This window comes from Pseudoduganella rhizocola, from assembly GCF_045984285.3.
Taxonomy (GTDB): domain Bacteria; phylum Pseudomonadota; class Gammaproteobacteria; order Burkholderiales; family Burkholderiaceae_D; genus Rugamonas.
Genome location: NZ_JBJQIK030000008.1, coordinates 1 through 55,057 on the forward strand (window position 1 = coordinate 1; position 55,057 = coordinate 55,057).

At 64.0% G+C, this 55,057-nt stretch carries 54 protein-coding genes (1 of these 54 cut by a window edge); 19 read left to right on the forward strand and 35 right to left on the reverse strand.

Annotated elements, in window-relative coordinates:
• Positions 1–60 precede the first annotated feature (60 nt).
• The gene (gene purM / locus ACJRPG_RS17365) at positions 61–1,104 is read right to left on the reverse strand and encodes a phosphoribosylformylglycinamidine cyclo-ligase (protein ID WP_408001354.1); all 1,044 of its coding nucleotides are present in this window, start codon (positions 1,102–1,104) and stop codon (positions 61–63) included.
• A gap of 140 nt (positions 1,105–1,244) precedes the next feature.
• Here purM and ACJRPG_RS17370 point away from each other — a divergent pair, with 140 nt between their 5' ends.
• The 7 genes from ACJRPG_RS17370 to panB all read left to right on the forward strand — a co-directional run bounded on the left by ACJRPG_RS17370 (position 1,245) and on the right by panB (position 7,091).
• Positions 1,245–2,327 (forward strand): AI-2E family transporter, encoded by a 1,083-nt coding sequence (locus ACJRPG_RS17370; protein ID WP_408001355.1) that lies wholly within the window; start codon positions 1,245–1,247, stop codon positions 2,325–2,327.
• Between the two features lie 41 nt (positions 2,328–2,368).
• The gene (gene hda / locus ACJRPG_RS17375) at positions 2,369–3,037 is read left to right on the forward strand and encodes a DnaA regulatory inactivator Hda (protein WP_408001356.1); all 669 of its coding nucleotides are present in this window, start codon (positions 2,369–2,371) and stop codon (positions 3,035–3,037) included.
• Positions 3,037–3,708 carry a histidinol-phosphatase gene (locus ACJRPG_RS17380; protein WP_408001357.1) on the forward strand — a complete coding sequence of 224 codons (672 nt, stop codon included), beginning with the start codon at positions 3,037–3,039 and terminating at the stop codon, positions 3,706–3,708. The genes hda and ACJRPG_RS17380 overlap by 1 nt, the downstream gene beginning before the upstream one ends.
• Positions 3,701–5,221, forward strand: coding sequence for a polynucleotide adenylyltransferase PcnB (pcnB, locus tag ACJRPG_RS17385; protein ID WP_408001358.1), 1,521 nt, complete (start codon positions 3,701–3,703; stop codon positions 5,219–5,221). Before ACJRPG_RS17380 ends, pcnB begins: the two co-directional genes overlap by 8 nt.
• 129 nt (positions 5,222–5,350) lie before the next feature.
• On the forward strand, positions 5,351–5,827 hold the full coding sequence (gene folK, locus ACJRPG_RS17390) for a 2-amino-4-hydroxy-6-hydroxymethyldihydropteridine diphosphokinase (protein WP_408001359.1): 477 nt from the start codon (positions 5,351–5,353) through the stop codon (positions 5,825–5,827).
• Positions 5,828–5,840: 13 nt separating this feature from the next.
• Positions 5,841–6,176 (forward strand): DMT family protein, encoded by a 336-nt coding sequence (locus tag ACJRPG_RS17395; protein WP_408001360.1) that lies wholly within the window; start codon positions 5,841–5,843, stop codon positions 6,174–6,176.
• Between the two features lie 51 nt (positions 6,177–6,227).
• A complete protein-coding gene (gene panB, locus ACJRPG_RS17400; protein ID WP_408001361.1) occupies positions 6,228–7,091 on the forward strand; it encodes a 3-methyl-2-oxobutanoate hydroxymethyltransferase in 864 nt (287 codons plus the stop codon).
• Positions 7,092–7,167: 76 nt separating this feature from the next.
• Here the strand turns inward: panB and ACJRPG_RS17405 are convergent, their stop codons facing one another.
• The gene (locus ACJRPG_RS17405; RefSeq protein WP_408001362.1) at positions 7,168–8,652 is read right to left on the reverse strand and encodes an aldehyde dehydrogenase; all 1,485 of its coding nucleotides are present in this window, start codon (positions 8,650–8,652) and stop codon (positions 7,168–7,170) included.
• Positions 8,653–8,782: 130 nt separating this feature from the next.
• Between ACJRPG_RS17405 and ACJRPG_RS17410 the strand changes: the two genes are divergently transcribed.
• Positions 8,783–10,237, forward strand: coding sequence for a high affinity choline transporter 1 (locus ACJRPG_RS17410; RefSeq protein ID WP_408001363.1), 1,455 nt, complete (start codon positions 8,783–8,785; stop codon positions 10,235–10,237).
• Here ACJRPG_RS17410 and ACJRPG_RS17415 read toward each other — a convergent pair whose 3' ends face one another.
• From ACJRPG_RS17415 to ACJRPG_RS17425, 3 genes are all read right to left on the reverse strand, one after another.
• Entirely contained in the window at positions 10,238–11,647 is a 1,410-nt protein-coding gene (locus ACJRPG_RS17415) for an aspartate aminotransferase family protein (RefSeq protein WP_408001364.1), read from the reverse strand. It abuts the gene before it with no gap.
• A gap of 12 nt (positions 11,648–11,659) precedes the next feature.
• Positions 11,660–13,030, reverse strand: a complete 1,371-nt coding sequence (locus ACJRPG_RS17420) for a glutamine synthetase family protein (protein ID WP_408001365.1) — start codon at positions 13,028–13,030, stop codon at positions 11,660–11,662.
• Positions 13,031–13,155: 125 nt separating this feature from the next.
• Complete coding sequence (locus tag ACJRPG_RS17425) at positions 13,156–13,920, reverse strand: gamma-glutamyl-gamma-aminobutyrate hydrolase family protein (protein ID WP_408001366.1); 765 nt, start codon at positions 13,918–13,920, stop codon at positions 13,156–13,158.
• 420 nt (positions 13,921–14,340) lie between these two features.
• Here ACJRPG_RS17425 and infA point away from each other — a divergent pair, with 420 nt between their 5' ends.
• Entirely contained in the window at positions 14,341–14,604 is a 264-nt protein-coding gene (infA, locus tag ACJRPG_RS17430) for a translation initiation factor IF-1 (protein ID WP_408001367.1), read from the forward strand.
• Here infA and ACJRPG_RS17435 read toward each other — a convergent pair whose 3' ends face one another.
• The 5 genes from ACJRPG_RS17435 to ACJRPG_RS17455 are packed head-to-tail and all read right to left on the reverse strand — an operon-like array spanning position 14,605 to position 22,683.
• Positions 14,605–17,289 carry a molybdopterin-dependent oxidoreductase gene (locus tag ACJRPG_RS17435; RefSeq protein ID WP_408001368.1) on the reverse strand — a complete coding sequence of 895 codons (2,685 nt, stop codon included), beginning with the start codon at positions 17,287–17,289 and terminating at the stop codon, positions 14,605–14,607.
• Positions 17,286–18,485, reverse strand: a complete 1,200-nt coding sequence (locus ACJRPG_RS17440) for an NAD(P)/FAD-dependent oxidoreductase (protein ID WP_408001369.1) — start codon at positions 18,483–18,485, stop codon at positions 17,286–17,288. The genes ACJRPG_RS17435 and ACJRPG_RS17440 overlap by 4 nt, the downstream gene beginning before the upstream one ends.
• Positions 18,482–18,832 (reverse strand): nitrite reductase small subunit NirD, encoded by a 351-nt coding sequence (nirD, locus tag ACJRPG_RS17445; protein WP_408001370.1) that lies wholly within the window; start codon positions 18,830–18,832, stop codon positions 18,482–18,484. Before nirD ends, ACJRPG_RS17440 begins: the two co-directional genes overlap by 4 nt.
• A gap of 10 nt (positions 18,833–18,842) precedes the next feature.
• Positions 18,843–21,365, reverse strand: coding sequence for a nitrite reductase large subunit NirB (nirB, locus tag ACJRPG_RS17450; RefSeq protein WP_408001371.1), 2,523 nt, complete (start codon positions 21,363–21,365; stop codon positions 18,843–18,845).
• Positions 21,366–21,378: 13 nt separating this feature from the next.
• Positions 21,379–22,683, reverse strand: coding sequence for an MFS transporter (locus tag ACJRPG_RS17455; RefSeq protein WP_408001372.1), 1,305 nt, complete (start codon positions 22,681–22,683; stop codon positions 21,379–21,381).
• A gap of 302 nt (positions 22,684–22,985) precedes the next feature.
• Here ACJRPG_RS17455 and ACJRPG_RS17460 point away from each other — a divergent pair, with 302 nt between their 5' ends.
• Positions 22,986–23,636, forward strand: coding sequence for an exopolysaccharide biosynthesis protein (locus tag ACJRPG_RS17460; protein ID WP_408001373.1), 651 nt, complete (start codon positions 22,986–22,988; stop codon positions 23,634–23,636).
• A gap of 4 nt (positions 23,637–23,640) precedes the next feature.
• Here the strand turns inward: ACJRPG_RS17460 and ACJRPG_RS17465 are convergent, their stop codons facing one another.
• The 9 genes from ACJRPG_RS17465 to ACJRPG_RS17505 all read right to left on the reverse strand — a co-directional run bounded on the left by ACJRPG_RS17465 (position 23,641) and on the right by ACJRPG_RS17505 (position 31,770).
• Entirely contained in the window at positions 23,641–24,285 is a 645-nt protein-coding gene (locus ACJRPG_RS17465) for a methyl-accepting chemotaxis protein (protein ID WP_408001374.1), read from the reverse strand.
• Positions 24,286–25,089, reverse strand: coding sequence for an ABC transporter ATP-binding protein (locus tag ACJRPG_RS17470; RefSeq protein WP_408001375.1), 804 nt, complete (start codon positions 25,087–25,089; stop codon positions 24,286–24,288).
• A gap of 11 nt (positions 25,090–25,100) precedes the next feature.
• Entirely contained in the window at positions 25,101–25,985 is an 885-nt protein-coding gene (gene ntrB / locus ACJRPG_RS17475) for a nitrate ABC transporter permease (RefSeq protein ID WP_408001376.1), read from the reverse strand.
• A 24-nt stretch (positions 25,986–26,009) separates the two neighbouring features.
• Positions 26,010–27,182, reverse strand: coding sequence for a CmpA/NrtA family ABC transporter substrate-binding protein (locus tag ACJRPG_RS17480; RefSeq protein WP_408001377.1), 1,173 nt, complete (start codon positions 27,180–27,182; stop codon positions 26,010–26,012).
• Positions 27,183–27,492: 310 nt separating this feature from the next.
• Positions 27,493–28,116, reverse strand: coding sequence for an ANTAR domain-containing response regulator (locus ACJRPG_RS17485; protein WP_408001378.1), 624 nt, complete (start codon positions 28,114–28,116; stop codon positions 27,493–27,495).
• Between the two features lie 62 nt (positions 28,117–28,178).
• Entirely contained in the window at positions 28,179–29,051 is an 873-nt protein-coding gene (locus ACJRPG_RS17490) for an ABC transporter permease (protein ID WP_408001379.1), read from the reverse strand.
• The gene (locus ACJRPG_RS17495; protein WP_408001380.1) at positions 29,048–29,884 is read right to left on the reverse strand and encodes an ABC transporter ATP-binding protein; all 837 of its coding nucleotides are present in this window, start codon (positions 29,882–29,884) and stop codon (positions 29,048–29,050) included. The genes ACJRPG_RS17490 and ACJRPG_RS17495 overlap by 4 nt, the downstream gene beginning before the upstream one ends.
• Before the next feature lie 2 nt (positions 29,885–29,886).
• Positions 29,887–30,879: an ABC transporter substrate-binding protein gene (locus ACJRPG_RS17500; protein ID WP_408001381.1), complete on the reverse strand. Its 993-nt coding sequence runs from the start codon at positions 30,877–30,879 to the stop codon at positions 29,887–29,889.
• Between the two features lie 12 nt (positions 30,880–30,891).
• On the reverse strand, positions 30,892–31,770 hold the full coding sequence (locus ACJRPG_RS17505; protein WP_408001382.1) for a TauD/TfdA dioxygenase family protein: 879 nt from the start codon (positions 31,768–31,770) through the stop codon (positions 30,892–30,894).
• A 106-nt stretch (positions 31,771–31,876) separates the two neighbouring features.
• Between ACJRPG_RS17505 and ACJRPG_RS17510 the strand changes: the two genes are divergently transcribed.
• The gene (locus tag ACJRPG_RS17510) at positions 31,877–32,497 is read left to right on the forward strand and encodes a DUF2238 domain-containing protein (protein WP_408001383.1); all 621 of its coding nucleotides are present in this window, start codon (positions 31,877–31,879) and stop codon (positions 32,495–32,497) included.
• Here ACJRPG_RS17510 and ACJRPG_RS17515 read toward each other — a convergent pair.
• Both ACJRPG_RS17515 and ACJRPG_RS17520 read right to left on the reverse strand, forming a co-directional pair.
• Positions 32,484–33,914, reverse strand: a complete 1,431-nt coding sequence (locus tag ACJRPG_RS17515; protein WP_408001384.1) for a UdgX family uracil-DNA binding protein — start codon at positions 33,912–33,914, stop codon at positions 32,484–32,486. The two genes, ACJRPG_RS17510 and ACJRPG_RS17515, sit on opposite strands and share 14 nt — an antisense overlap.
• A complete protein-coding gene (locus ACJRPG_RS17520; protein ID WP_408001385.1) occupies positions 33,911–35,140 on the reverse strand; it encodes a putative DNA modification/repair radical SAM protein in 1,230 nt (409 codons plus the stop codon). The genes ACJRPG_RS17515 and ACJRPG_RS17520 overlap by 4 nt, the downstream gene beginning before the upstream one ends.
• 120 nt (positions 35,141–35,260) lie before the next feature.
• On the opposite strand from ACJRPG_RS17520, the gene xth reads away from it, so the two are divergent.
• From xth to ACJRPG_RS17540, 4 genes are all read left to right on the forward strand, one after another.
• Complete coding sequence (xth, locus tag ACJRPG_RS17525; RefSeq protein ID WP_408001386.1) at positions 35,261–36,037, forward strand: exodeoxyribonuclease III; 777 nt, start codon at positions 35,261–35,263, stop codon at positions 36,035–36,037.
• A gap of 111 nt (positions 36,038–36,148) precedes the next feature.
• Positions 36,149–36,562, forward strand: coding sequence for a hypothetical protein (locus ACJRPG_RS17530; RefSeq protein ID WP_408001387.1), 414 nt, complete (start codon positions 36,149–36,151; stop codon positions 36,560–36,562).
• Positions 36,563–36,566: 4 nt separating this feature from the next.
• Positions 36,567–36,896 (forward strand): DMT family transporter, encoded by a 330-nt coding sequence (locus ACJRPG_RS17535; protein WP_408001388.1) that lies wholly within the window; start codon positions 36,567–36,569, stop codon positions 36,894–36,896.
• A 107-nt stretch (positions 36,897–37,003) separates the two neighbouring features.
• Positions 37,004–38,263, forward strand: coding sequence for a dipeptidase (locus ACJRPG_RS17540; protein WP_408001389.1), 1,260 nt, complete (start codon positions 37,004–37,006; stop codon positions 38,261–38,263).
• Here the strand turns inward: ACJRPG_RS17540 and can are convergent.
• The 7 genes from can to ACJRPG_RS17575 all read right to left on the reverse strand — a co-directional run bounded on the left by can (position 38,248) and on the right by ACJRPG_RS17575 (position 46,922).
• Positions 38,248–38,904, reverse strand: coding sequence for a carbonate dehydratase (can, locus tag ACJRPG_RS17545; RefSeq protein ID WP_408001390.1), 657 nt, complete (start codon positions 38,902–38,904; stop codon positions 38,248–38,250). The genes ACJRPG_RS17540 and can overlap by 16 nt on opposite strands.
• Before the next feature lie 85 nt (positions 38,905–38,989).
• Positions 38,990–40,111, reverse strand: a complete 1,122-nt coding sequence (gene dnaJ, locus ACJRPG_RS17550; protein WP_408001391.1) for a molecular chaperone DnaJ — start codon at positions 40,109–40,111, stop codon at positions 38,990–38,992.
• Positions 40,112–40,206: 95 nt separating this feature from the next.
• Positions 40,207–42,156: a molecular chaperone DnaK gene (gene dnaK / locus ACJRPG_RS17555; RefSeq protein WP_408001392.1), complete on the reverse strand. Its 1,950-nt coding sequence runs from the start codon at positions 42,154–42,156 to the stop codon at positions 40,207–40,209.
• A gap of 80 nt (positions 42,157–42,236) precedes the next feature.
• Positions 42,237–42,782 carry a nucleotide exchange factor GrpE gene (gene grpE / locus ACJRPG_RS17560; protein ID WP_408001393.1) on the reverse strand — a complete coding sequence of 182 codons (546 nt, stop codon included), beginning with the start codon at positions 42,780–42,782 and terminating at the stop codon, positions 42,237–42,239.
• A gap of 368 nt (positions 42,783–43,150) precedes the next feature.
• A complete protein-coding gene (hemH, locus tag ACJRPG_RS17565) occupies positions 43,151–44,260 on the reverse strand; it encodes a ferrochelatase (RefSeq protein ID WP_408001394.1) in 1,110 nt (369 codons plus the stop codon).
• A 106-nt stretch (positions 44,261–44,366) separates the two neighbouring features.
• Positions 44,367–46,013, reverse strand: a complete 1,647-nt coding sequence (gene recN, locus ACJRPG_RS17570; RefSeq protein ID WP_408001395.1) for a DNA repair protein RecN — start codon at positions 46,011–46,013, stop codon at positions 44,367–44,369.
• A gap of 9 nt (positions 46,014–46,022) precedes the next feature.
• A complete protein-coding gene (locus ACJRPG_RS17575) occupies positions 46,023–46,922 on the reverse strand; it encodes an NAD kinase (protein ID WP_408001396.1) in 900 nt (299 codons plus the stop codon).
• A gap of 165 nt (positions 46,923–47,087) precedes the next feature.
• Here ACJRPG_RS17575 and ACJRPG_RS17580 point away from each other — a divergent pair, with 165 nt between their 5' ends.
• Positions 47,088–47,462: a VOC family protein gene (locus ACJRPG_RS17580; protein WP_408001397.1), complete on the forward strand. Its 375-nt coding sequence runs from the start codon at positions 47,088–47,090 to the stop codon at positions 47,460–47,462.
• Here ACJRPG_RS17580 and ACJRPG_RS17585 read toward each other — a convergent pair.
• The gene (locus ACJRPG_RS17585) at positions 47,459–48,349 is read right to left on the reverse strand and encodes a DUF3667 domain-containing protein (RefSeq protein WP_408001398.1); all 891 of its coding nucleotides are present in this window, start codon (positions 48,347–48,349) and stop codon (positions 47,459–47,461) included. The genes ACJRPG_RS17580 and ACJRPG_RS17585 overlap by 4 nt on opposite strands.
• A 156-nt stretch (positions 48,350–48,505) precedes the next feature.
• On the opposite strand from ACJRPG_RS17585, the gene ACJRPG_RS17590 reads away from it, so the two are divergent.
• From ACJRPG_RS17590 to gloA, 3 genes are read left to right on the forward strand one after another with little or no spacing between them, the layout of a single operon-like run.
• On the forward strand, positions 48,506–48,766 hold the full coding sequence (locus ACJRPG_RS17590; RefSeq protein WP_408001399.1) for a hypothetical protein: 261 nt from the start codon (positions 48,506–48,508) through the stop codon (positions 48,764–48,766).
• Between the two features lie 8 nt (positions 48,767–48,774).
• Positions 48,775–50,088 (forward strand): PQQ-dependent sugar dehydrogenase, encoded by a 1,314-nt coding sequence (locus ACJRPG_RS17595; RefSeq protein ID WP_408001400.1) that lies wholly within the window; start codon positions 48,775–48,777, stop codon positions 50,086–50,088.
• 42 nt (positions 50,089–50,130) lie between these two features.
• A complete protein-coding gene (gloA, locus tag ACJRPG_RS17600; protein WP_408001401.1) occupies positions 50,131–50,541 on the forward strand; it encodes a lactoylglutathione lyase in 411 nt (136 codons plus the stop codon).
• Here gloA and ACJRPG_RS17605 read toward each other — a convergent pair whose 3' ends face one another.
• The 6 genes in view from ACJRPG_RS17605 to ACJRPG_RS17630 are tightly spaced (at most 1 nt apart) and all read right to left on the reverse strand, a layout consistent with a single transcriptional unit that may run on beyond the window.
• Positions 50,542–50,976 (reverse strand): nuclear transport factor 2 family protein, encoded by a 435-nt coding sequence (locus tag ACJRPG_RS17605; RefSeq protein ID WP_408001402.1) that lies wholly within the window; start codon positions 50,974–50,976, stop codon positions 50,542–50,544. It abuts the gene before it with no gap.
• Entirely contained in the window at positions 50,973–51,746 is a 774-nt protein-coding gene (locus ACJRPG_RS17610) for an SDR family NAD(P)-dependent oxidoreductase (protein WP_408001403.1), read from the reverse strand. The genes ACJRPG_RS17605 and ACJRPG_RS17610 overlap by 4 nt, the downstream gene beginning before the upstream one ends.
• Entirely contained in the window at positions 51,736–52,287 is a 552-nt protein-coding gene (locus tag ACJRPG_RS17615) for a DUF3833 domain-containing protein (protein WP_408001404.1), read from the reverse strand. Before ACJRPG_RS17615 ends, ACJRPG_RS17610 begins: the two co-directional genes overlap by 11 nt.
• Positions 52,284–53,573, reverse strand: coding sequence for an MFS transporter (locus tag ACJRPG_RS17620; RefSeq protein WP_408001405.1), 1,290 nt, complete (start codon positions 53,571–53,573; stop codon positions 52,284–52,286). The genes ACJRPG_RS17615 and ACJRPG_RS17620 overlap by 4 nt, the downstream gene beginning before the upstream one ends.
• Complete coding sequence (locus ACJRPG_RS17625) at positions 53,570–54,115, reverse strand: chalcone isomerase family protein (protein ID WP_408001406.1); 546 nt, start codon at positions 54,113–54,115, stop codon at positions 53,570–53,572. The genes ACJRPG_RS17620 and ACJRPG_RS17625 overlap by 4 nt, the downstream gene beginning before the upstream one ends.
• 1 nt (position 54,116) lies before the next feature.
• Positions 54,117–55,057, reverse strand: partial view of a class I SAM-dependent methyltransferase gene (locus tag ACJRPG_RS17630; protein ID WP_408001407.1) — the 3' portion only. The gene runs 277 nt beyond the window's last position; only the last 941 of its 1,218 coding nucleotides appear in the window; the start codon falls outside the window, past its right edge — the gene reads right to left on this strand; it ends in the stop codon at positions 54,117–54,119.

Sequence of the window (55,057 nt, forward strand, 5' to 3'; positions counted from 1 at the left end):
GGCACCACTGTCACTGACAGCCGGTGCCTGACCCCACGGTGTCGCAGACGGACTGGAGGGTTAGGTGACGATGGTCTGGTGTTCGCCGTCCTTGCGGGCGCGGATGGTGCCGATGCGGGAGACGGTTTCGCCGGCGGCGGTGAGCTGGGCGACTGCGGCGTCGGCGTTTTCAGCGGAGACGATCACGGTCATGCCGATGCCGCAGTTGAACACGCGGTGCATTTCGGCGTCGGCCACGCCGCCGTGCTGCTGCAGCCACTTGAACAGGGGCGGCATGGTCCAGGACTTGCCATCCAGTTCGGCGGTCAGGTTGTCGGCCAGCACGCGCGGGATGTTTTCCACCAGGCCGCCGCCGGTGATGTGCACCAGGCCTTTGACTTCCATCGACTCCATCAGCGCCAGCAGCGGCTTCACATAAATGCGGGTCGGTTCCATCAGCACGTCGGCCAGCTTGCGGCCGTGGAAGTCGGCGTTCAGGTCCGGCTTGGCCACTTCGATGATCTTGCGCACCAGCGAATAGCCGTTGGAGTGCGCACCCGAGGAGGCCAGGCCCAGCACCACGTCGCCCGGGGCAATCTTCGAGCCGTCGATCAGCTTCGATTTTTCCACCGCGCCCACGGCGAAGCCGGCCAGGTCGTATTCGCCGGCCGGGTACATGCTCGGCATTTCAGCGGTTTCGCCGCCGATCAGCGCGCAGCCGGACTGCTCGCAGCCCTTGGCGATGCCCTTGATGACGTCGGTGGCAATCGCCACGTCCAGTTTGCCGCAGGCGAAGTAGTCGAGGAAGAACAGCGGCTCGGCGCCCTGCACCAGGATGTCGTTCACGCTCATGGCCACCAGGTCGATGCCGACGGTATCGTGGCGGTTCAGTTCAAAGGCCAGTTTCAGCTTGGTGCCCACGCCGTCGGTGCCGGAGACCAGCACCGGTTCCTTGTATTTTTTGCTAATTTCGAACAGCGCGCCAAAGCCGCCGATGCCGCCCATCACGCCTTCGCGCATGGTGCGCTTGGCGAATGGCTTGATCGCTTCAACTAGAGCGTCGCCCGCGTCGATATCAACGCCGGCGTCACGGTAGGACAGGGAAACATTCGAAGGTTGGCTCATGGTGTATTTCGCAGCAGAGGCGGTAAAATAGAAGGCGGACGCCGTATTTTTGCAACGGATCGTCGCAAATCCCGGCAAGTCCGCTATTTTATCAAAATGCCTCGTCAACCTGCCCTTTTTCGCTGAAAACCGCCCTTCACATGCCATTTAACCTGAGCGCAGAACAAAAACAAACGGCATTCTGGTTGGCGGTCTGGCTAGGTTTTCTCTTCCTCCTGGTCCTGCTCGGCCCTGTGCTGACGCCCTTCCTGGCCGCCGCCATCATCGCCTACGCGCTGAATCCGGGTGTGGACCGGCTGGACCGGGTGCGCATCGGCCGCTACCCGATGCCGCGTTCCGTTTCGGTCACCATCGTCATGCTGCTGTTCTTCGCGGCCATCCTGGCGCTGGTGCTGATCGTGATTCCGGTGCTGCAGAAGGAAATTCCACTGCTGCAGGCGGCCATTCCGGCCTTCCTGGCCAAGCTCAACGATACCCTGGCGCCGCGCCTGCGCGAGCTGGGCGTGCAGGTCAGCTTCGATTCCGCCAGCATCCGCCAGCTCGCCTACGAGAAAATGGCGGCTTCCGGCGACGAAATCTGGGCCGCCGTGCTGAATTCGGCCCGCGTGGGCGGCACCGCCGTCCTGGGCTGGATCGCCACGCTGACGCTGATTCCGGTGGTGCTGTTCTACCTGCTGCTGGACTGGCCGCAGCTGATGGCGCGCATCGCGGGCGCCGTGCCGCGCCGCTATATCGGCTACACCATGGAGATGGCGCGCGAGTGCGACGCCCTGCTGGCCCAGTACCTGCGCGGCCAGCTGCTGGTGATGCTGGTGCTGGCCATCTACTACTCGGCCGCGCTGGCCATTGCCGGTTTCGACGTGGCGCTGCCGGTCGGCATCCTGAGCGGCCTGCTGGTCTTCATTCCCTATCTCGGCTTCGGCCTCGGCCTGTTCCTGGCGCTGATCGGCGCCGTGCTGCAGTTCGCCGACTGGAGCGGCATCATCGCCGTGGCCATCATCTACGGCCTGGGCCAGGTGCTGGAGGGCTTCGTGCTCACGCCGCGCCTGGTGGGCGAGCGCATCGGCCTCGATCCGCTGGCCGTGATCTTCGCCCTGCTGGCTTTCGGCCAGCTGTTCGGCTTCGTCGGCGTGCTGCTTGCCCTGCCCGCTTCCGCCCTGCTGATGGTGGCTTTCCGCCATCTGCGCCGCCATTACCTGCGTAGCAGCTTCTATAATACGTAACGCAATGGACAGAAAGTTAAGCAAATGACATCGAGGCAGGCATGAAGCAGCTGGTGCTGGACCTCGGCGCGGAGCCGGTACACACCCTCGAATCCTTCGAGGTGGGCCGCAATGCGGAAGCGGCGGCGCTGATGCGCCAGTTCGCCGACCGCAGCTCGCGCGAGCATTTCGCCTACCTGTGGGGCGAAATGGGCTCGGGCAAGTCGCATCTGCTGAAGGCGCTGGCGACGACCGAACGCGCGCGCTATATCTCGCCCTTCTCCATCGAGTCCGAATTCGTGTATTCGCCGGAGGTGGACCTGTACCTGCTGGACGACTGCGAGAAGCTGTCGCCGGTGGCCCAGATCGACGCCTTCGCCCTGTTCAACGAGATCCGCGCCAACAATGCCTTCATGGTGTCCAGCGGCGCGGTGGCGCCCGCCGTGCTGCCGGTGCGCGAAGACCTGCGCACGCGCATGGGCTGGGGCCTGATCTACCAGCTGCACGGCCTGTCGGACGACGAAAAGGTGGCGGCGCTGGGCCAGGCCGCCGCCGCCCGCGGGTTGACGCTGTCGCCGGGCGTGTTACCCTATTTGCTGTCCCATTTTCAGCGTGACATGCGTTCGCTGTCCGCCATGCTGGACTCGCTCGACCAATATTCCCTTGAAACCCAACGCCCGATCACGCTGCCGCTGTTGCGCGAGTGGTTGCAGGCGGAAGCGAAAGAATAATGAATCTCGCCCTGTTTGACCTCGACCACACCCTGCTGCCCATCGACTCGGATTACGAGTGGGGCCAATTCCTGTGCCGTATCGGCGCAGTCGATCCGGTCGAATTCGCCCGCCGCAACGACGCCTTCTTCGCCCAATACCAGGCGGGCACGCTGGACCCGGTGGAGTACCTGGAATTCTCGCTGGGCACCCTGTCCGGTTTCGATCCCGTGAAGCTGGCCGCGATGCAGCAGCAGTTCATGGACGAGGTGGTGATGCCGAATATCCGCCCCTCCGCGCGCGCGCTGCTGCAAAAGCACGTGGACGCGGGCGACCTGGTGGCCATCGTCACCGCCACCAATCATTTTGTGACCGCGCCGATTGCGAAAGCCTTCGGCGTCGAGCACCTGATCGCGGCCATGCCGGAAGTGGCCGAGGACGGCCGCATCACCGGCAAGCTGCTTGGCACGCCGACGCAAGGTCCCGGCAAGATCGTGCACACCAAGGCGTGGCTGGAAAAGATGGGCAAGACGCTCGACCACTTCGAGCATGTGTACTTCTACAGCGATTCGCACAACGACCTGCCGCTGATGTCCATCGTCAGCCATCCGGTAGCGACCAATCCCAACGCCAAGCTCACGACTCACGCTTCCGCGCAAGGCTGGCCTTTACTCCATCTGTTCAATGATTAAGAAATTCATCCGCAAGATCCTTGGCGTCAAGGGACGCAACAGCAACGAGCCTGATGTACTCGGCCCGGACCAGCATGGCATCGACCCGAAGATGGTGTCGTCCAATGCCGTGCGCGTGACGAGCACCCTGCAGGAAGCGGGCTTCGAGGCCTTCGTGGTAGGCGGCGCCGTGCGCGACCTGCTGCTGGGCGTGAAGCCCAAGGATTTCGACATTGCCACCAATGCTACGCCGGAGCAGGTGAAGCGCCTGTTCCGCCGCGCCTTCATCATCGGCCGCCGCTTCCAGATCGTGCACGTGATGTTCGGCCAGGACCTGCTGGAAGTGACCACCTTCCGCGGCACCACGCTGGACAACGCGCCGAAGGACGAACATGGCCGCGTGCTGCGCGATAACACCTTTGGCACCCAGGCGGAAGATGCGGAACGCCGCGACTTCACCATCAACGCCATGTACTACAACCCTGCCACGCAGCAGGTGCTGGACTACCACGGCGGCATCGGCGACATCCGCGCGAAAACGCTGCGCATCATCGGCCAGCCGGAAGCGCGCTACCGCGAAGACCCGGTGCGCATGCTGCGCGTGGTGCGCTTTGCGGCCAAGCTGAAGTTCGGCATCGAGCCCACCACCGCCGCGCCGATCAAGGTAATGGCGCCGCTGATCAACAACGTGCCGGCGGCGCGCGTATTCGACGAGATGCTCAAGCTGCTGATGAGCGGGCAGGCGCTGGCCTGCCTGCAGCAGCTGCGCAAGGAAGGCCTGCACCACGGCCTGCTGCCGCTGCTGGACGTGGTGCTGGAGCAGCCGCTGGGCATCAAGTTCGTGACGCTGGCGCTGGATGCGACGGACCGCCGCATCATGGCGGGCAAAACGGTGTCGCCGGGCTTCCTGTTTGCCTCGCTGCTGTGGCACCAGGTGCTGGAGAAGTGGAACGCCTACCAGGCGGCGGGCGAATTCCCGATTCCCGCGCTGCACCTGGCGGCGGACGAAGTGCTGGAATCGCAGACCGAGAAACTGGCCCTGCAGCGCAAAATCGGTTCCGACATGCGCGACATCTGGGCCATGCAGCCGCGCTTCGAGCGCCGCAACGGCAAGAACCCCTACAAGCTGCTGGAACACCTGCGCTTCCGCGCCGGTTACGACTTCCTGCTGCTGCGCTGCGAATCCGGCGAAATCGACAAGGAGCTGGGCGACTGGTGGTCGGCCTTCTATGAAGCGGATGAAGTGACTCGCGCCGAGATGGTATCGGCAGTGGGCAGCGGCGGTGGCGCCGCAAAACGCAAGCGCCCGCCACGCCGTGGCCAGCGCCACAAGGACGAAGTGGAAGCGGCCGAAGGCAGTGACGAGGCGCAGGACGACGCGCACGACGATGACGATTTCGACAGCGCGCCAGCCGAAGGCGAGGCCCGCGAAGGCGCACCGGCCAAGCGCCGCCGCCGCCGTGGCCCGCGCCGTAACCGCCGTGGCGGCAGTGGGGGCGGCGAAGGCAGCGCCCCGTCCGGCGATGGCGCGTAACACCGTCGCCGCGCAGGCCGCCGCCACCGCGCAGCCCCCCGTCGCCCCCGCGCAGGCGGGGGCCCAGGAGGGCTGCCACGTAACACTCCCGGCCCCCCGCCTGCGCGGGGGCAACCATCAACTGAACCAATGATCACCGCCTACATCGGCATCGGCGCCAACCTCGGCGACGCGCGCGCCAACGTGCTGGATGCCATCGAGCGCCTGCGCGGCGCCCCCGGCTGCACGCTGGATGCGGCATCAAGCCTCTACCGCACCGCCCCCATCGATTCCAGCGGCGACGACTACATCAACGCCGCCGCCCGCATCCACACCACTCTGGACGCCGAAGCGCTGCTGCAAACCCTGCAAGGCATCGAACAGGCCCATGGCCGCGAACGCCCCTACCGCAACGCGCCCCGCACGCTGGACCTCGACCTGCTCCTGTACGGCGGCGAAACCATTACCAGCCCCACGCTGACGGTGCCGCACCCGCGCATGACGGACCGCGCCTTCGTGCTGATTCCCCTGCTTGAAATTCAGCCGGACCTTATGGTGCCCGGCAAAGGCCCTGCAGCATCGTTCGCGCCGATGGTGCAGAATCAGGGCATCGAAAAGCTCGACTAAAAAAGCCGTTAACATGCAAACACTTCTCCTGCTCTCCGCCTCCAACATCTTCATGACGATCGCCTGGTACTGGCATCTCAAGGGCGGCATGAACAAGCCGCTGTTCTACGTGATCCTCATCAGCTGGGCCATCGCCTTCGTGGAATACTGCCTTGCGGTACCGGCCAACCGCATCGGTTTCGCCAGCGGCTGGAGCGCGGGCCAGCTGAAAGTGGCGCAGGAAGCCATTGCCCTGATCGTATTCGGCGTATTCGCCGTGGCGGTGCTGGGCGAACCTTTGAGCTGGCGCCACCTGGGCGCCTTCATCTGCATCATGGCCGCCGTTGCCTTCCTCTTCGTCGGCAAATAAGCCGCTGCGCAGTTAAAATACGCGCCGAAACATCTTTATTCGAGGACTGCCATGTCTGGATACCTGCAAGGAAAAGAAATGGGCGGGGCGCCACAAGCACCCGCGCCTGCCAAAACCGTGATGAGCAAAGCCGTCACGATCCCCTCGCTGAACGCGCTGCGTGCGGCGGGCGAAAAAATCGCCATGCTCACCTGCTACGACGCCAGCTTTGCCTCCCTGATGGAGCGCAATGGCGTGGAAGTGCTGCTGATCGGCGACTCGCTGGGCATGGTGTGCAATGGCCATACCTCGACCTTGCCGGTGACGGTGCAGGAAGTGGCCTATCACACGGCAGCGGTGGCGCGCGGCGCCAAATCCGCGATGATCCTGGCCGATATGCCCTTTGGCAGCTACGGCACGCCGGAAGCAGCCTATAACAATGCGGTGCAGCTGATGCAGGCAGGCGCGCACATGGTGAAAATCGAAGGCGGCGCGTGGGTGGCCGATACGATCCGCTTCCTGGTCGACCGCGCGGTACCGGTGTGCGCCCATCTCGGCCTGACGCCGCAGTCCGTGCACCAGCTGGGCGGCTACAAGGTGCAAGGCAAGACCATCGAAAGCGCCGAGCAGCTGAAGGCGGATGCGCTGAAGCTGCAGGCGGCTGGTGCTTCGCTGCTGGTGCTGGAGGCCATTCCAACGGCGCTCGGCAAGGAAGTGACCGAGCTGCTCGCCATGCCGACGATCGGCATTGGCGCTGGTCCGGATTGCTCGGGCCAGGTGCTGGTGATGCATGACCTGCTGGGCGTTTTCCCCGGCCGCAAGGCGCGCTTCGTGAAAAACTTCATGGAAGGCCAGACCAGCATCGACGCGGCCGTCACCGCCTACGTCACCGCCGTCAAGGACGGCTCCTTCCCCGCCCTCGAACACTGCTTCTAAGAAATATTGCTTAAAAAATGGGGACAGACCCTAATTAAAATAATTAGGGTCTGTCCCCAATTTCTAAGCAACTTTTTTAGAGCTGGATCCAGGTGGTTTTGAGTTCGGTGTATTTGTCGAAGGCGTGCAGGGACTTGTCCCTGCCGTTGCCGGACTGCTTGTAGCCGCCGAAGGGCACCGTGATGTCGTCGTTGTCGTACTGGTTGACGTGCACGGTGCCCGCCCGTAAGGCGCGTGAGGTCTTGATGGCCTTGCTCAGGTCGGAAGTCCACACCGCCGCATGCAGGCCGTATTGCGTGGCGTTGGCCTGCCGGATGGCGTCGTTCAGGTCCGTGAAGCTCAGCACCGACAGCACCGGGCCGAAAATCTCTTCGCGCGCAATCGCCATGCTGCTGTCCACACGGTCGAAGATGGTCGGCGCCACGAAGTAGCCGCCGCTTTCAGTACGTACCCTTTCCCCGCCAGCCAGCAGGCGTGCACCGCCGCTCTTGCCCTGCTCGATGTAGCCAAGCACCGTGCGCAGCTGGATATCGTCCACAATCGCTCCCATTACCGTGTTCTCATCCAGCGGATCGCCCGGCGTGAAGTCCGGCACCATGGCCAGCGCCTTCTCAACGAATTGCTCGCGGATCGATTCCTCCACGAACAGCCGCGATGGCGCATTGCAGCTCTCGCCCTGGTTGAAGAAGATGGAGCCGATCGCCGCCGACACCGCCGCATCGATATCCGGACAGTCAGCGCACACAATATTGGCGGACTTCCCGCCCAGCTCCGTCCAGGCCCGCTTCAGGTTCGACTGCCCCGCCATCTGCATGATCTGCTTGCCCACGCGCGTGGAACCGGTGAACGCGATGCAGTCCACGTCCATATGCAGGGCCAGCGCGCTGCCGGCCTCATTGCCGTAACCCGGCAGCACATTGAATACTCCCGGCGGAATGCCCGCCTCCAGCGCCAGGTCGGCCAGCCGCAGCGCCGTCAGTGGCGACTTCTCGGACGGCTTCAGCACCACCGAGTTCCCCGCCGCCAGCGCCGGAGCGATCTTCCACGACGCCATCAGCATTGGATAGTTCCACGGCACGATGGCGCCCACCACGCCCACGGGCTCGCGCGTGATCAGCGCCAGGCTGTGCACAGGCGCGGGGGCGATCTCGTCGTAGATCTTGTCGATGGCCTCGCCGTACCAGCGGATGCAGTTCGCCGCGCCCGCCACGTCCACCGACTGGCTGTATTTGATCGGCTTGCCCATATCGAGCGTTTCCAGCAGCGCCAGCTCGGCCGCGTTCTTCTGCATCAGGTCCGCGAACTTGATGAGGATGCGCTTGCGCTTCGCCGGGGCGAAATTGGCCCAGCGGCCGTCCTCGAAGGCTGCGCGGGCGGCGGCCACCGCGGCGTCCACGTCCTGCTCATCGCAGCGGGCCACCTGCCCCAGCAGGCGGCCGTCGATGGGTGAACGGTTATCGAAGGTCTGGCCGCTGCGGGCCGCCAGGCGCTGGCCGTTGATCAGGGCACGGCCGTCAATGGCCAGTGCAGCGGCGCGTTCGTGCCAGGATGTTGTTGCCATGTCAGATTTCCTTCTCTTTTTTATAACTTCCGATGCCAGATACTAGCAAACTTGATCCAACCGCCCGGTTCTGCATTTATAATCGCGAATTTTCTGCCCGATAACTTTCGCCGCCCCGGAGCGCCCCCGCATGAACACTACCCTGATCGTTTTTGTCGCGCTGTATCTCCTCGGTACCCTGGGCCTCGGCATGTGGGCGGGCACCCGCATCAAGAACACGAGCGATTTCGCCGTGGCAGGCCGCAGCCTGCCCCTGATCATGGTGATCACCACCACCTTCGCCACCTGGTTCGGCGCCGAAACCGTGATGGGCGTGCCGGCGAAGTTCGTGCAGGGCGGCCTGAATGCGGTGATCGAAGATCCCTTCGGCGCGGGCACCTGCCTGATCCTGGTCGGCCTGTTCTTCGCCTCCAAGCTGTATAAACTGAACCTGCTGACCATCGGCGACTACTACCGCCAGCGCTACGGCAAGGGCATCGAGGTGTTCTGCTCCGTGGCCATCATCCTCAGCTACCTGGGCTGGGTGGCGGCGCAGATCACCGCGCTGGGCCTCGTGTTCTCGGTGCTGACCAACGGCGCCATGGCGCCCGCCACCGGCATGATCGTGGGCACGCTGGCGGTGCTGATCTACGTGGTGGTGGGCGGCTTCCTGGCGGTGGCCATTACCGACTTTATCCAGATGATCGTGCTGGTGGTGGGCATGACCGTCATCGCCTTCTTCGCCGCAGACCTGGCCGGCGGCGCCGACAAGGTGCTGAACATGGCGCAGCAGGCCGACCTGTGGCGCCTGTGGCCTGAACCAACCTTCACCGACATCATCTTCTTCATCGCCGCCGCCATCACCATGATGTTCGGCAGCATTCCGCAGCAGGACGTGTTCCAGCGCGTGATGTCGGCCAAGGACATGCCGACCGCCCGCAGCGGCGCGGTGATCGGCGGCGCCAGCTACATCCTGTTCGGCTTCGTGCCCATGTTCATCGTGGCCGCCGCCGTGGTGGTGATGGGCGACCACGCCATGGATATCGCGCGCAACGACTACCAGCAGCTGCTGCCTACCTTCGTGATGACGAAGATGCCGCTGGTGATGCAGATCCTGTTCTTCGGCGCGCTGCTGTCGGCCATCAAGAGCACCTCGTCCGCAACGCTGCTGGCGCCTTCCACCAGCTTTGTCGAGAACATCCTGAAGAACCTGCGCCCGCACATGAGCGACCGCCAGCAGCTGTTCGCCATGCGCGTCACCATCGTGATCTTTGCCGCGCTGGTGCTGGCGTATGCGATTGCGATGCAGGGCACCTCGATCTATGAGCTGGTGTCGAGCGCCTACCAGGTCACGCTGGTCGGCGCCTTCGTGCCGCTGGTGATGGGCCTGTACTGGAAGCGGGCCACCACCCAGGGCGCCATCCTGTCCATCGGCGCGGGCATCTTCGTGTGGATCCTGTTCTTCCCGCAGATTTCCAACTTGGGCGAAGCCTTCCCGGGCCAGCTGGCCGGCCTGCTCGCCGCGTTCGCGGGCATGTTCATCGGTTCGCTGGCGCCCCAGTTCCTGAAAAACCGCCAGGAACCGCACCACCACGCCGCCGCCTGATCAACCCAGCCAGCCGCGCGCTTCGAGGTCTTCCAGCGTGCGGTCCAGGCAGAGCCGGATCAGCCCTATCATCTCGTCGATCTGCGCGCGCGTCATGATCAATGGCGGCGCGATGATCATGCGGTCGCCCACGGCGCGCATCACCATGCCGTTGTCGAACATGTGCGCGCGGCAGATCATGCCTACTGCCAGCGAGGCGTCGAAGCGCACCTGATGATGCACCCGCGCCGCCTTGCGCCGCACCAGGTCCAGCCCCGCCACGAAACCGCAGCTCTCCGCCGTGCCCACCAGCGGATGCGCCGCAAGGCTGGCGAAGCGCTGCTTGAGATAGGGCCCCGTATCGTTCGCCACGCGCTCGACCAGCCCTTCCTCTTCAATGATGCGGATGTTTTCCAGCGCCGCGGCGCAGGCCACAGGATGGCCCGAGTACGTGAAGCCATGATTGAACTCGCCGCCTGTCATCAGCGTCTCGGCGATGCGGTCGCTCACCAGCACCCCGCCCATCGGCACATAGCCCGAGGTCACGCCCTTGGCGAAGGTGATGAGGTCGGGCCGCATGCCGAAGCTGTCCGACGCAAACCAGCTGCCCAGGCGCCCGAAGCCGGTAATCACTTCATCCGCAATCAGCAGCACATCGTATTTGTCGCAGATGCGGCGGATCTCGGGCCAGTAGGTCGCGGGGGGAATGATCACTCCGCCTGCGCCCTGCACCGGTTCGCCGATGAAGGCCGCCACCTTGTCCGGGCCCAGTTCCTTGATGCGCTCTTCCAGCCATGAGGCGGCGAACACGCCGAATTCCTCAGGCGTCATGCCTTCGCCATGGTCCGCATAGCAGGGCTGCTCGATGTGCACGATGCCCGGGATCGGCAGCCCACCCTGCACGTGCATGCCGCTCATGCCGCCCAGCGAAGCGCCCGCCATGGTGCTGCCGTGATAAGCGTTGCGGCGGCTGATGATGACGGTGCGCTCCGGGTGCCCCATCAGGTCCCAGTAGCGGCGCACCATGCGCACATTGGTGTCGTTGGCCTCGGAGCCCGAGCCCGTATAGAACACGTGGCTGAAACCCGGCGGCGCCAGTTCCGCCAGTTTTGCCGCCAGCTGGACGGCGGGAATATTGGTGGTGTTGAAGAAGCTGTTATAGAAGGGTAGCGTGTCCATCTGCTTCGCCACCGCCTGCGTGATGCTGTTGCGGCCGTAGCCTACGTTCACGCACCAGAGGCCGGACATCCCGTCCAGCATCTTGCGCCCTTCCGAGTCCCACAAATAGATCCCGTCGCCGCGCACCACCACGCGCGCGCCCTTCTCAGCCAGCGCCTTATGGTCGGTAAAGGGATGCAGGTAGTGCGCCGCGTCGAGGCGCTGCAGGGCCTGCGTGTCCGGCAGGTCCGGCGTCACGGGATTGGTGGTCATGATGGACTCCTCTCATACGTGCAGCAGTAAATGCTCCCGTTCCCACGGGCTGATCACGGTCATGAATTCCTGGTGTTCCAGGTCCTTGATCGCGGCATAAACGTCGATGAAGCGTTCACCCAGTACGGTGCGCAGCTTTTCTTCTGCGCGCAGCGCGGAGAGGGCTTCAGGGAGTCCTTGCGGCAGCTCGTATTTCATATCATACGCGCTGCCGGTGGTGATGGGCGTGGGTTCGAGGTGCTCGGTCATGCCGAGGTAGCCGCAGGCCAGCGTGACCGCCAGCGCCAGGTAGGGATTCGCGTCGGAGCCGATGATGCGGTTCTCCACGCGGCGGTCCTGCACGCCTGATTCCGGCACGCGGAAGCCCACGGTACGGTTGTCGATGCCCCACTGGATATTGATCGGCGCGGCCGTGTGCTTCACCAGGCGGCGGTAGGAATTCACGTAGGGCGCCACGATGGCCATGGCCGATGGCATGTAGCGCTGCAGGCCGCCGATATAGTATTTGAAGGCCTGCGACGGCGAACCGTCTTCGTTGCTGAAGATGTTGCGGCCCGATTTTGCATCCACCACGCTCTGGTGGATATGCATGGCCGATCCGGGCTCGCCGGCCATGGGCTTGGCCATGAAGGTTGCATACATATGGTGCTTGAGCGCCGCCTCGCGCAAGGTGCGCTTGAAGAAGAACACCTTGTCCGCCAGCCCGAGCGGCTCGCCGTGCAGGAAGTTGATCTCCATCTGGCCGGCGCCGATTTCGTGGATCAGCGTGTCCACGTCCAGGCCCATCATGTCGCAGTAGTCGTAGATGTCCTCGAACAGCGGGTCGAATTCGTTCACCGCGTCGATGCTGTAGACCTGGCGCGAGGTTTCGGCGCGGCCGCTGCGGCCGATCGGCGCCTTCAGCGGCAGGTCGGGATCGGAAATCTTGTCGGTCAGGTAGAACTCCAGTTCCGGCGCAACCACGGGGTTCCAGCCCTTTTCCTCATACAGCTTGAGCACGCGGCGCAGCACGGAGCGCGGCGCAAAATCGACCAGGCGCCCGTCGGCGAAATAGCAGTCATGGATGACTTGCGCAGTGGGGTCGGTGGCCCATGGCACCATGGTGATGGTGGTGGGATCGGCCTTCAGGATCATGTCGCGGTCCGTCGCCGAAATGGCGCGGTCGTAGGCCGGATCGTCGGTGGGCGAATTGCCCGTCACCGTCATGCCCAGCACGGCCTCGGGGATGCGCATGCCGCGGTCTTCGGTGAATTTACCGCGCGGGAGGATTTTGCCGCGCGCCACGCCGGTCAGGTCCGGCACCAGGCATTCAATTTCGGTGACTCGTTTTTCATTGAGCCACTCTTCCATATCGGTATAGCTGAAATTTTCTCGGATAGCCATTTCTCTCTCCTTTAGTCTTTGATGGCGCCGCCGCATGAATACAGCGGAACACAGCGGCGCAGCGTTGCACAGACTTGGCGAGAACAGCTACGGGATGCCCCCGGCCCAGGTTTCGTAAGTGTCCATCATGCGCGCTCCTTTTTGTTGTCGCGGTAGTCGCGGCATGCCTTGCCGAAGGCGTCGAACATCTTCAGTGAATCCTGGTTCTGAGTGATAAGCCACTCGGGGTGCCACTGCACCGCCAGCGTAAAGCCGGGGGCGGTGCTGACGGTATAAGCCTCCACGAGGCCATCATCGGCCACGGCTTCCACCGTGAGGCCGGGTGCGAGCTTGTCCACGCCCTGTCCGTGCAGTGAATTGACCATGATCTCGGCCGGGTTGCCCAGCATCTGCGCGAACTTGCCGCCAGGGGTAATGAGCACGCGATGCGCGGGGCCATACTGCACTTCGAGCGAGTCATCTTCCTTGTCGCGGTGATCCATCATGCCCGGCACTTCCTGCACCGCCTGGTGCAGCGTGCCGCCCAGCGCCACATTCATTTCCTGGAAGCCGCGGCAGATGCCCAGCACAGGAATGCCGCGTTTGATGGCGGCGCGGATCAGCGGCAGCGTGGTGGCGTCGCGCGCCGCGTCCAGCGGCAGCGCGGGGTTATGGATGGCCTGCCCGTACAGGTCCGCATGCACATTCGATGCGGAACCGGTCAGCATGACGCCGTCCGCCACTTCAAGCACCGCTTCCATGTCCGTCATTTCGCCCAGCGCAGGCAGCACCAGCGGCATGCAATGCGCGCCGAGAACGACGGCATTCACATACTTCACTTGCGCAGCGTGATTGGGAAACAGGCCAATCTGCCGCGTACAGGCTGGAACAAGTACGATTGGTCGGCGCATGATGGTCTAACCCCGCAACAGGGTTTCCAGATGACTGATGACTCAATTTAGCACAATTCCCATTTGTCATCTTTGCGCGCACGCGCAATTGGAATGCCCCGCACAGTTCGTTTTGTGCGCCGCACAAAACTGTGCTATACTGCGTTCTGTGGTTGAGGTTTCGCACCTCTCCCCTCCCGCCACGGACCCTCGCACAACGCCTGTGTAATGCGACACGAGATCCGGTTCCGGCGGTTTGTAGTTCCGGATACATTGGCCGGTTACACAGCGGAGGCACTACGCAGATAGCATAGGCGCCCGCCGCGTTAGCACCATGCAGATAGCATGGGCGACCGCTCCAGCCAAAGCATTGGTTATACATTTGAAACGAAGCCCGCGGTTGTGCGGGCTTTTTTTTCTTCAACCCTGCCTGGAGACTGAATGGCTAAGGAAGAACTGATTGAAATGAACGGTCAAGTGACCGAAATCCTCCCCGATTCACGCTTCCGCGTGGATCTCGAAAACGGCCACAAGCTGATTGCTTACACCGCTGGCCGCATGAAAAAGAACCACATCCGCATCCTCGCCGGCGACAAGGTAACGCTTGAGCTCTCGCCATATGACCTGAACAAGGGCCGCATCGTTTTCCGCCACATCGAGAAACGCGGCGCACCTTCTCCACAGAACTACCACAACCGCCGCTGATCAGGCGGCGCTGCTCGCAGTTGCCAGTAACTGGCGGATCTCGGGCACGCAGGAGCCGCAGTTGCCGCCCGCCTTGACGCAGGCGGTGACTTCGGCCGCAGTTTTCAGCTTGTGCTCACGGATGGCGTCGCAGATCGTATTGCGGCCCACACCGAAGCAGGAACACACCGTCGGCCCCACGTCCACCGCCTGCTGCAAAGGGCGGCCTGCCAGCACGCCTGCGCGCTCCGCATCGCCCAGTTTATCCAGTGCGAACAAGCCTGCCAGCCATGCGCGCGCGGGCAGGTCCGGCGTGCGCGAAACAAAAATGCATTGCTCGATGCGGTCATCCACCAGGTGCACGGCGCGGTACACGCCTGCGCCGCGGTCGGTGTATTCGAGCCAGTCGGCATCGGCGTCGTCCATGCCGAGCAGCTCGCGCGCCCAGCCGCCGAAATCGGTGATCTTGTTACGGCCCGCCAGTTCGTAGCGGGCGAAATCTCGGCCCTGCACCTTGGTCCAGTAGGCCAGGCTGTCGAGGGCCAGTGTGCTGCGGCTCAGTACAAAGCCGTACCAGTTCACCGGGAAACGGTCCACGCTCACCGGCGTGTGCTTGAACTCGGGCTCACCCGATACCGGATCGACCACCGGGTTCACCACGGCGCCAACGCGGCCATCCGAGGCGTTCTGCGCGTTCCAGTGGATGGGAATGAAGACGCTGCCGCGCGCGATGCCGCCGCCGTGACGCACGCGCGCCACCATCGAGCCCCAGCGCGACGCGACGCGCGCCAGCTCCCCTTCCTTGATACCGCACAGCAGCGCATCCTGCGGGTGCACGTCCACAAACGATTCGGATGTGTGTTCTGCCAGCCTGGGCGCCTTGCCGGTGCGCGTCATCGTATGCCACTGGTCGCGCACGCGGCCCGTGTTCAGCACCAGCGGATATTCACCGTCGGTCTGGTGCACCGGTGCGCGCGGCGCCGTCGGGACGAAGCGCGCGCGTCCGTCCGGGTGCGCGAAGCGGCCGTCGGCAAACAGCCTGCCGCGCGAGCCCCCAAGCGCGGCAGGCCATTGCAGCGGCGCCAGCGCGTCGTAGCGGCTGCGGTCCAGGCCTGCCAGCGCGCCGATATCGAACATGCGCGGCAGTTCGCCTGGCTTGTTGCGCCATGCGCTCAGCCGCGCGTGCTCGTCGAAGATCTGTTCCGGGCCGGTGTAATCGAAACCTTCGTAGCCCATGCGCTGCGCGAACCGGGCGAGAATCTGCCAGTCGGCCTGCGCTTCGCCCGGCGCCGGCAGGAAGGCGCGCTGGCGCGAAATGCGGCGATCGGAGTTCGTTACCGTGCCGTCCTTCTCGCCCCAGCCCAGTGCGGGCAGCAGCACGTGCGCGTAGTCGTTGGTATCGGTGCCCTGCATGATGTCGGAGCACACCACCAGTTCGCAGGCCTGCAGGGCACGGCGCACCTGGTCCGCTTCCGGCAGGCTGACCACCGGGTTGGTGGCGATGATCCACACTGCTTTCACCTTGCCCGCCTCGATGGCCTGGAACAGGTCCACCGCTTTCAGGCCGGGCTTGTCCGCGATGCGCGGCGATTGCCAGAACGTTTGCACGGCATCGCGGTGGTCCACCTTGTCGAGATCGAGGTGGGCGGCCAGCATATTCGCCAGGCCGCCGACTTCGCGCCCGCCCATGGCGTTAGGCTGGCCGGTAATCGAGAACGGGCCCATGCCGGTCTTGCCGATACGGCCGCCAACGAGGTGGCAATTGATGATGCTGTTGACTTTATCCGTGCCGGCGGAAGACTGGTTCACGCCCTGCGAGAAAGCCGTGACCACCTTCGCCGTGGCGGCAAAGGACTCGTAGAAGGCCAGCACGTCCGCCAGCTTCAGGCGGCAGGCGGCGGCTACCTCTTCCGGCGTGATGGCGGCGGCTTCTGCAGCCTCGCTCAGCCCATGCGTGTGCAGCGCGATAAAATCTTCATCCACCGCGCCGATGCCGAGGAGATAAGTCAGCAGGCCGTTGAACAGCCATACATCGGTGCCGGGCTTGATCGGCAGGTGCAGGTCGGCCAGTTCGCAGGTGGCCGTGTGGCGCGGATCAATCACCACGATTTTCATGTCCGGCCGCTGTTCCCTGGCGCGCGTGATGCGCTGGAACAGGATCGGGTGGCACCAAGCCAGGTTGGAGCCGACCAGCACGATCATGTCGGCCAGCTCCAGGTCGTCGTAATCGACCGGCACCAGGTCTTCGCCGAAGGCGCGCTTGTGCCCCGCCACGGCCGAGGACATGCACAGGCGCGAGTTGGTGTCGATATTGGCGCTGCCCACATAGCCCTTCATCAGCTTGTTGGCAACGTAGTAATCCTCCGTGAGCAGCTGGCCGGAAACGTAGAACGCCACCGCATCCGGGCCATGCTCGTCGATGACGGCCTGCCACTTGTCGGCAACCCGGCCCAGCGCCTCATCCCAGCTTACCTGGCGCAGCATGCCGTTTTCACGCACCTGCGGATACAGCAGGCGGCCTTCCAGCGACAGCGTTTCATTGAGCGCCGAGCCCTTTACGCAAAGACGCCCGGCGTTGGCCGGGTGCTCGGTGTCGCCGACGATCTGTGCGGCCGACTTACCTTGCGGCGTGGCCTTTACGCCGCAGCCAACGCCGCAGTAAGGACAGGTGCTGCGGATCGGAATATGTTCCTGGTTCAGATTCATGCGGCTTTCCCGAACAGCAGATGGTGGCGGATCGCCGAGATATCGGCGCCTTTCTGGATCATGTCGAAGTACCAGGGGCCGTCCTGCACGTCGCCGTACAGCACGGCGCCCGCAATACGGCCGCCGTCCAGCACCAGGCGCTTGTAGACGCCACGGCGCGCATCGCGCAGCACGAGGTCCTCGGTTTCCGCGTCGCCGATGATGTCGCCGACGGAATAGAGTTCGATGCCCGTGACCTTGAGGCGGGTGGGCGTGGCCTGCTGCACATAGCGGCGATGGCCTGCGCCGGAGAGATGGGCCGCACACACGCGGGCCTGCTCCCAGATCGGCGCCACCAGGCCGAAAGTGGCGCGGCGGTGCTGCACGCACTCGCCGACGGCATAAATGCGCGGATCGTAAGTCTGCAGCGTGTCGTCCACCACAATGGCGCGTTCGCAGTGCAGGCCGGCAGCCTGCGCCAGCGCGATATTGGGGCGCACGCCTGCGGTCATCACTACGAGGTCTGCCTGGATTTCGGCGCCGTCTTTCAGGCGCACTGCGGTAACGCGGTCTTCACCGACGATTTCGCTGGTATGCGCCTCCAGCATGAAACGCAGGCCCTGGCGCTCCAGCGCCGTCTGCAGCAGCTGCGCGGCAGGCTTGTCGAGCTGCTGGTTCATCAGCGAATCGGTCACGTGCAGCACGGTGACGTGCATGCCCTGCTTCGACAGGCCATTGGCCGCTTCAAGCCCCAGCAGGCCGCCGCCGATGACGACGGCGCGGCGGTGCGTGCGCGCCGCCGCCAGCATCGATTCCACATCCTTGATGTCGCGGAAGGCCACCACGCCGGGCAGCGTATGGCCGGGCACCGGGATGATGAAGGGCACGGAACCGGTGGCCAGCAGCAGGCGGTCATATGGCACTTCGCAGCCGGAACGGGCGCGCACCACGCGGCGCTTGCGGTCGATCTTCTCCACAGGATCACCTGCATGAAGCGTGATGCCGTTCTGCTCATACCACTCGCGGGTATTGAGCATGATGTCGTCCACGGTCTTCTCGCCGGCCAGCACCGGCGACAGCAGGATGCGGTTGTAGTTCCCGTGCGGCTCGGCGCCGAACACGGTGATGTCGTACATGTCCGGCGCGAGCTTCAGCAGCTCCTCGACGGTGCGCATGCCCGCCATGCCATTGCCGACGACCACCAGCCGGGGTTTCATGCGCCGACCCAGACCTTTCCGCCATCGATGCGCGCAGGCCAGGTGGCCACCGAATTCTCCGGCGCTTCCACACATTCGCCGGTCTGCAGGTCGAAATGATGCTTGTACAGCGGCGATGCGACCACGATGCGTTCGCCCATATTGCCGACCAGCCCGCGCGACAGCACGGATGCCTGCGCATTCGGGTCGAAATTGGCGATGGCGAACACACGCTGTTCGACGCCGTCGTTCAGGCGGAACACCGCCACGTGGTCCTCACCCAGCAGGGCGCATACGCCGGTATTCGGCACGATGTCTTCCAGGTCGCAGATGGCGGTCCAGCTGCCTGCTTCGTTCTCTCGTTTCATCGCTGCCTCCTCAGGCTACCTTGATGGGAATACGCTTGCGTTCTTCCACCGTGGCCGGACGGATCTGGCCACGCTCTTCCATGAACACCACGTTGTTGTCTTTCGCCTCGCTGTTGACGAAATGGCGGAAGCGCTTGCGGGTTTCAGGATTGTTGACTGCTTCTTTCCACTCGCAGGCATAGGTATCGACCACGTGCTGCATGTCGGCTTCAAGTTCTGCGGCCACGCCCAGCTTGTCATAAATGACGACCTGCTTCAGGTAATCCAGGCCGCCCTCCAGGTTCTCGCGCCAGGTGCTGGTGCGCTGCAGGCGGTCCGCCGTGCGGCTGTAGAACATGAGGAAGCGGTCGATGTAGCGCACCAGCGTGGCCTTGTCGAGATCGGAGGCCAGCAGTTCGGCATGGCGCGGCTTCATGCCGCCGTTGCCGCACACATAAAGGTTCCAGCCCTTCTCGGTGGCGATGATGCCGACATCCTTGCCCTGCGCTTCCGCGCACTCGCGGGTGCAGCCGGAAACGCCGAACTTGATCTTGTGCGGCGTGCGCAGGCCCTTGTAGCGGTTCTCCAGCTCGATGGCGAGGCCCACGCTGTCGTCCACGCCGTAGCGGCACCAGGTGGAGCCCACGCAGGACTTCACGGTGCGCAGCGATTTGCCGTAGGCGTGGCCGGTTTCGAAGCCGGCCGCGATCAGTTCTTCCCAGATGTCCGGCAGCTGTTCCACACGCGCGCCGAACAGGTCCACACGCTGGCCGCCCGTAATCTTGGTGTACAGGCCATATTTTTTGGCCACCGTGCCGACGGCGATCAGGCCTTCCGGCGTCACTTCGCCGCCCGGCATGCGCGGCACCACCGAATAGGTGCCATCCTTCTGGATATTGCCGAGGTAGTAGTCGTTCGTATCCTGCAGGCTGGCGTGCTCCTTCTTCAGCACGAAATCGTTCCAGCACGTGGCGAAGATGCTGGCAGCCAGCGGCTTGCACACATCGCAGCCCAGGCCCTTGCCGTGCTGGGCGATCAGCGCATCGAAAGTCTTGATCTGGCCCACGCGGACCAGGTGGAACAGCTCCTGGCGCGAATGCGCGAAGTGTTCGCATACGTGGTTGTTCACGTCCATGCCGAGCTTCTTCATCTCGGCCTTCATGATCTGCGTCACCAGCGGCACGCAGCCGCCGCAGCTGGTGCCGGCGCCGGTGCACTTCTTCAGCGCGCCGATGCTGGTGGCGCCGCCGCCCACTGCTTCGCAGATGGCGCCCTTGCTCACGTCGTTGCAGGAGCAGATCTGCGCGCCCGCCGGCAATGCCTCCACACCGATACCCGGTTTGGCGCCGCCTTCGGACTGCGGCAGGATCAGGAACTCAGGCGCTTCCGGCAGCTCGATCCGGTTCAGCATCATCTGCAGCAGGGTGCCGTATTCCGAGGCGTCGCCGATCATCACGCCGCCCAGCAGGTACTTGCCGCAGTCGGACACCACGATCTTCTTGTAGATCTGCTTGCGTTCGTCCATGAACTGGTAGCTGCGGCTGCCTTCGGCCTTCGCATGGGGATCGCCGATGCTGGCCACGTCCACGCCCATCAGTTTCAGCTTGGTGCTCATGTCGGCGCCGGTGAATTCCGCTTCCTGGCCCAGCATGTGCTTCGCAGCCACGCGCGCCATATCGTAGCCTGGCGCCACCAGGCCGAAGATCTGGCCGTTCCACAGTGCACATTCGCCGATGGCGTAGACGTCCGGGTCCGAAGTCAGGCACTGGTTGTCGATGGCGATGCCGCCGCGCGGGCCGATGGCCAGGCCGCTGTCGCGCGCCAGCTGGTCGCGCGGGCGGATACCGGCGGAGAACACGATCATGTCGGTATCGAGATGGGTGCCGTCGGCAAACTGCATGCGGTGCGTGCCGCCTTCGCCATCTACGATGGCAATGGTGTTCTTCCCGGTGTGAACTGTTACGCCGAGGTTTTCGATCTTGTTGCGCAGCACGCGGCCGCCGCCATCATCCACCTGCACCGCCATCAGGCGCGGCGAGAATTCCACCACGTGGGTGTCCAGGTTCATGTCGCGCAAGGCCTTCGCGCATTCAAGTCCCAGCAGGCCGCCCCCCACCACCACGCCGCTGCGTGAACGCGAGCCGCATTCCAGCATGGCTTCCAGGTCTTCGATGGTGCGGTAGACGAAGCAGTCCTTGCGGTCCTTTCCTTCCAGCTGCGGAACGAAGGGGAAAGAGCCGGTGGCCAGCACGAGCTTGTCGTAAGCCAGTACTTCGCCGGTGCTCACGGTGACTTCACGCGCGGCGAGGTCGATGGCGGTGGCGCGCGCATTCAGCTTGAGTGCGTAACCGCTCTGCTCGAAGAAGCCCTCCTTCACCAGCGAGAGCTGGTCTGCGCTTTTTCCGGCGAAGAACTCGGAGAGATGCACGCGGTCGTAGGCGGCACGCGGTTCCTCGCACAGCACCGTCACCTGCAGATCCTCCGCGCCGCTGTCGGACAGCGCTTCCAGGAATTTGTGGCCCACCATGCCGTGGCCGATCACCAGAACTTTCATCGCAATACTCCTTTCATACCGTTGCTGCAGGCGGCAGCGCGTGTTCCGCTGCCGCGGAAGCGCTGAAGCGCACCGCGATCGCGCACAGGGCGGATGCGGCGACGAAGAAACCGAGGATGGACAGGGTCTGTTCGATACTGCCCATGCCTTTCATCAGGAAGCCCGCAGCGACAGCGCCCACATTGCCGCCCGCGCCGATGATGCCGGTGACACCGCCCAGCGCGCGCTTGTCGATGAAGGGCACTAGTGCGTAGGTCGCACCGCAGGCCATGTGGGTGCACAGGCCGAATGCCAGCATGGCGATGACGGCGAACACCACCTGGTCTGCATGCGAGAACAGGATCAGGCCGGCGCCTTCGCCCAGCATCAGCACGAACAGCAGGTTGACGCGGCTGTTCAGGGTGCCGCGGCGGGCCGCCTTGTCCGAGATCCAGCCGCCCAGGGCGCGGGCGAACAGTGCCAGCAGGCCGAAGCTGCCTGCCGCCATGCCGGCCTGCGCCAGCGACAGCTGGAATTTGTCGACGTAGTAGACGGCGGCCACATTGTGGATGAAGAGCTCAATACCGAAGCAGGCGCCGTAGGTGATGAAGAGCAACCAAACGCGATAGTTCGATGCAGCGAGCTTGAAACTGTCCCAACCGCCCTTCTTGCCGCCTTCGATCGCCACGCCGGCAGCACGCAGCTCGGCGTAGTTGCCTTGCGGGCAATCCTGCGTGAAGCGGTAGTACAACAGGCCGATGACGATCATCAGCACGCCCGGCACCACCAGCGCCACGCGCCAGCCCATGGTTTCGCTCACGCCCAGCATGAGCAGCGCGGACAACAGCAGCGGCATGATGGCCTGGGTGGCGCCGCCACCTGCATTGCCCCAGCCTGCGGCGGCCGCATTGGCAGTACCCACCACGCGCGGCCCGAACATCACGGAGGTGTGGTACTGCGTGACCACGAAGCTGGCGCCGATGGCGCCGATCAGCAGGCGGAAGAACAGGAAGCTTTCGTAGCTCTGCGAGGCGGCCACGCCGAACACGGGGATGGCGCCCAGCAGCAGCAGGCCGGTATGCGCCCTGCGCGGGCCGATGCGGTCGCACAGCGGACCAATGACCATGCGCACGGCGATCGTGATTGCAACGGCGGCGATGTTGATGTTGGCGATCTGGCCGACGGTGAGGCCGAATTCACCTTTGATGACCGGCATCAGGGGCGCACAGGCGAACCATGCGAAGAAACAGGCGAAGAATGCGAGCCATGCCATATGGAAGGCACGCATCTGCGGCGTGTTGAAGGAAAAGAGCTTGATGCTGTCTGCTTTGCTGGCCATATCCGTATCCCGTAAAAAGCAAAAAGGCGTCCGCACATGACTGACCAGTGCTGGCCAGATTGCGCGGACGCCTTTGTCCTGTTTGCCCGTCCGTCGTTGGACCGGCATCAAATGTTGGGGAAGATCGCCGTTGACCCTCGTCCTATGCGTTGCAAGAGCCATGCCAGCCCTGTCACAGAGGGAGCGAGCCGGTGGCGCAGGCCCGGGATGCCATACCGCGGTGCGGCACCGCACGAGAATGGTGCGGAAATTCTTAAGTTCCGCCTAAATCGTGCGGCGGTCCGGCCCACTTATACTGGCGCGTGATCGAACCACCCGAGACGACGCTCATGCATGGCCAACCCATATCCCAGACAATCCGCAGCCTGGTGCGCTCCTTGCCGCCCACCGGCATCACGCTTGGGGAGCTGATACACCGTGTGGGCAGCGACGGCCTGCTGCTGCTGACTGCATTGCTCACACTTGTTTTCCTAATCCCGGTGTCGATACCCGGCGTGAGCACAGTGTTCGGCGCTGCCATCCTGCTCATCGGGGTTAGCCGTGTGCTGGGGCGCGAGCTATGGATCCCCTCCCGCATCAAGCACAGGACGATCCGTACCGGCAAATTGCGCCCTGTTTTACGCAAGGCGCTGCCCTGGCTGCAGAAGATCGAGCGGGTGAGCCGGCCGAACCGCATCCGCTGGCTGGTGGCGGACGGGGTGGTGGAGCGCATGAACAACGCGTCCCTGGTCCTGGGTGCGGTGCTGCTGATGATGCCCTTCGGGATGATCCCGTTCAGTAATACCTTCCCCGCCATCGCGCTGCTGTTCCTGGCAATCGGGCTACTGCAGCGCGACGGGGTCTGTGTGCTGCTGGGCTATATCGGCAACGCCGCCACCATCGCCTATTTCGCTATTCTCGTCACGGGCGGCGGCCTCGCGGTACGCGAAGTGTTCGGCCGCCTGGCCGCGTGAGCGCTCAAACCGATGAGCTGAGGGCGGCGCTCACCATGTCGTCGATTTCTGTGGTGATGTTCGACAGCACGCCGGCCACCACGGCGAACTCGCGTCCCGCATAGCCTGCACGGGCGGCCACGATGCGCGCATTGAAGGCCACCATGCGCGCCTGCTTGGCAATCGCCTCGATATCGGTGATGACGCCGCGCAGCTGCTTCTTCATCAGCGTTGCGTGCAGCTTGGCCTGCTCCTCGTAGATGCCGGTGATCTGGTGCAGGATGGCCAGCGTCGGCGTGGTGACGCTTACCAGCTCGGCCAGTTCCGATTCCGCCGCCGCCCTGCCCTGCTCGATGGCATCCAGCGTGCGTTCCGCCAGCTCGATGAAATGCACGATCTGGCGGTCGCCCTGCAGCTTGCCGAAATAGGCTTCCTGCAGCTCGGCGCAGAACACGCCGGGCAGGCCGTCCGCATCGCTCAGCAGCGCGGCGTGCGCGTTGCGGAACAGGGCGAGCGCTTCACGCGCGGTGGCGATGGCATCGCCCTGGCCCCGCGAAGCCAGCACCGCATACAGCACCAGCCTTTGCGACGTGAAACGGCGACGGCCTGAAAGGTTGATCAGGGCGCTGAAGGTCTCGCCTGCTATCGGCTTGCCGGTATGGTTCACCATCTACGCTGCTTCCTTTGCGGGGTGGGCTTGTTTGCGGTACAGGAATTCGAGCACCGCGCTGCGGTAGGCGATGTAGCGCGCATCCTGCGCCAGGGCCACGCGGTCGCGCGGGCGCTCCAGCTGCACGTCCACGATTTCGCCGATGGTGGCGGCGGGGCCGTTGGTCAGCATCACGATGCGGTCGGACAGCAGCACCGCTTCGTCCACGTCGTGCGTCACCATCACCACCGTGGACTGCGTGGCAGCGACGATTTTCAGGAGCTCGTCCTGCAGGTGGGCGCGCGTCAACGCATCCAGCGCGCCGAAGGGTTCGTCCATCAGCAGCACTTTCGGCTCCATCGCCAGCGCGCGCGCAATGCCGACACGCTGCTTCATGCCTCCCGATATTTCGTGCGGGCGCTTGCCCTCGGCAGCGGTGAGGCCGACCAGCGCCAGCGCATTCATCGTGCGCTCGCGCAGCTGGACGCGGGTTTCGGTGCGGCCGAAGACGCGCTCCACGCCGAGGTGGATGTTCTCGGCGCAAGTCAGCCACGGCAGCAGCGAGTGGTTCTGGAACACCACCGAGCGTTCCGGCGATGGCCCGGCGATTTCGCGGTTGGCGCACAGCAGCGTACCTTCGGTGGGCTTGAGCAAACCGGCGATGAGGTTCAGCAGCGTGGACTTGCCGCAGCCGGAATGCCCGATCAGCGTGACGAATTCACCCTTGCCCACCTTGAGGTCGATGCCGTGCAGCGCGTGGAACACGCCCTTCTTCGTGTGGAAGACCATTTCCACGCCTGCGATATCGATAAACTTTGCGCTCATGATGCTCTCCCTCAGTTCTGCACTTGTTCATAGCTGAATGCGCGGGCCAGCGCCATGAGCAGCTGTTCCAGCAGCAGGCCGACCACGCCGATGGCGACAATCGCGATCAGGATGTGCGGCACGTTCAGGTTATTCCACTCGTCCCACAGCCAGAAGCCGATGCCCACGCCGCCGGTCAGCATTTCCGCCGCCACGATCACCAGCCATGCGGTGCCGATCGAGAGACGCACGCCGGTGAGGATGTAAGGCAGCGCGGACGGCAGCAGGATCTTGGTCATCACCTTCCACTCGGAGAGGTTCAGCACACGGGCCACGTTCATATAGTCCTGCGGCACGCGCTGCACGCCGACGGCCGTATTGATGATCATCGGCCAGATCGAGCAGATGAAGATGGACCAGATGGCGGCCGGGTTGGCGGACTTGAATACGAGCAGCCCGATGGGCAGCCAGGCCAGCGGCGACACGGGCTTGAGCAGGCTGATGATCGGACCGAACATCGCACCGAAGAACTGCACGCGGCCGATCAGGAAGCCCAGCGGGATGCCGACCAGCGCCGCCATGCCGAAGCCGATCCCCACGCGCTGCAGCGATGCCAGCACGTTCCAGCCTATGCCCTGGTCGTTCGGGCTATTGCGGTAGAAGGGGTCGGAGAACATTTTCACCGCCTCTTCAAACGTCACCATCGGCGAGGGGAAGGTGCCGTTCCCCACCGAGATGAGATGCCATACCAGCACCACCAGTGCAATGCCGAGCAGCGGCGGCACTACCAGCATGAAGGCTGCGGAGGCGGGCCGGCGCATGCGGGGCACGAGCGGCGTGGACTTGCGTGCGGCCGGTGGCACAGGCGCCGCTGCCAACGGCGGTTCCAGGCTTTCAGGTTTCAACATTGCAGTCATGACGGCTCCTTTCATCGGCCCGCATCAGGCCTTGATCTTGAACGAGGCGGCAAAGGCTTTCGGGTTCTTGCCGTCCCAAACCGAACCGTCCATGAGCTTCGATGTACGCATCGGGCTTTTCGGCACCGGTGTCTTGCTCATCGTTGCGGCTTCCTTGTACAGCGCGATCTGGTTCACGGACTGCGCCACGGCCAGATAGTCCGGATCTTCCTTCAGCAGGCCCCAGCGGCGGTGCTGCGTCATGAACCACATGCCGTCGGACAGATAAGGGAAGTTGACCGCGCCGTCGTTATAGAACTTCATGTAGTTCGGGTCGTCCCAGGTTTTACCCAGGCCGTTCTGGTAGCGGCCCATGATGCGCTGGTCGATCGCGTCCTTGCTGGTGTTGACGTAGGACTTGTCGGCAATGACCTCGGCCATCTTGTTCTTGTTGATCAGCGAGGAATCGATCCATTTGCCTGCCTCCAGGATGGCGGCCATCATGGCGCGGCAGGTGTTGGGATACTTCGTTGCGAAATCCTTCGTGCAGCCCAGCACCTTCTCCGGATGGTCGCGCCAGATATCCTGAGTGGTGGTGGCGGTGATGCCCACACCGTCCATGATGGCGCGGTGGCCCCACGGCTCGCCCACGCAGAAGCCGTCCATATTCCCCACCCGCATATTCGCCACCATCTGCGGCGGCGGCACGGTGATGACCTTTGCGTCCTTGAGCGGATTGATGCCGTTGGCCGCCAGCCAGTAGTACAGCCACATGGCGTGGGTGCCGGTCGGGAAGGTCTGTGCGAAGGTGTATTCGCGCTTGTCGGTCTGCATCAGCTTTGCCAGCGATGCGCCATCGACCGCGCCCTTGTCCGCCAGCTTCTTCGACAGCGTGATGGCCTGGCCGTTGTTATTGAGGCTCATGAGCACCGCCATGTCCTTCTTCTGGCCGCCCACGCCCATCTGCACGCCATACAGCAGGCCATACAGCACATGGGCTGCATCCAGGTCGCCATTCGACAGCTTGTCGCGCACGCCGGCCCAGGAGGCCTCCTTGCTCAGCACGAACTTCACGCCGTACTTCTTGTCCAGGCCCAGCACCGACGCCATCACCACCGACGCGCAGTCGGTCAGCGGAATGAAGCCGATCTTGATTTCTTCCCTCTCCGGTTTATCCGATCCTGCTGCCCATACACCCTGCGTCGACAATCCCAGCATGCTTCCTCCCGCTACAAGTCCAGCGCCATGCAGAATCTTCCTGCGCGTGGTATCGACGTGCTCTTTGCTTTCCATGGCATTCCCCGTTTGACCGGCAAAAAAAAAGCCTACCTCCACGGAATATTCCGCGTTTGGTAGACGTCGTTGTCTGTGCACCCTACCGCCGTTGGCACGATGCATCAGTACCTGTTAGCAATCACCGTGCCAATCGCGGTTTCACAGGGAAAAGGGAGAGCGGAACAACTGACAGCGCAACGCGGTGGCGCACAAAACGCACTCTGCTTGTGCGCTGCATCATTTTGGAACCGGATCAGCCCAGCAGGTCTTCCACGTCGAGAATGCGCTGCGCCACTTCGGATAGCTTGAGGTTTTTGCTCATTGCCATGCCGCGCAGTTTCTGGAAAGCCTGTTCCTCGCTGACGCCCTGGCGCTGCATCAGCAGGCCCTTGGCGCGCTCGATGACCTTGCGCTCCGCCAGCTTGCTCTTGGTGTCGGACAGCTCGTCCAGCAGCTTCTGCTCGCGCCGGAAGCGGGCCAGGGCCACATTCAGCACGGGCTTGATGCGCTCGCTCTTCAGGCCCGCCACGATATAGGCGGAAACGCCCGCCGCCACGGCAGCTTCCATGCTTTCGGTATCGTCGCTCTCGGTGAACATGACGATGGGGCGGCGTTCGTCGCGGGTGGCGATCACAATGTGCTCCAGCACGTCGCGCGCATCCGATTCCGCATCCACGATGATCATGTCGGGCTGCAGCTGGGCGATGCGCTCAGGCAGATACATATCGGAAGGCAGCGAAGCCACGATATCGAAGCCCGCCTCCAGCAGGCCGATACGCAGAATGCGCGCCCGTTCGGTCTGGGCGCGCAGGGATTCGTCATCCTCGGCATCGGCGGGGATGGTCGGATTGACAACAACAATGCGCAGCTTACGCATAGTCTGGGGCAAAAAAACAGGTCATGCCCCATATGCAAGCAAGAATCGCACCAGAAACAACTTTATTTTGTCATGCCCCAGCGCCGCACGGTCGTTCGTTCCAGCACGCTGAAGACCACATTGTCCACCAGCAGGCCAACCAGGATGACGGCGGCCAGGCCCGCGAACACCTTGTCTGTATACAGTTCATTCCGGTTCTGGAAGATATACCAGCCCAGGCCGCCCTTGCCGGACGATGCACCGAACACGAGCTCCGCGGCGATCAGGGTGCGCCAGGCGAAGGCCCAGCCGATCTTCAGGCCGGCCACGATGGAGGGCAGCGCCGCCGGAATCAGAATCTGCAATACGAAGCGCAGCCCACGCAAGCCGTAGTTGCGGCCTGCCATGCGCAGGGTTTCGGGCACCGACTGGAATCCCGCGTAGGCGCCCAGCGCCAGCGGCCACAGGACCGCATGCACGATCACGAAGACCAGGCTGGCCTTGCCAAGACCGAACCACAGCATGGCCAGCGGCAGCAGTGCAATGGCTGGCAAGGGATTCAGCATGGCCACCAGCGTTTCCAGCAGGTCGCGGCCAATGCGGGTGGAGACGGCCAGCGTGGTGAGCACGAAGGCGGCAGCGATGCCTGCAGCATAGCCCTGCACCAGCACGGCGAGCGACAGGCCGACTTTTTCGATCAGCTCACCACTGGCGATGCCGTCCATGAAGGCGCGCGCCGTTTGCCGGAAGCCGGGCAGCATCAGGTCGTTATTGGTCCAGCGGGCGGCGAGCTCCCACACCAGCGCCAGCACTGCAAGCAGCAGCGACTTGCGCAAGGCGCCGTGCTGCCACAGGCGCTCGGCCAGCGGCAAGGGACGGTGGGCGACGGCGCCGGCCTGCGTGGACGCGGCGTATTCGAATTCCTGGCGGATCGGGGGCTCCAGCGTGAGGCTCACAGGGCAATCCTTTCCTGCTCTTCCGGCGCGGCACGCTCGTCGCCGCCGAACAGCAGCCCGTGAATCCGCTGCGCGGCGGCCTGGAATTCCGCGCTGCCGCCGCTGTGCAGGCCGAACTGGTGGCTGTTGATCTCCGCACGCACACGGCCCGGATGGGGCGACAGCAGCAGGATGCGGTTACCCAGCACCAGCGCCTCCTCGATCGAATGGGTGACGAAGAGCAGCGTAAAGCGGGTTTCTTCCCACAGCAGGCCGAGTTCCTCCTGCATGGTGCGGCGGGTGAGTGCGTCCAGCGCTGCGAAGGGTTCATCCATCAGCAGGATTTCCGGCTGCATGGCGAGTGCGCGGGCGATGGCCACGCGCTGCTTCATGCCGCCGGAGAGCGTGTGCGGATAGGCGTCGGCAAAGCGCGACAGGCCGACCTTGCCGATCCAGTGCGCGGCGCGCTCGGCGGCTTCCTTGCGCTTCAGGCGTTTCGATGCCAGCAGGGGGAACATCACATTCTGGCGCACCGTCTTCCAGGGCGGCAGCTGGTCGAATTCCTGGAACACGGCCACGCGGTCCGGCCCCGGCTCGGCAACACGCGCGCCGTTGACGGTAATGCTGCCGGCAGTGGGCGCCAGGAAGCCACCGGCGGCCTTCAGCAGGGAAGATTTGCCGCATCCGGATGGACCGAGCAGGACAAAGCGGTCGCCCTGGTAGACGTCGAAGCTCACGCTGTCCGTGGCGCGCACGGTGCGGGCGCCGCTGCGGTATTCCAGCGTTACGTCCTGCGCGCGCAACAGCGGTTCGACAGCGGCGGGCGGACGCACCACCTGGAAGGGCTGGGCCATGGTCAGCTTCCTCCGTTCACTACCGGGTCGTCAAAGAAGTAGTCCTTCCAGCTTTCCGGCTTGTTCTTGATTGCGCCCACGCGGTGCATGAACTGGGCGAGGCCGAGGGTATTCTGCGGGTAGGTCTTGAACTGCGAATCGGGATTCCTGAAGATCTTCACGAGCAGGGCGCGGTCCACCTTGCTCTTGTTCACACGCAGGTAGATATCGGCTGCGCCTTCCGGATTCTTCGAGGCATAGTCCGCCGCTTCCGCCAGCGCACTCACGAAGGCGCGGTAGGTTTTGGGGTTCTCCTTGCGGTACTTCTCCGTCGCATACAGCACGGTGGAGGAAGAAGGGCCGCCCTGCACGTCATAGGAACTGAGGACCACGCGCGCATTCGGGTTCTGCGCCAGCTCCTGTTCCTGGAAAGGCGGTGTGGCAAAGTGGCCCGTGATTTCGGTGCCGCCCGCGATGATGGCCTTCACCGCGTCCGGGTGCGGCAGCGTTTGCGTGTATTTGTCGAGGCGATTGAATTCCTTGTCGCCCCATTGTTTTGCCACCGCCATCTGCAGCACGCGCGCCTGCACGGACACAGTCACGGCGGGCAGCGCAATCTTGTCTTTCTCCGTGAAGTCGGCGATGGACTTCACTTTGGGGTTATTGCTGATCAGGTAATAGGGAAAGCTGCCCAGCGAAGCCACGCCGCGGACATTCTGGCGGTCCCTGGTGCGGTCCCAGATCGTCAGCAGCGGGCCGACACCGGCGCCTGCGATATCGATGGCGCCGGACAGCAGCGCGTCATTGATCGCTGCGCCGCCGGATAGCTGGGTCCATTCCACTTTCACATCGATGCCCTGCTGCCTGCCGTGCTTTTCGATCAGCTTCTGTTCCTGCGCGATGTTCAGCAGCAGATAGGTCACGCCATACTGTTCGGCGATGCGGATGCTGCCTTCCGCCTGCGCCGCTCCCGCGGCCGCAAGCGCCAGCGCGGCGATGATGGTCTTGTACTTCATGCGTTCTCCTGATCAGAAAGGGACATCGCCCTCGATGGTGGTGCGATAGAGCTTGCGGCGCTGGTCCGGCGGACAGCCGGCGGCCAGGTGCATCAGCGAACGGTTATCCCAGAACACGAGGTCGCCGGGCTGCCACTGGTGGCGGTATATGTGTTCGGGGCGCACGCTGTGCGCAAACAGCTCATCGAGCAGCGCGCGGCTTTCGTCTGCCGGCACACCAACGATCTTCGTGGTGAAGTGTTCGCTGACGAAGAGTGCGGGACGGCCCGTTTCCGGATGCGTGCGCACCACGGGATGGGTGACAGGCTTCACTTCGTCGATCTGCTGCTGCGTGAGGTTCGGGCGGAATGGGCTGCGGCGCTGCAGCTCCGCGTACTGGGCGAGGTAGCTGTGTTCCGCGTACTTCCCCCTGATGGCGCTGCGCAGCGCGGATGGCAGCGTATCGTAGGCCAGGTGCATATTGGCGAATAGCGTATCGCCGCCTTCGGCAGGAAGTTCCTGCGCATGCAGCATGGAGCCGAGACTGGGCGTTTCCTTGTACGAAAGGTCGGAATGCCAGAAATGGCCAGCATCGCCAAGGCCGGTGGGTTTTCCGTCCTCGATGATATTCGAGATGACGAGTACCTCCGGATGGCCTTCGAGCTGGAAGTTGCGCAGCACATGAATCTGCAGCTTGCCGAACAGGCGGCTGAAATCGATCTGCTGCTGCGGGGTGATGTGCTGGTCGCGGAACACCAGCACATGGTGCTTGAGGTGGGCATCGTGCACGCGCAGGAAGGCGCGGTTGCAGACAGGCTGGGACAAATCCAGCCCCAGCACCTCTGCGCCAAGCGGCGCATCGAAGGGGCGAATGGCGAACGGTGCGGAGACCTCGGAAAGAATGGCGTTCATGACTGGAACCGATGGCAGATCGAAAAGCCAGTCTAGGCCCGTCCCCTTAGATACGGAACGAATTCATTTTGATATTAATATGCGGTTTTCGTTTGTTGGAGTACGCATGCAAGACCGGATCAAACCATTTCACCTGCTGCTGGCAGCCATCATGTTCGCCGTGCTGGCATGGTCGGGTACTGCGCCCTACGACCGGGCGACCTGGTGGATGGAGGTGGCGCCGGTGCTGATCGCCTTCCCCCTGCTGGCGGCAAGCTATCATCGCCTGCGGCTGACCGACCTGATGTATGTGCTGATCCTGCTGCACGCCATCGTGCTGATGGTGGGTGGCGCTTATACGTATGCGCGCGTACCCTTCGGCTTCCAGCTACAGGACATGCTGGGCCTGGCGCGCAATCCCTACGACCGCATCGGCCACTTCTTCCAGGGTTTTGTCCCGGCGATGGTGGCGCGCGAGATCCTGCTGCGCGGCGCTTATGTGAAGGGGCTGCGCATGCTGGCCTTCCTGTGCCTCTGCGTGGTGATGGCGGTCAGTGCCTGCTATGAGCTGATCGAATGGGGCGCGGCCGTGGCGCTGGGCCAGGGCGCCGACGAATTCCTCGGCACCCAGGGCGACCAGTGGGATACGCAGTCGGACATGTTCATGGCCCTGATTGGCGGCGCCAGCGCCCTGCTCCTGCTGTCGCGCTGGCAGGACCGCCAGATCGCGCAGCTTACGCGGGCATAGCGTCCGGCGGGCCGCCTTCGGCCAGGCGCTGCGCGGTGCGCAAGGCCCCCACCATGGCTGCCAGCGCTTCCGCCCGCGCTTCCGGGCTGGGCACGCGCAACGCATAGGCCGGGTGATAGGTCGCCACCACCCAGCGGCCCTCATGCTGGAATGGCTCGCCCATATAGTCCTTGAGGCTCACGCTGCCGCTTTGCAGGATGGACTTGAGCGCCGTGCTGCCCAGCGCCACGATCACGTCCGGCGCGATGGTTTCCAGCTCCGTTTCGAGCCAGTAGTGGCAGGCCATCACTTCGCGCTGGCCGGGCGTCTTGTGCATGCGGCGCTTGCCGCGCGGCTCCCATTTGAAGTGCTTCACCGCGTTGGTGATGTAGACCTTGCGGCGGTCCATGCCGGCCTGGTCCATCGCCTTGTCCAGCAACTCCCCGGCCGGGCCGACGAAAGGCTTGCCGGCCAGGTCTTCCTGGTCGCCCGGCTGCTCGCCCAGCAGCATCACCTTGGCGCGCCGCGCACCCTGTCCGCCCACGGCCTGGGTGGCGTTCTGCCACAGGTCGCAACGGCGGCATTCATCGAGCGTGCTGGGTTGCTGGCGTTCCGGCTGCGCGTCTTCCGCCGCAATCGGGATCGTGGCGCCCTTGCGCTTGCCCACCGTATCAAGCTGGCCCACCTTGCGCGCGCCTGCCGCGGCCTGCGACACCATCTGCGGCACCACGGCGGCTTCCGGCAGGTTTTTCCAGAAGCGCGAGCGGATATGGCCGTGCATGATGTCCGCATTCAGGCGGGCGGGATTGAAGATGCTGCGGTAGTAGGTGAGCCAGAGCTTTTCGCCCGCATCGTCGATATCGGCGGCGCTGCGCATCAGCGGTCCGGTGCTGTGCATGGTGGCGCCGTCCCACAGCACCGAGGCTTCGGGCGTGGCGATCATCCAGCTGATGCGGCCCATGCGTTGCGCAAAATGCTGGGCCACTTGCGGCAGCACATCGTGTGCAGGCTCGAACCAGGCCACGAAACGCGGCGCGCCTTCGGCTTCGGGCCGTTCACGGAAGCGCAGGTAGGCATGCATATCGTGGATTTCGTGGTGCACGGCTTTCACCATCTGCTGCAGGCGTCCGCCATCTTCATCGGCCATCGAAAGAATCTCCTGTTCGCCATGGTGCCAGCGCCACAGCACGCGGTACAGGAAGGCCCAGCGGTCGCCAGCGCGGTAGCAGGCGGCGCTCTCCAGCATGTCCATCAGCCTGCGCGGAACGCGGGGCGCGGCAGCTGGCTGGGCCAGCGGCAATTCGTCCGCGGCTCCGCTCAGCAGGTCGCCGCCTTCCTCTGAAATCCATTGTACGGATTCAGGCGGCACGCGGCGCACGATCAGGCTGCGCGCTGCAGCGCGCCACTCGTCGAAGGAACGGACGAGCACCGCGCTCATGCGGCCTGCAGCTCGGGCCACAAGGGCATCTGTTCCGGCACGTCAGCCATGGCGCGGCGCAGCGTTTCGGATGGCGTAGTATCGCGCGCCGGCGAATAGTCGGCCGTGACGATGAAGGGTGCGATTTTCTTCATGCTGCAGCGCATGCGCGACAGATCCGCATAGCGTACTTGCCGCATGCGGCGCAGCTCCACAATGCGAGCGGCATTGCGCAGGCCGATGCCGGGCACGCGCGCAATCATGCTTACATCGGCGCGGTTCAGGTCCATCGGGAAGTGCTCGCGGTGCGCCAGCGCCCAGGCCAGCTTGGGGTCGATATCCAGCGCGAGGTTGCCCGATGCAGGCAGCAGCTCCCTGACCTGGAAGCCGTAACTGCGCAGCAGGAAGTCTGCCTGGTACAGGCGGTGCTCGCGCAGCATGGGTGGCGGCGCCAGCGGCACGCTTTTCGGGCTTTGCGGAATGGGGCTGAAGGCCGAGTAGTACACGCGCTTCAGCTTGTAGCTGCCATACAGCGTTTCGGCCGTGCTGAGGATGCGCTGGTCGTCGCTGGCATCCGCGCCCACGATCATCTGCGTGCTCTGGCCAGCAGGCGCGAAGGCAGGCGCTTTCGGTTCCGCCTCCTTCTCGTCCAGCTTCAGGCGGATATTGCCCATCGCGAGCTTGATGGTGTGCACGCTCTTTTCCGGCGCCAGGCGCTCGATGCTGTTCTGCGTTGGCAGTTCGATGTTCACGCTCAGGCGGTCGGCATAGCGGCCGGCCGCATCGATCAGGGCCGGGTCGGCATCCGGAATCGTCTTGAGGTGAATGTAGCCGCGGAACTGGTGCACTTCGCGCAGCTCGCGTGCGATGGCGACCAGCTGTTCCATCGTGTAGTCAGCCGACTGAATGATGCCGGAGCTGAGGAAGAGGCCATCGATGTAATTGCGCAGGTAGAAATCGATGGTGAGCTTCACTACTTCCTGCACCGTGAAGCGGGCGCGCGGCACGTTGGAGGTGCGGCGGTTCACGCAGTACTGGCAATCGTAGATGCAGAAATTGGTGAGCAGGATCTTCAGCAGCGAAACGCAGCGGCCGTCCGGCGTGTAGCTGTGGCAGATGCCCATGCCGGTGCTGGCGCCCAGGCCATCCTTGCCTTCCGACGAGCGTTTCGGTGCGCCGCTGCTGGCGCAGGAAGCATCGTACTTGGCGGCATCCGCCAGTATTTCCAGCTTGTCGATTGTCTCCATTGCTGCACGCGATACTGTATGAATACACAGTATATCGTAATTTGTCCACGACAGGCAGCCGTGCAGCAAACGTGTCGCGCTCAGGGCACAATAGCGAAAACTTCAACATAGCGAGACCCCATGCTGATCGCCACCTTCAACGTCAACGGCATTTCCAGCCGCCTGCCCGCACTTCTCCAATGGCTGGAAGAAAAACAGCCCGACGTGGCCTGCCTGCAGGAGCTGAAAGCGCCGCAGGAGAAATTCCCCGAGCAGGCCATCCGCGACGCCGGCTATTACCCGATCTGGCACGGCCAGAAAAGCTGGAACGGCGTGGCGATACTGGCGCGCGGCGTGGAACCGCAGGAAGTGGGACGCGGCCTGGCGGGCGATCCGGAAGACCTGCAGAGCCGCTATATCGAGGCGGTGGTGAACGGTGTGGTGGTTTGCTGCCTGTACCTGCCGAACGGGAATCCGGCGCCCGGTCCCAAGTTCGACTACAAGCTCAAATGGTTCGAACGCCTGATCCTGCGCGGCCAGGAGCTGATTGCCAGCGGCGCGCCGGTGGTGATGGCGGGCGACTACAACGTGATGCCCACCGAGCTCGATGTGTACAAGCCGGAACGCTGGGTGGACGACGCCCTGTTCCGCCCGGAGACGCGCGAAGCCTTCCACCGCCTGGTGGCCCAAGGCTGGACCGATGCGCTGCGCACCATGCATCCGGGCGAGAAGATTTACACCTTCTGGGACTACTTCCGCAACGCCTACGGCCGCGATGCCGGGCTGCGCATCGACCATCTGCTGCTCAGCCCAGCCATTGCGCCGAAGCTCCGGGCCGCCGGCGTCGACCGCGATGTGCGCGGCAGGGAGAAGCCAAGCGACCACGCGCCGACCTGGATCGAGCTCGATTGGCCTTGAGCCGCGCTTTCAAATATTTACACAATTTCCATCCCGCGCCGTCTGGTGAAAACGCCTGGTTCATTGCATACTCCCAAGCGCCGCGCATAAAGAATAATCAGGGATGGAAGCATGAAAGCTGAGTTGTGGGACATTCTCCAGAATGGCCGGGTCGAGTCCATTACAGGGAACGTACCGGGAACGATCTCTATCGAGATTTCGCTGTCCTACCTGCGGCAGCAGTTTCCCAACGACGGCAGCGGCTTCCGCGTGGACCTGTCGCACTGTTCCGCCTTCGAATACCGCGAGAACAAGGACTCGCCGCGCAGCGACTTCTACCCGATTGCCGCAGCCAGTCCTGAATCGGTGCGCGAGGAATACGCGCAGGAGCCGGTGACCATCAACTTCATCACCGGCACGCTGACCGCGTCCTACGCACAAGCGCATCTCTTCCTTGATTCGGGAGCGCTGGTTTCCTTCACGGAGCTCGCCGCCGCCAACCAGGCCTACTGGAACGAGTGGAAAGCGCGCACAAAACAGGACTGACTCAATGAACAAGTGGCTCATCCTCGGCATCGCCATTGTGGCCGAAACCATTGCAACTTCCGCACTCAAGTCGAGCGAGGGGTTTTCCAGATTCTGGCCTTCCGCCATCGTCGTTGCGGGCTACGGCATCGCCTTCTACTGCCTGTCGCTCACCTTGCGCGTGATTCCCATGGGCGTGACCTACGCCGTCTGGTCGGGCATCGGCATCGCCCTCATCACCCTGGTCGGATGGCTCGTCTACGGCCAGAAACTGGACGCGCCGGCACTGATCGGCATTGCCCTCATCATCGCCGGCGTCATCATCATGAACGTGTTTTCCAAGGCAGGGCATTAAGCGCCGCGGCCATACGATTGGTTATGGATGCATCAGCAAAAGGAATGCAGACCGGAAATTCAGGCGGGATACAATGATTGCGTCTTTAACCTCCAAAAAAGATACCCATGGCCTTCCGCACCGCACTGCTCTCGTCCCTTCTCGCCACCCTGTTCGCCCTTCCCGCCCACGCCGGATCGCCCTCGCTGCAGCGCGCTGACAAGCTGCTGGCGTCCACGCCGCTGATCGATGGGCACAATGACCTGCCCTACATTATCGCCAGCTACGGCAAGCCGCCGTACGATATCGACGCGTATGACCTGAACCACACGATGCCGCATGAGACGGATATCGCGCGCATGCACAAGGGCCACCTGAGCGGCCAGTTCTGGGCGGTGTATGTGCCCGGCGAGCTGAAGTCGGGCTGGGCGAAGGTGGGACTGGAGCAGCTTGAGCTCACGCGCCGCATGATTGCGAAATATCCGAAGGCGCTGCAGCCTGCGTATTCCGCCGACGACATCGAGCGCGCCTTCAAGCAGAAGCGCGTGGCCTCGCTGATCGGCCTCGAAGGCGGCCATATGATCGAGAACAGCCTGGGCGCCCTGCGGGCCTACTACATGCTCGGCGCGCGCTACCTTACGCTGACCCACAACGTGACGCTGGACTGGGCCGATGCGGCAATGGATGCGCCTAAGCACAAGGGCCTGACGCCCTTCGGCAAGGAAGTGGTGCGCGAGATGAACCGCCTCGGCATGCTGGTGGACCTGAGCCACGTGAGCGCTGACGTGATGCGCGATGCCATCGCCACCTCGGAAGCGCCGGTGATTTTCTCGCACTCGTCGGCACGCGCGCTGACCGACCATCCGCGCAATGTGCCGGATGACGTGCTGGCCAGTGTGCCAAAGAACGGCGGCATCGTCATGGTGACCTATGTGCCGTCATTCGTATCAACCGAAACCATGAAGTGGGTGGAAGGCCTGCAGGCTGCAGCAAAGGCGGCCGGCAGCGACAAGGCAGCCGTCCAGGCAGCGCAGGAAGAATATGTGCGCGTGCACGGCAAGGCGCCGAAGGCGACAGTAAAGCAGGTGGCCGACCATATCGACCATGTGGCGAAGATTGCGGGCAAGGACCATGTAGGCCTTGCCGCGGACTACGGCGGCGCCCCGATGCCGGCGGGCCTGGAGGATGTGTCGATGTATCCGACCCTGTTTGCGGAACTGATGGACCGCGGCTGGAGCGATGCCGACCTGAAAAAACTGGCCGGCACCAACCTGATCCGCGTGTTCCGCGAGGCGGAGAAGCAGGCGGCGCGTCTGCAAAAGACGCGCGCGCCTTCAATCGCAACGATCGAGCAGCTGGACGGTAAAAAGACTCAGGCTGCCGAGTAAGTTTCGAGGCGGCGCGACAGCACCGGCTGCAATTCCGCAGCCGAGCTGACGTTCATGTTCAGGTCCTGCAGCTGGCCGTCGCGCAGGCCATACACCCAGCCATGCACCGTGAGCTGCTGGCCGCGGTCCCAGGCGTCCTGCACGATGGTGGTCGAGCACACGTTCACCACCTGCTCCACCACATTCAGCTCGCACAGCTTCTCGCTGCGCACGCGCTCGTCCAGCACCGAGCCGAGATAGCGTTCGTGCTTCTGGCTCACGTCCTGCACGTGGCGCAGCCAGTTGTCGACCAGGCCCACACGGGTATTGGTGAGCGCGGCGTGCACGCCCTTGCAGCCGTAATGGCCCACGATCATCACGTGCTTGATCTTCAGCACCTCAATCGCGAACTGCAGCACGGAGAGGCAGTTCAGGTCCGAGTGCACCACCACGTTGGCGATGTTACGGTGCACGAAGACTTCGCCCGGCGGCAGGCCAAGCAGTTCGTTTGCTGGAACGCGGCTGTCGGAACAGCCGATCCACAGGTAATCCGGCGACGCCTGCTGCGCAAGGCGGTTGAAGTAATCCGGATCTTTCTGGGTCATCGATGCGGCCCAGCGCTTGTTGTTGTCGAGGAGGTGCTGCAGTTTGGTATCGCTCATGTTGCTCCCGTCATACGTGGCGAGGCCGCCGGTCTGCATTTCCGCAGAGCGGCGGCCGATTGAAATCAGGCGGTAGTTTACCTGATTACTCGAAGAAGTCCTTCACCTTATCCATCCAGGTCTTGGACTGCGGGCTGTGCTTGGAACCGCCTTCCACGGTGGAGCGGTCGAATTCGCGCAGCAGTTCTTTTTGCTTGTCGGTCAGCTTGACCGGCGTTTCAACGGCCACGTGGCAGAACAGGTCGCCCGGATAGCCGGAGCGCACGCCCTTGATGCCCTTGCCTTTCAGGCGGAAGGTCTTGCCTGACTGGGTGCCTTCCGGCACCGTGAAGGACACCTTGCCGGACAGCGTGGGCACCTCGATCTCGCCGCCCAGGGCTGCCTTGGCGAAGGAGATCGGCATTTCGCAATGCAGGTCGTCGCCTTCGCGCTGGAATACCGCGTGCGGCTTGATGTGGATTTCCACGTACAGGTCGCCCGGCGGTCCGCCATTGGTGCCAGGCTCGCCGTTGCCGGACGAGCGGATGCGCATGCCGTTGTCGATACCGACCGGGATCTTCACTTCCAGCGTCTTGTTGCGCTTGATGCGGCCCTGGCCGGAGCACGATGGGCATGGTTCCGGAATGATCTTGCCGGTGCCGTGGCATTTCGGGCAGGTCTGCTGGATGCTGAAGAAGCCCTGCTGCATGCGCACCTGGCCATGGCCGCCGCAAGTGGAGCAAGTGACCGGCGAGGTGCCCGGCTTGGCGCCGGAACCGTGGCAGGTGTCGCACTTGTCCCAGGAAGGCACGCGGATCGTGGTGTCGAAACCGTTGGCCGCCTGTTCCAGCGTGATCTCCAGGTTGTAGCGCAGGTCGGCGCCGCGGTACACCTGCGGGCCGGAGCTGCGGCCACGGCCGCCGCCGAAGATATCGCCGAAGATGTCGCCGAACGCATCGCCGAAACCACCGGCGCCGAAGCCGCCGCCGCCGCCCATATTCGGGTCCACGCCGGCGTGACCATAGCGGTCATACGCTTCGCGCTTTTCCGGATTGGTGAGCATCTCGTAGGCCTCTTTGACCTCCTTGAACTTCTCTTCCGCCTCTTTGTTGTCCGGGTTGCGGTCCGGGTGGTATTTCATCGCGAGCTTGCGGTACGCCTTTTTCAGCTCGTCTTCCGACGAATTCTTGGCGACCCCAAGGATCTCGTAATAATCACGCTTTGCCATCTTGTGTGTCCGATTATGCGAAAAAGCCGAGCGAGCCCCGTGCAATACGGCCGCCCGCTCGGCAGGTCAGAGTTTAACCGACCGGTGTGGACCGATTACTTGCTGTCCTTGACTTCCTTGAAGTCGGCATCGACCACGTCGTCCTGCTGCGGACGCGCTTCCGAAGCGCCGCCTTGCGGGCCGCCAGCTTCGGCGCCGCCGGCCGCACCGGCCTGCTGCGCCTGCATGTCGGCATACATCTTCTCGCCCAGCTTCTGGGAAGCGGTGGACAGGGCCGCCACTTTTGCGTCGATTTCCGCCTTGTCGCCCGTCTTCAGCGAGGCTTCCAGATCGTTGATGGCTGCTTCGATCTTTTCCTTCTCGCCGCCTTCCAGCTTGTCGCCGTACTCGGTCAGGGACTTGCGGGTGCTGTGCACCAGCGCGTCAGCCTGGTTGCGCGACTCGGCCAGTTCCTTCAGCTTCTTGTCTTCTTCCGCATTCAGCTCGGCGTCCTTCACCATCTTCTGGATCTCGTCCTCGGACAGGCCGGAGTTCGCCTTGATGGTGATCTTGTTTTCCTTGCCGGTGGCCTTGTCCTTCGCGCCCACGTGCAGGATGCCGTTGGCGTCGATGTCGAAGGTCACTTCGATCTGCGGCGTGCCGCGTGCTGCCGGCGGGATGCCTTCCAGGTTGAACTCGCCCAGCGCCTTGTTGCCGGCGGCGATTTCGCGCTCGCCCTGATAGACCTTGATGGTCACCGCAGGCTGGTTGTCGTCCGCAGTGGAGAACACCTGCGAGAACTTGGTCGGGATCGTGGTGTTCTTCTGGATCATCTTGGTCATCACGCCGCCCAGGGTTTCGATACCCAGCGACAGCGGGGTCACATCCAGCAGCAGCAGGTCCTTGCGGTCGCCCGACAGCACGGCGCCCTGGATCGCGGCGCCCACGGCCACGGCTTCGTCAGGGTTCACGTCCTTGCGTGGATCCTTGCCGAAGAACTCCTTCACCTTTTCCTGCACCTTAGGCATACGGGTCATGCCGCCGACCAGGATGATGTCGTCGATGTCGGAGACCTTGATGCCGGCGTCCTTGATGGCGATGCGGCATGGCTCGATGGTTTTCTCGACCAGCTCTTCCACCAGCGATTCCAGCTTGGCGCGGGTGATCTTCAGGTTCAGGTGGACCGGCGCGCCGTTCGCCATGGCGATGTACGGCTCGTTGATCTCGGTCTGCTGCGAGGACGACAGCTCGATCTTCGCGCGCTCGGCCGATGCCTTGATACGCTGCAGCGCGATCGGGTCCTTCTTCAGGTCCAGGCCATTGATCTTCTTGAATTCGTCAATGATGTAGTCGATCACGCGCTGGTCGAAGTCTTCGCCGCCCAGGAAGGTGTCGCCGTTGGTGGACAGCACTTCGAACTGCTTCTCGCCGTCCACGTCCGCGATTTCGATGATGGACACGTCGAAGGTGCCGCCGCCCAGGTCATACACGGCGATCTTGCGGTCGCCCTTGTCGGTCTTGTCCAGGCCGAAGGCCAGCGCAGCCGCGGTTGGCTCGTTGATGATGCGCTTCACGTCCAGGCCCGCGATACGGCCGGCGTCCTTGGTCGCCTGGCGCTGCGAGTCGTTGAAGTAGGCAGGCACGGTGATCACGGCCTCGGTCACTTCTTCGCCGAGGTAGTCCTCAGCGGTTTTCTTCATCTTGCGCAGCACTTCGGCGGAGATCTGTGGCGGCGCCAGTTTTTTGTCGCGCACGCCGATCCACGCGTCGCCGTTGTCGGCCTGCGTGATTTCGTAAGGCATCAGGGCGATGTCCTTCTGCACTTCCTTTTCCGTGAACTTGCGGCCGATCAGGCGCTTCACCGCGAACAGGGTGTTCTTCGGATTGGTCACAGCCTGGCGCTTGGCCGGCGCGCCGACGAGGATCTCGCCGTCGTCCTGGTAAGCGATGATGGATGGCGTGGTGCGCGCGCCTTCCGCGTTTTCGATGACCTTAGGCTGGCCATTTTCCATGATGGCGACGCAGGAGTTGGTCGTGCCCAGGTCAATACCGATCATTTTGCCCATGATTTTTCTTCCTTAATCTTTAAGTAGGTTTAACTATTTCTTTTATATGGTGAAAAGCTGGTTTGTTTTCAAGACCGGCTTTATTTCGGCTGGGCAGCCGTCACGATGGCGGGACGCAGCAGGCGGTCCGCAATCATGTACCCCTTTTGCAAAACTGCAACAACGGTATTCGCTTCCTGCTCGGAAGGCACCACGGCCACGGCCTGGTGCTTGTTCGGGTCGAGTTTTTCGCCCGGAGCAGGCATGACTTCCATCAGGCGGTTCTTCTCGAAGGCGGCGGTGAGCTGTTTCAGCGTCATTTCCACACCTTCCTTCAGGTTCTCGATGGTCGGGGTTTCCACCTTCAGGGCCATTTCCAGGCTGTCCTTCACCGGCACCATGGCCTCGGCGAAGCTCTCGACGGCGAATTTGTGGGCCTTGGCCACATCTTCCTGGGCGCGGCGGCGGACATTGTCCGCTTCGGCCTTGGCGCGCATGAAGGCGTCGTGCATTTCAGCGAGTTTCGCCTCGGTGGCGCTCAGCTGTTCTTCGAGGCTGGGGGTGGCGGGGTCGGCGGGAGTCGAAGGCGGGGTGGACGCCAGGTCCTCCTCTGGATTAGGTGCTGCCTGATTTTCCTGATCTTGCATCTAAGTGACTCCTACTAATAACTGTTGTGATGAGTGAAACTACGGCACTGGCCGAATATGGGACTTGGCCCTATCTTTTCAAGGGTCTTTCGGCCTGCCGGCTGATACAAGGCGTAACAAACTCGCTACAAAATTTACCTTCCTGGAGATACGCGCGCGAAAGCCAGGGACTACACTGAAAGTGAACCCACTGTCGGGAGCGCCTCTATGAAGTTGCCATTTCTCACAGCCACCGTCGTCGCCTGGGTTATCGTGGCGACGGCATGGATCTGCTATAGCGAATACCTGCGCTGACCGGCTATTTTAGCAAATTAGCACTCGCCAGCGGCAAGTGCTGATTATCGCCACTGCCTGCTGAATGTGCAAGATTACTGCTGCGCGCCGCGGGCGAGCGCACGTTCGCGCTGGCCTTCTGCTTCTTTTTTGAGCAGCTCGCGCTGGGACGAGGTCATCAGGGTCGGCCAGCCAATCATGTTCTGTTCGGCAATTTCCGCCAGGGCGGCGATCCAGGCCGGGTTTTCGTTCAGGCAGGGGATGTAGTGGAACTCCTTGCCGCCCGCTGCCATGAAATCGTGGCGCACTTCCATATTGATTTCTTCCAGCGTCTCCAGGCAGTCGCTGGTGAAGCCGGGGCAGATCAGGTCCACGCGGCGCACGCCGCTTTGCGCCAGCTGCTGCACGGTCGGCGCCGTATAGGGCTGCAGCCATTCCGCCTTGCCGAAGCGGGACTGGAAAGTGACCAGGTACTGGTCCTCGTTCAATTTCAGCCTGGCTGCCAGCAGGCGGGCCGTTTTCAGGCACTCGCAGTGGTAAGGATCGCCCAGCAGCAGGGTGCGCCTGGGCACGCCGTGGAAGCTCATCACCAGCTTTTCGGGACGGCCATTGGCATCCCAGTGGGCCAGCACGGCATCGCGCAGGGCATCGATATAGGCCTCGTGGTCGTGATAGCCGCGGACCAGGCGCAGTTCGGGCACGTTGCGGACACGCTTGAAGTGGGCGAAGACGGCATCCCAGATCGAACCGGTAGTGGTGCCGGAATATTGCGGATAGGCGGGCAGGATGGCGATGCGGTCGCAGCCGTCTTCCTTGAGCCGGGCCAGCACATCGGGCAGGGAGGGCGAGCCGTAGCGCATGGCCATGGCCACGATGATCTCGGAGTGGCCGCGTTCGCCGAGCGCGCCGCGCAGCAGCATGGCCTGGGCCTGCGTATGGACTTTGAGCGGCGAGCCCTCCTTCGTCCAGATCGACTGGTACTTTTTGGCCGACTGGCCGGAGCGGAAGGGCAGGATAATGCCGTGCAGGATGAACCACCAGATCGCGCGCGGAATCTCCACCACGCGCGGATCGGACAGGAACTGTTTCAGGTAACGGCGCACGGCGCTGCGGGTTGGCTCATCCGGCGTTCCCAGGTTCACCAGCACCACCGCGCTGCGGCTGGGCGTTCCGTGCTGATACTGCGGTTCCTTAGCAAAAGCCATATTCTTCTTATCGATCTGAGGGTAAGCCGGCAATTATAGCTGTGACACCGTGGGGTCAGGCACCCGATGTCAGCTGACACACGGTGCCTGACCCCATGGTGTCATGTTACGAGGCCAGCAGCTCGCGGGCGTGTTTGCGGGTGGTGGCGGTGATTTCGAGGCCGCCCAGCATGCGGGCGATTTCTTCGATGCGCGCTTTGGGGTCGAGGATGTCGATGCGGGAGGCGGTTTTGCCGCTGTCCAGCGTGCCCTTCACGACCTGGAAATGGCTGTTGGCCTGGCTCGCCACCTGCGGCAGGTGGGTCACGCACAGTACCTGCCGCTCCTGCCCCAGCCGCTTCAGCAGGCGCCCCACTACCTCCGCTACGCCGCCGCCGATGCCGCTGTCCACTTCGTCGAAGATCAGCGTGGGTACCGTGGTGGCGTGCGAGGTGATGACCGAGATCGCCAGCGAGATGCGGGCCAGCTCGCCGCCCGATGCCACCTTCGCCAGCGGACGCGGGGCCACGCCGGCGTGGCCTGCCACCATGAATTCCACCTGTTCCAGGCCTTTGGCGCCGGGTTCGGCCGGATTCAGCGCAATCTCGAACCGGCCGCCCGTCATGCTCAGGTCCTGCATGGCCTGCGTAACGGCCTCGCCCAGCGACTTCGCTGCCGCCGCGCGCACCTTGCTCAGCTTGCCCGCCACCTTCATGTAGTCGGCTTTGAGCTTTTCTTCCTGCTTGCGCAGGCCTTCCATATCGGTGGCGTCAGCCAGCTGGCTGAGCTTTTCGGCCAGTTTCGCGTGCTCGGCCGGCAGCTCTTCCGGATCGACGCGGAATTTGCGTGCCGTGGAGTGCAGCGCTTCCATGCGCGCATCCACCTGGCGCAGGCGCTCCGGGTCCAGTTCAACCTTGTCGAGGTAGGTGTTCAGCGCATAGGCCGATTCCTGCAGCTGGATGCGCGCGGATTCGATCAGGTCCACCACCGGCTGCAGCTCGGCGTCCACCGATACCAGCTTGCCCAGCTTGAGGTTCAGCGACGACAGCTGGGAGACGATGGGGTGGTCGTCCGACTCGGAGATCACACCCAGCGCTTCCTGCGCGCCTTCCAGCAGGCTGGCCGCATGCGACAGGCGGCTGTGCTCGTTGCCGATCTCGGTCCACTCCCCTGCTTTCGGCGCCAGCTTGTCCAGCTCGCCCACCTGCCATTCGAGGCGCTCGCGCTCCAGCAGCACATTGGCCGCATTGGCTTCGAATTCTTCCAGCTGCTTCGCCAGCGCGCGCCAGGCCTTGTACGCCGCGCCCACTTCCTTCACGTCGGCGCCGGACTGGTTGTCCAGCAGCTCGCGCTGCGCGTCGGTTTTCAGCAGCGACTGGTGGGCGTGCTGGCCGTGGATATCGACCAGCAAATCGCCCAGTTCGCGCAGCTGCCCGGCCGTGGCGGCGATGCCGTTGATGAAGGCCTTGGAGCGGCCCGCGTTGTCGATCACGCGGCGCAGCAGCGCGCCGCCTTCGTCGCTGGCGAATTCGTTCTCGGCCAGCCAGACCTGGGCCTGCGGCGTGACCGCGAAATCGGCCGTGATGTCGGCCTTGGCCGCCCCTTCGCGCACCACCGAGGCGTCGCCGCGCCCGCCCAGCGCCAGCGTCAGCGCGTCGATCAGGATGGATTTACCGGCGCCGGTCTCGCCGGTGAACACCGTGAAGCCTGCAGAGAATTCGAGTTCAATGGAATCGACAATGACGAAGTCGCGGATGGACAGTGTTCTCAGCATAGATGGTGGTCAGATTTTTCCGTCGCCGGAGGGATATTCGTTCCAGTGCAGCTTTTCGCGCAGGGTGTTGTAATAGCTCCAGTTTTCCGGATGCAGGAAGGTGATGGCATGCGGCGAACGGCGGATGTGGATGCGGTCCTGCGGCATCAGGCTGGCGAAGGTCTGCATGTCGAAGTTGAGCGTGATGTCGCGCCCGCGGTTCACCTCGATCACGATCTCGCTCGAATCCGGCAGCACGATGGGACGGTTGGACAGCGCATGCGGCGCGATCGGCACCAGCACGATGCCGCCCAGCGTGGGATGCAGCAGCGGCCCGCCCGCCGACAGCGCATAGGCCGTGGAGCCGGTGGGCGTGGCCACGATCAGGCCGTCCGAACGCTGGTTGTACATGAAGTGCTCGTCCACATCCACCCGCAGCTCGACCATGCCGGCGCCGGCGCCGCGCGCCACCACCACGTCGTTCACGGCCAGGCCGAAGTGGATCGGCTTGCCTTCGCGCAGCACGCGCCCTTCCAGCAGGGTGCGGCGCTCGGCCTTGTGCGTGCCGCGCAGGATCTTGTCCAGCACCGGCAGCATGCCGTCCAGCGGAATATCGGTCATGAAGCCGAGGCGGCCCTGGTTGATGCCGATCAGCGGCACGTCGAAAGGCGCCAGCTGGCGCGCGATGCCGAGCATGGTGCCGTCACCGCCCATGACGATGGCCACATCGCATTTCTCGCCGATGCCCGCCGCGCTCATGGCCGGCACGTCCGCCATATTCAGGTGGGCGGCCGTTTCGGCTTCGAATACCACGCTGTATCCCGCTTCGCGCAGGAAGTTCAGCACACTTAAAACAGACTCTTCAATGCCCGTGGTGTTCGGCCGGACAACCAGTGCGATCGTGTTGTACATGGCATGCGTGGCGGGCATAAAACTCTCGTCAGGTGATGGGGGTAGCGACACGCCGAAGGGTAACCCATAATGCGGCGTATTGCTACGCGCTCGCCACTTGGCAAAGCACCGCAATCACTGTATGTTTACACAGTATAGTACCGCTCATGCAACTGTGCAAGGGCGGCAACCACCGGAGGGACCATGGCTAAGGTATTGGGCGTTGGCGGCATCTTCTTCAAATCGAAAGACCCGAAGGCGCTGATGCGCTGGTACCAGGACCACCTGGGCATTCCCGGCGATGCGGGCTACGCCGTCTTCAAGACCGACACCGTGCCGCCCGGCGGGGCCACCGTGTTCAGCGCCTTCAAGGCTGACACCACGTATTTCGCGCCGTCGGAACAGAGCTTCATGCTGAACCTGATGGTGGACGACCTGGCGGCCGCCCTGCAGCAGGTGGTGAGCGGCGGCGCTACTCTGGTGGGCGAGACCGAATCCCACCCGAACGGCAGCTTCGGCTGGTTCATCGACCCCGATGGCAACAAGATCGAACTGTGGCAGCCGAAACCGATGGATTAATGCGCCAGCGCCACGCCCATGGCCATGGCGCCCAACACCGCGAAGCCCAGCGAAATGCTGTGCAGGAGGGCCAGTACCATCCAGCGCCAGAAGGTGCCGAAGCGGCTCTTGTTATAGACGCGGCGCATGGCCCAGGGCAGGTAGCCAATCACCCACAGCCACAGCATGCCCTTCATGAAGCCTTCCGGCAGGTAGAGCAGGAGGGCGAAGATGACGAAGGCGAAGGAATTCGTATGCAGTGCGAACAGCAGGTGCTCGCCATAGCGCCGGCCGCTCCCCAGGTATAGCAGCTTGAGATAGGAAGCAAACACCGGCATCAGCAGGAACATCGCGTAGGGCGCGTAACGGTAGAAACCATCCTTCAGGACAGATGCCTTCTGGTCCGGGCTGAGACCGTCGAAGCGCTCAATGACCTTGCCCAGCTGACCGGTGCCCCACTTGTCCTTCTTCAGGTCGAGCGCCTTGCCGATTTTCACGTCGTCTTCCGTGGCATCGCCGTGCAGGGCGACCACGCTCTCCTTGTCCATCTTGGCCTTGCCATCCATGTGGACCGGTTCCATGCCGCTGAACTTCAGCAGGGCAAAGAAGATAATGCTCAGCGAGAGATAGAGCCGCAGCGGCTCAACGAAACGGCGGCGGCGGCCCGCCAGGTATTCATTGGTCAGCGCGCCCGGCCGGAACAGCAGGCGTCCGATGGTGCCCCACAGCCTGCCCTCCAGCGCCACGTAGTGGCCCACGAATTCATGCAGGAATTCGCCCAGGCTCGGCGCATGCAGGCGCGTCTCCTGGCCGCAGTTGTGGCAGTAGTTACCGGTGGCAGTGGCATTGCAGTTGCGGCAGACAATTACCAGCGGCTCTGCGGCCGCATCGAGGATGGCAGGTTTCAAGTTAGGGTCGCTTTCAGGTCGGTCCACCTGCATGCTAACCATTTCATGCAAGAAATGCACTATGCCCTTGGCGGCAAACCAACACTTCAAGCGGGCGACTGCGAACGGCATGCTTGGCTATGATGTGTTTCAGATAAGTTTTTGGAGGACCGCATCATGGCTACCAATACCAAGGACCGCCAGGTCAATACCGATGTGCCGGTTGGCAAAACCGGCGGCAAGCGCCTGCCGCATGAGCGCGACGAGTCGCCGGAAGGCGTGCAGCACCAGAAACCGCGCAGCGTGATCCGCCAGGCGGCGGAGGATATCGAATCGGGCATGGTCGATACCGACCTGCGCGAAACACGCGGCATCCAGAAGGCGCCGCCCGGCAACGGGGCGGAAGCCAATCCCCTGCCCAACACCAAACGCGACTGAGGAGTGCCATGAAACGCATCACCGTGCTCGCCCTGCTATGCGCCAGCGGCGCCGTGCTGGCCCAGACCGCCACTTCGCAATATGCGGTCGGCTTCGGCCCCAACCCCGTGCTGCCGGAGCCGAACAAGAAACTCATTCCCACGGTGAACGTGGCGTCCACCGATGTGTTCAAGGGCGAGGAAAAACCGGTGGCGGCTGCCGGCTTCGTGGTGCAGGCCGCGGCGCGCGGCCTTGACCATCCGCGCTGGCTCTATGTGCTGCCGAACGGCGATGTGCTGGTGGCGGAAACCAATGCGCCGCCCAAGCCGGAAGACAGCAAGGGCGTCAAGGGCGCCATCATGAAGCACATGCAGAAGAAAGCCGGCGCCGTGACGCCGTCGGCCAACCGCATCACGCTGCTGCGCGATTTCGATGCGAACGGCGTGGCGAAGACGAAGACCGTGTTCCTGAAGAACCTGAACTCGCCTTTCGGCATGGTGCTGGTGGACCGCGACCTCTATATCGCCAACACCGACTCGGTCATGCGCTTCCCCTACCAGGAAGGCCAGACCGCTATCACCGCGCCCGGCGTCAAGGTGATGGACCTGCCCGCCGGTCCGCTGAACCACCACTGGACCAAGAACATCACCGCCAGCCCGGACGGCAAGTTCCTCTACATGACGGTGGGCTCGAACAGCAACGTGGCCGAGAACGGCATGGACAAGGAGGAAGGCCGCGCCGCGATCTGGGAGCTGGAACGCGCCAGCGGCAAGTCGCGCCTGTTCGCCACGGGCCTGCGCAACCCGAACGGCATGGCCTGGGAACCGCAGACCAAAACCCTGTGGACCGTGGTGAACGAACGCGATGAGCTGGGCAACGACCTGGTGCCGGACTACCTCACCTCGGTGAAGGACGGCGGCTTCTACGGCTGGCCCTACAGCTACTTCGGCCAGCACGTGGATGAGCGCGTGAAACCGCCGCGGCCGGACCTGGTGGCGAAAGCCATCGTGCCGGACTATGCGCTGGGCGGCCACACGGCCTCGCTGGGCCTGGCCTTCTACGACGGCAAGCTGTTCCCCGCGGCCTACCAGGGTGGCGCCTTCATCGGCCAGCACGGCTCCTGGAACCGCAAGCCGCACAGCGGCTACAAGGTGGTGTTCGTGCCTTTCGCGAACGGCAAGCCTTCCGGTCCGCCGCAGGATATCCTGACCGGCTTCCTCAACAAGGATGAGAAAGCGAAGGGCCGTCCGGTGGGCGTGGCGGTGGCGAAGGACGGCGCGCTGCTGGTGGCGGACGACGTGGCGAACGTGGTCTGGCGCGTGACCCCGGCAAACCGGCAGTAAGTCGCATACAATCGCGCTTTTCACCATCGCGAGAGATACGCCATGCGCATTCTGCACACCATGCTGCGGGTCGGTAACCTGCAGCGCTCGATCGACTTCTACACCAAGGTGCTCGGCATGAAGCTGCTGCGCACCTCGGACAACCCCGAGTACAAATACACGCTGGCCTTCGTCGGCTACGGCAACAATCCGGACCATGCGGAGCTGGAGCTGACCTATAACTACGGCGTGGACAGCTACGAGCTCGGCACCGCCTACGGCCACATCGCCATCTCGGCCGACAATATCGTGGAAGCCTGCGAACGCGTGAAAGCCAACGGCGGCAATGTGACGCGCGAACCGGGCCCGGTGAAAGGCGGCACCACGGTGATCGCCTTCATCACCGATCCGGACGGCTACAAGGTGGAGCTGATCGAACGCGCCTTCAATTCCGAAGGCGGCGGCCTGCGCTGATCATCCCGCAATGGTGCGCTTCAAGGCGCGCACCATGCCGCCGATGACGGGCAGCTTTTCATACAGCTCCTCGGCGGCATCCCAATAGTCGCGGTGGTCCGCCACCAGGTCCGCGCTGTCGAAGCGCAGGTGGCTGGCGCCGCAGATGAACTGCCCGCCCTTCATATAACGCGGCAGCATGAAGGCCATGCGCCACACCAGCACCGCTTCATCCTGCTGCCGTATCGCCGTCAGCACCATGAAGCGCGGAGCTTCCAGCTGCTCGAACATGTGCGTGAACACCTCGCCGATGCGCTGGCGGCCGCGCACGTCGTTGAACGGATCCTTGAAGCGCGCTTCAGGCGCATAGAGCTGCAGCAGGCCGGGCAGGCTGGCCGGCGTCAGCGATTCGTAGGCGTTCACTACGCGCAGCAGCGCGGGGTCGGTGGTGTTCATAATCCGGTAACCTTTCTGATGAGGCGGAAGTACAGCCCGTATGGCAACAGGCGCGCAAAGCGCAGCAGGTTCGTGAACCGCCTTGGGAAGTGGATGTGGAAGCGGCCCTTCTCCATGCCGCGGGCAATACGCTGGGCGGCAGCCTCGGGCTGCATCAGCGCGGGCATCGGGAAGTCGTTGCGCGCGGTCAGCGGCGTGGCGACGAAGCCCGGGTTGATCATGTAGACGTCGAGCCCTTTCTGGTGCAGGTCGCAGTAGAGCGATTCGCACAGGTTGATCAGCGCCGCCTTGGTCGGGCCGTAAACCAGGGCGCGTGGCAGCCCGCTGTAGCCCGCCACCGAAGACACGATGGCGATACCGCCGCTGCCCTGCCGCAGCATTCCGGGCAGTACTACGTCGAGGCAACGGTACACGCTGCGCAGGTTGAGGTCGATGAGTTCTTCGGCGGCGCGAATGTCCAACTGGTCGGCGCGCATCGGCTGGTAGCTGCCGGCCACCAGCACCACCATATGCAGCCACGGCCAATGCTGGCGCAGCACGCCATGCGCTGCGAGCACGCTGGCCGGCTCGGTGACGTCCAGCGGCAGCACCAGCGCATCCGGGCTGCCGCCCGCCACTTGCCGCAGCGCGTCAGGGCGGCGCGCCGAGACGGCGACATGCGCGCCCGATGCGATCAGCTCACGCGCGAGCGCGGCGCCGATACCGCTGGAGGCGCCGATGATCCAGACGTAGCGTCCCTGCCAGGAACCGAACGGGCGGTTAAGGGGCATCGGCGGCTCCGAGCTTGCGGAAAGCCACGGTCAGCGTGCCCACTTCGAATCCGAATTTGCTCATCGAAGCGCGGTTCAGCATGACCTTGTCGTCGATGAGGTAGAGCCAGTCGTCGAAGCGGATGTCGTAGGTTTTGCCATTGACCGGCAATGCCAGCACATAGCGCAGGCGCATCGCATTGCCCGCGACTTCGACGTCGGCCTTGCCGACCACATCATGCGCGGTGCCTTCATAGCGTCCGGGCGCCACGCGGCGCAGGGTCCAGGTGCGGCGCTGCTGCGTGCCGTCGGAATAGCGGAAAGTCTCGTCCAGCGTGCCGGTGCCGCCGCGCCAGCTGCCGTGCATGTCCACCGTGAAGCGCTTCGCCACTTCGCCGCCGCGCTTCTGGAACATGCCGTGCACTTCCAGCGGACCGTTGAAGTAGCGTTCGATGTCGAGCTGCGGCGACTGGTTGGCATAATCGGCCACCTGTACGCCGCCGCAAGAGGCCAGCAGCAGCGCGGCAGCAGCGGTGACGGCGCACCGGCGCAGGATGTTCATGGCGTTCTCCTTTCAATATCGGTTCGGGCGCCCGCCAGGACGGCGGCCGCCAGGATGCGCAGCGCCGCCGGAATGCCGGCGTAGCACAGCGCCAGGGCGAGGCTTGGGCCGCCGGCGCCGGGCACATAGCCCGTCCATGCCAGCAGCGGCAGCACCAGGCCGGAAGCCACGGCAAGGGTCAGCTGCGCGGCAAGGTGCCAGATGCCGAAGTAGCTGCCTTCCTGTCCGCTGTCGCCCGCCTGCGCGATCTGCGCTGCCAGGGCGGCCGAGGGCAGCGTGAGGTCGGCGCCCAGCGCGATGCCGCACAGGCAGCAGACCAGCGCGAACAGCGGCAGCGCCTGGCCGCCCGCCGGCAGCAGCGCCGCGCCGGCGAATACCGCCCCGCCGGCCAGCAAGGCGATGGACCACAAGCGCAGCTCGCCATGGCGCGCCGCCAGGCGCGCCCACAAGGGCGCGGCAATGGCGGCGCTCAGGAAGTAAAGCAGCAGCAAGGGACCGGCGCTGGCGGGCTGCCGCAGGTGATCCCGCACGTAAAAAAGAAAGAGCGAGGATGCCACGCCCGCTGCCAGGCCATTCAGGGTGAAGCCCGCCAGCAGCTGGCGCACGCCGCGCCGCCGCAACACATGCCGCAGCTGCGCGCGGGTGCTCATGGGCGGCGCCGCGTGCCCGGCCAGCAGCGTGGGAACGGCGGGCCGCGGCGAGCGCGCCAGCAGCAGGGCCGCCGCGGCGCAAGCCAGCACGGCGAAGGTGAGGAAGAGTGCCCCAATGTCGGCGGGGTCGGTGAACAGGCAAGCCAGCAGGACGCCCGCCAGGCCGCAAGCTTCGCGGCTCGCCGTGACTTTCGTCCGCAGCCCGGCATCGCCGCCGAGCGCGGCGCCCCAGCTCTGGTAAGCGACACTGGCCAGCCCGTGACCGAGATTCACCGCCAGCAGGCAGCCGAACAGCCACAGGCCGGGATGCACCCTTCCGGCCGGCGCCAGCAGCAGGCCGAAACCCGCCAGCAGCGGCGGCAGCGCCAGCAGAATCGCAGCGGCATAGGGCGCATGCGCAGCGGCGAACCGCGCCGGGGGGCGCACGGCGCGGCGCGCCAGCTGGCGGCCGAACCAGGGATCGGCAAAGGCCGCGAGGAGGCGCGCGGCCAGCAGCGCCAGGCCGATATCGGCCAGCGAGAGGCCGGTGCGCGCCGCATAGGCCGCCGGCACCAGCAGGTACACGGGCAATGCCACCATTGCCAGCGGCAGGCCGAAGGCGGCGTAGCTGCCGAGCCGCATCGTGTGCGCGCTCATCGTGCTGGTCCGCGCGCATTTCCCAGCAGCTGGCGGCGCAGCTCCGGCGCGCTGGTGGCGGGCGACAGCCAGATGCCGAAGAAGGCCTCCGCAAACTCCGCATCGCGCACCACGCCAATCAGCCTGCCGTCCGAATGGAAACGCGCGCCCATGCCGGGAACGAAGCTGCCGCTCAGGTGCTGGCCCGCCGCCACGTCGGGAAACAGGGCGCGCATGTCGCGCAGCCACGCGGCGCGCTGCTGCGCATTGCCGGCACCGATGTGTTCCATCTGTTCGGCGCTGGCCTCGGCGATTTTCCCGCCTTTCAGGCGCATGGCGTAGCGCAGCTCGAGCACGAAGGGCTGGCCCGGCTGGTAGCCTGCCGGGCCGGTCCACAGCACCGCCTCATACACGGAGAGGCCGAACCACCTGAACACGCCGCGCCCGCTCTCGCGCGCGTCCGGCAGCTCTTGCGCGATGTATGGGGGCACGGCGGCGGGCACCGCAGCATGCGCGCCGCAGGCCACGGCCAGCATCAGCAGGAGAAAGCCGCGGCGGCGCATCTCAGGCGTCCTTCACCAGCGTGAACTGCACCACGTCCGTGCTGCCGCTCAGGAAGGCGGCTTCACAATAGGCCAGGTAGAAGCGCCAGATACGCTCGAAGCGCTGGTCGAAGCCTTGCCCACGCACTTGCGGCAGGCAGGCTTCGAAGCGTTCCCGCCACAGCTGCAAGGTGCGCGCATAGTCATGGCCGAAGTGGAAGGCGTTCGCCACGCGCAATCCGGCGCGCTCCGCCTGCTCGCGGAAGGTCGACGGCGACGGCAGCATCCCGCCGGGGAATATGTACTGCTGGATGAAGTCCGTGCTGCGCCGGTAGCGTTCGAACTCCTCGTCGGCGATGGTGATGGTCTGGATGCAGGCGCGGGCGCCGGGTTTCAGCGCACGCGCCACCGCCGCGAAGTAAGCCGGCCAGTAGTCTTCGCCCACCGCCTCGAACATCTCGATCGAGGCTACGCCATCGACCTCGCCATGCCAGTCGCGGTAGTCCTGCAGGCGCAGCTGCGTGCGGCCCGAGAGCCCGGTGCGCGCCATGCGCGCCGCGGCGTAGTCCAGCTGTTCGACCGACAGGGTGAGGCCGTCCACACGGAGGCCGCGCCGCGCCGCGCGCTCAGCCAGTCCGCCCCAGCCGCAGCCGATTTCCAGCACATGCTGGCCGGGCTGCAGCGCCAGCTCGTCCAGCACGCGGTCGTACTTGGCCCACTGCGCCTCTTCCAGGCTGGCCGCGCCCTTGAACAGGGCGCTGGAATAGGTCATCGACGCATCGAGCCACAGCTTGTAGAAGTCATTGCCGATATCGTAATGCGCATGGATGTTACGCCGGCTGCCTGCACGGGAATTGCGGCGCAGCAGGTGGCGCAGGCGGTACAGCCAGGTGCCCCAGCGGCTGCCATGCAGCGCGCCGCCCAGCACGCTGCGGTTGCGCGCCAGCGTATGCAGCAGGTGCG

What these genes read in the sequence shown, in the direction of transcription:
- ACJRPG_RS17420 (WP_408001365.1), bottom strand. Translation starts at nt 13,030, where the DNA reads ATGGCTATCCGAGAAAATTTCAGCTATACCGATATGGAAGAGTGGCTC.
- nirD (WP_408001370.1), bottom strand. Translation starts at nt 18,832, where the DNA reads ATGAAACGAGAGAACGAAGCAGGCAGCTGGACCGCCATCTGCGACCTG.
- dnaK (WP_408001392.1), bottom strand. Translation starts at nt 42,156, where the DNA reads ATGGGCAAAATGATCGGTATTGACCTGGGCACGACCAACTCCTGCGTC.
- pcnB (WP_408001358.1), top strand. Translation starts at nt 3,701, where the DNA reads ATGATTAAGAAATTCATCCGCAAGATCCTTGGCGTCAAGGGACGCAAC.
- ACJRPG_RS17435 (WP_408001368.1), bottom strand. Translation starts at nt 17,289, where the DNA reads ATGAATCTGAACCAGGAACATATTCCGATCCGCAGCACCTGTCCTTAC.
- ACJRPG_RS17620 (WP_408001405.1), bottom strand. Translation starts at nt 53,573, where the DNA reads ATGAGCGCGCACACGATGCGGCTCGGCAGCTACGCCGCCTTCGGCCTG.
- infA (WP_408001367.1), top strand. Translation starts at nt 14,341, where the DNA reads ATGGCTAAGGAAGAACTGATTGAAATGAACGGTCAAGTGACCGAAATC.
- ACJRPG_RS17415 (WP_408001364.1), bottom strand. Translation starts at nt 11,647, where the DNA reads ATGACCACCAATCCCGTGACGCCGGACCTGCCGGACACGCAGGCCCTG.
- ACJRPG_RS17370 (WP_408001355.1), top strand. Translation starts at nt 1,245, where the DNA reads ATGCCATTTAACCTGAGCGCAGAACAAAAACAAACGGCATTCTGGTTG.
- ACJRPG_RS17625 (WP_408001406.1), bottom strand. Translation starts at nt 54,115, where the DNA reads ATGCGCCGCCGCGGCTTTCTCCTGCTGATGCTGGCCGTGGCCTGCGGC.
- ACJRPG_RS17515 (WP_408001384.1), bottom strand. Translation starts at nt 33,914, where the DNA reads ATGAGCGCGGTGCTCGTCCGTTCCTTCGACGAGTGGCGCGCTGCAGCG.
- ACJRPG_RS17410 (WP_408001363.1), top strand. Translation starts at nt 8,783, where the DNA reads ATGAACACTACCCTGATCGTTTTTGTCGCGCTGTATCTCCTCGGTACC.
- ACJRPG_RS17495 (WP_408001380.1), bottom strand. Translation starts at nt 29,884, where the DNA reads ATGGCCCAGCCCTTCCAGGTGGTGCGTCCGCCCGCCGCTGTCGAACCG.
- ACJRPG_RS17500 (WP_408001381.1), bottom strand. Translation starts at nt 30,879, where the DNA reads ATGAAGTACAAGACCATCATCGCCGCGCTGGCGCTTGCGGCCGCGGGA.
- ACJRPG_RS17590 (WP_408001399.1), top strand. Translation starts at nt 48,506, where the DNA reads ATGGCTACCAATACCAAGGACCGCCAGGTCAATACCGATGTGCCGGTT.
- gloA (WP_408001401.1), top strand. Translation starts at nt 50,131, where the DNA reads ATGCGCATTCTGCACACCATGCTGCGGGTCGGTAACCTGCAGCGCTCG.
- ACJRPG_RS17540 (WP_408001389.1), top strand. Translation starts at nt 37,004, where the DNA reads ATGGCCTTCCGCACCGCACTGCTCTCGTCCCTTCTCGCCACCCTGTTC.
- ACJRPG_RS17605 (WP_408001402.1), bottom strand. Translation starts at nt 50,976, where the DNA reads ATGAACACCACCGACCCCGCGCTGCTGCGCGTAGTGAACGCCTACGAA.
- ACJRPG_RS17380 (WP_408001357.1), top strand. Translation starts at nt 3,037, where the DNA reads ATGAATCTCGCCCTGTTTGACCTCGACCACACCCTGCTGCCCATCGAC.
- ACJRPG_RS17405 (WP_408001362.1), bottom strand. Translation starts at nt 8,652, where the DNA reads ATGGCAACAACATCCTGGCACGAACGCGCCGCTGCACTGGCCATTGAC.
- dnaJ (WP_408001391.1), bottom strand. Translation starts at nt 40,111, where the DNA reads ATGGCAAAGCGTGATTATTACGAGATCCTTGGGGTCGCCAAGAATTCG.
- grpE (WP_408001393.1), bottom strand. Translation starts at nt 42,782, where the DNA reads ATGCAAGATCAGGAAAATCAGGCAGCACCTAATCCAGAGGAGGACCTG.
- ACJRPG_RS17530 (WP_408001387.1), top strand. Translation starts at nt 36,149, where the DNA reads ATGAAAGCTGAGTTGTGGGACATTCTCCAGAATGGCCGGGTCGAGTCC.
- ACJRPG_RS17440 (WP_408001369.1), bottom strand. Translation starts at nt 18,485, where the DNA reads ATGAAACCCCGGCTGGTGGTCGTCGGCAATGGCATGGCGGGCATGCGC.
- ACJRPG_RS17610 (WP_408001403.1), bottom strand. Translation starts at nt 51,746, where the DNA reads ATGCCCCTTAACCGCCCGTTCGGTTCCTGGCAGGGACGCTACGTCTGG.
- ACJRPG_RS17580 (WP_408001397.1), top strand. Translation starts at nt 47,088, where the DNA reads ATGGCTAAGGTATTGGGCGTTGGCGGCATCTTCTTCAAATCGAAAGAC.
- xth (WP_408001386.1), top strand. Translation starts at nt 35,261, where the DNA reads ATGCTGATCGCCACCTTCAACGTCAACGGCATTTCCAGCCGCCTGCCC.
- folK (WP_408001359.1), top strand. Translation starts at nt 5,351, where the DNA reads ATGATCACCGCCTACATCGGCATCGGCGCCAACCTCGGCGACGCGCGC.
- ACJRPG_RS17485 (WP_408001378.1), bottom strand. Translation starts at nt 28,116, where the DNA reads ATGCGTAAGCTGCGCATTGTTGTTGTCAATCCGACCATCCCCGCCGAT.
- purM (WP_408001354.1), bottom strand. Translation starts at nt 1,104, where the DNA reads ATGAGCCAACCTTCGAATGTTTCCCTGTCCTACCGTGACGCCGGCGTT.
- ACJRPG_RS17480 (WP_408001377.1), bottom strand. Translation starts at nt 27,182, where the DNA reads ATGCTGGGATTGTCGACGCAGGGTGTATGGGCAGCAGGATCGGATAAA.
- ACJRPG_RS17470 (WP_408001375.1), bottom strand. Translation starts at nt 25,089, where the DNA reads ATGAGCGCAAAGTTTATCGATATCGCAGGCGTGGAAATGGTCTTCCAC.
- nirB (WP_408001371.1), bottom strand. Translation starts at nt 21,365, where the DNA reads ATGAAAGTTCTGGTGATCGGCCACGGCATGGTGGGCCACAAATTCCTG.
- ACJRPG_RS17575 (WP_408001396.1), bottom strand. Translation starts at nt 46,922, where the DNA reads ATGCCCGCCACGCATGCCATGTACAACACGATCGCACTGGTTGTCCGG.
- panB (WP_408001361.1), top strand. Translation starts at nt 6,228, where the DNA reads ATGTCTGGATACCTGCAAGGAAAAGAAATGGGCGGGGCGCCACAAGCA.
- ACJRPG_RS17510 (WP_408001383.1), top strand. Translation starts at nt 31,877, where the DNA reads ATGCAAGACCGGATCAAACCATTTCACCTGCTGCTGGCAGCCATCATG.
- ACJRPG_RS17520 (WP_408001385.1), bottom strand. Translation starts at nt 35,140, where the DNA reads ATGGAGACAATCGACAAGCTGGAAATACTGGCGGATGCCGCCAAGTAC.
- ACJRPG_RS17465 (WP_408001374.1), bottom strand. Translation starts at nt 24,285, where the DNA reads ATGGTGAACCATACCGGCAAGCCGATAGCAGGCGAGACCTTCAGCGCC.
- hemH (WP_408001394.1), bottom strand. Translation starts at nt 44,260, where the DNA reads ATGGCTTTTGCTAAGGAACCGCAGTATCAGCACGGAACGCCCAGCCGC.
- hda (WP_408001356.1), top strand. Translation starts at nt 2,369, where the DNA reads ATGAAGCAGCTGGTGCTGGACCTCGGCGCGGAGCCGGTACACACCCTC.
- ACJRPG_RS17425 (WP_408001366.1), bottom strand. Translation starts at nt 13,920, where the DNA reads ATGCGCCGACCAATCGTACTTGTTCCAGCCTGTACGCGGCAGATTGGC.
- can (WP_408001390.1), bottom strand. Translation starts at nt 38,904, where the DNA reads ATGAGCGATACCAAACTGCAGCACCTCCTCGACAACAACAAGCGCTGG.
- ACJRPG_RS17455 (WP_408001372.1), bottom strand. Translation starts at nt 22,683, where the DNA reads ATGGCCAGCAAAGCAGACAGCATCAAGCTCTTTTCCTTCAACACGCCG.
- ACJRPG_RS17395 (WP_408001360.1), top strand. Translation starts at nt 5,841, where the DNA reads ATGCAAACACTTCTCCTGCTCTCCGCCTCCAACATCTTCATGACGATC.
- ntrB (WP_408001376.1), bottom strand. Translation starts at nt 25,985, where the DNA reads ATGACTGCAATGTTGAAACCTGAAAGCCTGGAACCGCCGTTGGCAGCG.
- ACJRPG_RS17615 (WP_408001404.1), bottom strand. Translation starts at nt 52,287, where the DNA reads ATGAACATCCTGCGCCGGTGCGCCGTCACCGCTGCTGCCGCGCTGCTG.
- ACJRPG_RS17505 (WP_408001382.1), bottom strand. Translation starts at nt 31,770, where the DNA reads ATGAACGCCATTCTTTCCGAGGTCTCCGCACCGTTCGCCATTCGCCCC.
- ACJRPG_RS17535 (WP_408001388.1), top strand. Translation starts at nt 36,567, where the DNA reads ATGAACAAGTGGCTCATCCTCGGCATCGCCATTGTGGCCGAAACCATT.
- recN (WP_408001395.1), bottom strand. Translation starts at nt 46,013, where the DNA reads ATGCTGAGAACACTGTCCATCCGCGACTTCGTCATTGTCGATTCCATT.
- ACJRPG_RS17595 (WP_408001400.1), top strand. Translation starts at nt 48,775, where the DNA reads ATGAAACGCATCACCGTGCTCGCCCTGCTATGCGCCAGCGGCGCCGTG.